This window comes from Veronia pacifica (assembly GCF_001707825.1).
Classification (GTDB): Bacteria; Pseudomonadota; Gammaproteobacteria; order Enterobacterales; family Vibrionaceae; genus Veronia; species Veronia pacifica.
In genome coordinates, this window is sequence record NZ_LYBM01000014.1 from 1 (window position 1) to 57671 (window position 57671).

Sequence of the window (57671 nt, forward strand, 5' to 3'; positions counted from 1 at the left end):
TTTATGTCTTTCTGAAAGTGTTTAAGGGCAAGGGTTAGAAAACTGCGTCGCGATGTTATCGATCTCTTTTAAAACCTCATCATCGAGCGTGACGTCAATACTATTAATATTCGCCTCCAGTTGCTCGAGGGTCGTTGCCCCTATAATGTTGCTGGCGACAAATGGCCTTGAATTTACAAAGGCCAACGCCATCTGAGCGGGATCTAAACCGTGATCTCTTGCTAGATTGACATAGGCTTCCGTAGCCAGAAGACCATTTTCTGTAAAGTAACGAGAAAATCGTCCCCAACGCGTGCATCTTGCCCCATCTGGTTTGTTATTGTGGAGGTATTTACCGGACAAGACGCCAAATGCGAGGGGGGAATAGGCAAGTAGTTCTACCCCTTCTTGAAAACTAATTTCCGACAGCCCCACTTCAAAACTTCGATTGAGAAGGTTGTAAGGGTTTTGAATAGATACAATGCGACTAAGGTCGTGCTTTTCAGCTATCCGGAGATATGACATCACCCCCCAAGGGGTTTCATTCGAAACGCCGATGTGGCGAATTTTACCTTCCCTAACCAGCTCTGACAGAGCATCAAGTGTCTCCAGCAAGCTGACATCTTGATTGTCGGCCTGATGTTTGTAATTAAGCGAGCCAAAATTGTTCACTTGTCTTTGTGGCCAGTGTACTTGATATAAATCTATGTAGTCGGTTTCCAGTCTCCGTAAACTGTCCTCTAACGCTTGTCTGACATTTCGCCTGTCGAGTGACATGTTGTTTCTTATGTAAGGAACGCCACGAGGTCCAGCGATTTTAGTTGCGACAATCAGTTTTTCGCGACAACCGGGCTGTTTCAGCCAGCTGCCGATATATTTTTCCGTCAAACCCTGAGTTTCAGGAGTGGGTGGGATCGCATACATTTCCGCTGTATCAATGAAGTTTATCCCCCGGTCGACCGCTAAATCCAATTGGGCATGAGCGTCAGCTTCAGTGTTCTGTTGACCAAACGTCATAGTGCCCAAACAGATTTTACTGACGTTTAGGTCGGTATGGGGGAGGGTATGGTATTGCATCCGTTCTCCTTACTAGAGATGTATCCTATTACGACATTGCCTTTATGATGAGTGAATTTCAATCATCCCATCCGTGTCACAATACGAACACTTCGTATTTCAGCGATCTCATACTTAAATTTTATGGCTGCTTTTTAAACCACGTTTCACTATTAACCATACAATATGTGTGGCAGTTATCATTTGAACATTTGAGTTGGTGGTTTTGAGTAAAACTCAACTAGCCTTTAAAGGTTAGGAAGCTTGGAGGGAAGCGAATGAAATTAAAACAGCTCAAGTACTGGATAAAGTCCCATCCGCACGATATACCCCATTGTTACGTTGTTGCCCATGCAGGTGGCGTTCAGTATATGGTCGAGGTTGAGGTCAAAGGAAATCTAGAGCCCCTACGTGATGACAATGAACAAATGATGCACTTTGACACCATAGAGCGTGTGAGTGGTAGTCTTCGAAAACTTGGTATTGAGAGGGCGACACTGCGTTTAATGGATCCGTATGATGAATTCGGTCCTACTGGTGCAGCAGCTGTGCACGAAGACATGGAGATCAGATTGTAGCGTCTGAGCTGACGCCCGAGGGCGTCGGCGGCTCTATGCACATGTTCCCATAAGCATGTACTAGTCCTCATAAACCGAAATTAATCCCCCGCTACGTTATACTGCGCTGACGACAGATTTTATCTATCCTGATTGTTTTCTGCCAAGTGCAAAAAGTGCCGACGTAAAATTCGCTCAGTAAAAGATTTTCTTAAGTAAAAGCCTTTTGGTTGCGCCTTGATTGGCTGGCCTGAAGCACCGTAGGCTTCGGTGACCACTTTACCGTTCATGCCTTTGGGCCTGAGTTGGAGATATTCACCATGCCGGGCGTTTATTTTGGCAATTTCACCCAGTGCAATCATATCCATTAATTCTTCCCAATCTGCTTTTAACTGTGCTTCCTCTTCGGTACTCGGTTGCCATAACAGTGGCATACCAATTTGTCGATCGCAGACGGGAATGTCGCGCTCGCCTTCCACTGGAATCCACAACACTTTAGAGAGCTTTTGTCTGATGTGGCTTTTTTCCCAACTCAAACCGTGGATCCCTGTCAGTGGTGCCACACAAACAAAGGTTGTTTCAAGCGGCTTGCCGGAATAACTGATGGGAATGCTTTTGAGCTCGATAGCCAGATCCTCAAAATCCTGCACAGGCTTACTGCCTGCAGTGGCGCCAAGCCAGGTTTCGAGCAACATACCCACCCAGCCTTTTTCACGTTTCAGATCCATTGGGCATTGCTGCCCGAGCTTCGCGGCTATTTCTCCGAGGCTAAAGCCTGCCAGCTCAAGGGCACGTTCAAGAAGTTCTTGTTCAGTTTGAGGTGCTGCGTTCATTATAAATATGACGAAAAAGTTTGCGTTAACGCTATCAGCACGATGGTGAAAATGCCAGTTTGATATCGGGCAGTTGAGAATAAAGATATCCACAGGTCAAGAGGATCATCCAGCTCAGTTAGATCCTATGTATGTATAAACAGTGATTTTCCTAAGGTTTTTTGTGACGAATAGTGCTGTTATGTGTGGAATTTATACAAAGTTGCTCGACTGATAACTATCTGGTTGATCTTTGACCGAAGCGTTTGTTTCGGTTTTCGATTGGAAGGATCAAAATAATCTTATCTATGAGGGTTGTTTTAAACTATTGAAAAATAACACTTATATTTATGATTTAACTAGACTTAAAACTCGCATCGATATTTTCATTAATAATTAAAACACATTATCTTTCCTTTCTGCACATAGCTATCCACAGAAAGCGTGAATAAATGTGCTTTGTGTCTCATGTTGCTGTTTATAACTTCTGAAGGGGTGATGCTTTATCCTCAATGTAGGGTGTAATCCCCAAAAACTATAATCCATTAACATTGTTTGTTTACCACTGTGGGTATTATGTGAAAAAATCACTGTTAATAGAGATTTATGTTTGAGGTCGTCCAGTGATAGATGGCGATGGCTACCGTCCCAATGTTGGGATTGTCATATGTAACAGCCACGGTCAGGTTCTCTGGGCTCGTCGATGTGGACAACATTCTTGGCAGTTTCCCCAAGGGGGAATTGATGAAGGTGAGACTCCAGAACAGGCTATGTTCAGAGAGTTGTATGAGGAAGTGGGACTGACGAAAAAGGATGTCAGAATTTTAGCAACCAGTCGTCATTGGCTTCGCTATAAGTTGCCGAAAAGACTGGTTCGCTGGGACTCAAAGCCTGTTTGTATCGGGCAAAAGCAGAAATGGTTTCTGCTTAAGCTGGAATGTGACGAGTCAAGGGTAAACATGCAGTGTGGTGCATCACCAGAGTTTGATGGCTGGCGTTGGGTCAGTTATTGGTATCCGGTGAGGCAGGTTGTATCCTTTAAGCGCGATGTATATCGCAGGGCAATGAAAGAGTTTGCTGCCGTTGCTATGCCTTTTAGGGAGAGAAAGGCACGTAAGAAAGCACGAAAAGGCTCGAACAAAAGATAAGATAATGAGAGCCAGAGCTGACGCATTGGTGGGCAATTGTTTTGACTGAAATAGCGTTATCGAGCGCGGAGATAACAATGCTTCCAATTCCTTTACTAGCAGCTTAAGCTCAATTAGATATAGGATTATTTTTACCGACGGGTTCGTGATGACGAGAGAGGAAACTGATGCTGACCAAGCTACGTGATATTGTTCATAAAGTTGCTTCTTCAGCCAGTGTCAGCGACTCTCTCGATGTGCTTGTAAAAGAGACCTGCCTTGCAATGTCCACCGAGTGCTGCTCTGTTTATATCGCGGATCATCAGCTCAAGACTTACGAGCTGATGGCTAGCCAAGGGCTGGACGTTGCACCCGGATCAATAGTCATGGACTTTGATGAAGGTCTGGTTGGTCTCGTTGGCCGACGCGCTGAACCCATTAATGTCGCCGATGTAAAAAAACACCGTGAGTTCAAACACTTTCCCGAAACCGGGGAAGATGCCTTCCACTCTTTTCTCGGTACTCCCATTATTTACCGCCGCGAGGTTCTCGGCGTTCTTGTCGTTCAGCAGCGTGATTCCCGACACTTTGACGAGAGTGAAGAATCCTTCCTTATTACCCTTGCTGCTCAGTTAGCTGTTATCTTTGCTCATGCAAAGGCACAGGGTATATGGCCTGAAAACGAAATAACAGTTCTGCATGGTGCTGCAGCGTCCCAAGGTATTGCCATCGCGAGAGCATGGTGTGACCTGACCCGCCCTGAACTGGAAGACGTACTGCCAGCCTCGGTAGTGTGCAGTAAGTCAGATATCAGACGTCTTGATGAAGCCATTAATGCGGCCTGTAATGACTTTCGTAAACTCAGAAAACGACTCGATTTGGATCTGAATGCCGATGTGCTGGCTATTTTTGACCTTTTCACCCACCTGCTGAATGACCCAATGCTCAGGGATGCGATTGTTGAACGTATCAACAATGGCGACATGGCTGAGTGGGCACTGAGGCAGGCAGTTGATGATTTTTCAGCACGGTTCGGCGCGATGTCCGATCCTTATCTGAAACAGCGGGCTGCAGATATTAAAGAGCTTGGTCAGAGGCTGTTAACGTTTCTTCAGCAGCAAAGCGCACCGGAATGGAATATAGAGCAACCTATCGTGTTGTTGGCCCGTGAGCTGACTGCAGGGATGCTGGCGGCAATACCGAGAGGAAAACTCGCTGGTCTGGTCGCAGAAGAGGGCGCTGTGAATGCTCACGCTGCGATTCTCGCCAGAGCTATGGGTATTCCTGCTGTTATGGGGGTCGACTTTCGCCCCCGTCTGGTTCATGGCAAACACATTGTGCTTGATGGTTATCAGGGGATGGTGTTCGTTGAGCCTTCCGGCGTGGTGGTGCAGGAATACGAAAGACTGCTTGAGGAAGAGGCTGAAATTCAGTCACTGCTGGACAGTGAGTTTACCTCGAATACACAGACAGCTGACGGCACAGAGATCGAGATACATTTAAACGCGGGTTTGAGTGCAGATACGGGTATTGCGATTAACGATGGTGTGGACGGTGTCGGTTTATACCGTACAGAAATACCATTTCTGATGCAGTCCAGTTTCCCGTCTGAGGATGACCAGTGTGCTCTCTACCAATCTATTCTTGAGGCATATCGCGGTCAGCCGGTGGTGATGCGATCCTTAGATATTGGCGGTGATAAGCCTCTGCCATATCTCACGATTGAAGAGGACAATCCCTTCTTGGGTTGGCGTGGGATCAGATTTACACTCGATCACCCTGATATTTTTCTGATGCAGATCAGAGCCATGCTCCGGGCAAGTGATGGAATGGATAACCTTGCTATCCTATTGCCCATGGTATCTGGTCTCAACGAGTTACTTGATGCAAAAGTGCTCATTCAGCGGGCTTTTGACGAAGTCGCAGAGTTGTTTGATGCCGAGGGAAAAACACTTCATCCACCCAGTCTGGGGGTGATGGTTGAGGTACCCTCCATTCTTTACCAACTTGACGCGGTTGCACAGCATGTTGACTTTATTTCTGTCGGAACCAATGACCTGACGCAGTACCTTCTCGCTGTTGATAGGAATAACGTACGTGTGGCAGACGTTTATGACTCGTTACACCCTGCGGTCATTGCTGCACTTCAGAGTATAGTGAGTACCTGTCAGCGAAATCAGTTACCTGTGTGCGTGTGTGGTGAGTTAGCCGGGGATCCGCTCGGTGCTATGTTGTTGATCGGAATGGGATACCGCCAACTCAGTATGAATACCCGGAGTGTCGCTAGAATCAAATACGTTCTCCGCCATCTTGATATAAAGGCTGTTCAGGAGCATGTCAAAACAATATCCTCGCTCACAATGGCCGATGAGATCCGCGCTGAGTCTGAATCGTTTTTAAAACTGCACAATTTAGGAGATATTCTCAGAGTGTGCAGATAGGAAGTTGTTATGCTTGATGCCCTTTGGTGGCTGTTTCCTGCTTGTCTGGTAACTGGCTCTGTAGTTGGGGTTTTAGCTGGTCTTCTCGGGATCGGCGGTGGTCTTCTGGTTGTACCTGTATTGTCCTACCTGTTTCCCTTGGCTGGTGCATTACCCGAACATGTTATGCCAATGGCGCTAGCGACATCCCTGGCCAGTATTGTGCTCACTGCCTCATCATCAGCCCGCAATCATTACCGTATGGGCAACACTGATATCAGGGTTATACGCACCTTACTACCCGGTATTCTTCTCGGTGGCCTGATGGGAAGCGCATTGGCAGACCATTTACCTGCTGAAGTATTGCCCCGGGTTTTTGGTGGCATCGTTATGTTGCTGGCGCTACAAATGTTTGTATCTATGCGTGTTAAAGCAACGACAGCTCCATTCCCCAGTCGTGTTGGTAATCTCGCGGGTGGAACAGTGATAGGCATAGTATCCAGTCTGGCAGGTATCGGTGGAGGTTCGCTGATCGTACCTTATCTCAGTCATTTTGGGGTCGAGATGCGGAAAGCCATTGGCAGTGCATCAATGTGCGGGGTATTCCTCGCCATTTCCGGTATGACAGGCTTTGTCATTTTTGGTTTGCACCATGAGCAGCCTTTACCCGCTTACAGCCTTGGTTACGTGTACTTGCCAGCGCTATTAGGTATTGCTGGCACCTCTGTGCTGACAACAGGCTATGGAGTCAAGCTGACAACACGCTTACCTGTCCATATCATCAAACAGGTTTTCTCGGTTTTTCTTTTACTCGTTGCACTGTCTATGCTGTTTTAGAATGAACAAAGCCTGAGGTGATCTCAGGCTTTTCGGCTGCGATTCAACGAAGAAAAAGAATCAGACAGAGAATGGATACTTAATTGCCTCGTGACATTGGTATCCCTCAACGTCGAAGTCATCCAATGTCACCCAGGTTTCAAGATCCTCAAGTGTCTTGATCTCCGGATTGATGATCAACTTGGGGGCAGGAAACGGTTCGCGTTTAAGTTGCACATCCCGCATTAACTCGAGCTGATCTTCATAAATATGTGCGTTGACAATTTTATGGTACGCCTTGCCCGCTTTTTTACCCGTGATCTGCGCGATGATTGCCAGTAAAAAATATACCTGAACCATATTGAAATTCAGACCAAGCGGCACATCACAGCTTCTTTGCGTGCTGTTGAGGTACAAGGTATCGCCAAGTAATGAAAAGTGATGGCTGTACATGCAAGGACGAAGACAGGCCCGGTCAAAAATCCCAGGATTATAAAATGTCAGGATCTCACCCCGGTTATCGACTCCCTTTGAAAGGTCATCCATTATCTGACGAAGTAAATCAATGCGACTCCCATCGGCTGTCCGCCATCCTCGGCCAACAACACCATAGGCCTCACCAATATCGTCAGGCCCCAGTCTGTGCGGGCTTGCCAGCCAGGCGTCATTCTCATTGGCATTGGCATCCCATGTTTTAGTGCCAAGCTTGCGAAAATCGGCCGCGCTCTGGTAGCCACGCAAATATCCTATCATCTCTGCGATAGCTGATTTCCAGAAACTCTTTCTGGTGGTAACAAGAGGAAATTCGCCGCCAGCGACATCATAGGTCAAATCGGCATTGATCACTGTCAGACACTTTTTGCCTGTACGCTCATTATCAACCCAAATGCCCTCATCGACGATGCGCTGACATAAATCGAGATATTGTTTCATTGATTCATCTTCTTAGTGGCAACGGACTAATTGTATCATTACAGCACGAGGTGGGTGGTGCTGTTTCAGTAGATTTCCTTACTGAGACGAAGAGAAGCAGAGAGGCATCAAACAAAAAAGACGCCAAATGGCGTCTTTAATCATAGGGGGAAGGGTTGTGATCAGTTGGTAAGGAACAAGACCACACCTGGTAGGATGAGGAATACCACAACCATGTAGCTGATAACAGCAAACTGTGAACGCTCAGCCAGTTGTCCCAACCACTCTGCTGCTTTCAGTGGCAGCTCACGCAGGAATGGCAGGCCGAAGATTAATGCAGTCGCGAGTATGTTGAAGCTCAGGTGTACCAGTGCGATCTGCAGTGCGAAAACCGCAAACTCACCAGTTACCGCTGTTGCCGCCAGTAGGGCAGTGATACAGGTACCGATATTCGCACCCAAAGTGAAGGGGTAAACATCACGCACTTTCAATACGCCCGTTCCAACCAGAGGAACCATCAGGCTTGTTGTCGTAGATGAGCTTTGAACCAACACGGTAACTACAGAGCCTGACAGGATGCCGTGAAGTGGTCCACGACCAATGGCGCTCTTCAGGATTTCTCTTGCGCGGCCAACCATCAGTTTCTTCATCAGCTTGCCCATAATGGTTATCGCTGCAATGATGGTTATGATACCCAAAGCAATCATCAGGATACCGCCAGTGTTGTTTGGCAGCATTTCAAGCGGGCCTTTCACAGCGTTGACAACAGGTTTTGTCAGTGGCTTTATGAAGTTCATGCTTTTGATGCTAAGGTCGCTGGCACTGGTTAGTGGTGAGACCAACCAAGCTGATATTTTGTTCAGTAGCCCAAATGCCATTTCAAGAGGCAGGAAGATAGCAACAGCGAACAAGTTAAAGAAATCATGAACGGTCGCACAGGTGAAGGCGCGTCTAAATTCTTCTTTGCATCTAGCATGACCAAGACTTACCAGCGTATTGGTCACTGTTGTACCGATATTCGCACCCATCACCATCGGAATAGCTGTCTCGATGGGCAGGCCACCAGCAACCAAACCAACAATGATTGACGTTACTGTACTGGAAGATTGAATCAGCGCAGTTGCTGCGATACCAATCATTAGAGCGGCAACAGGATGTGAAGCAAAATCAAAAAGGGTTTTAGCATGATCGCCAGTCGCCCATTTGAAGCCTGTGCCTACCATAGCCACTGCAACCAGCAGCATGTAAAGCATAAAGGCCAGATTAGCCCATTTTAGCCAGTTTTTTGATGTTGCCTGACTGGCTGTTGAAACCTGAGACGTCATACCTAAAAGCTCCATGACAGTAAAATGTCAAAATTGTGTCAAAACGAAATTCTGGAGGCATAGTAGGAAGCTATTATTTCATTAATATTACAAATCTCATCTTCTATGACGTACAAGTGAAAAATATATGACACTTAGGGCCGATAATTTGATGTGAGGCGCACTTATCATCATGATTTTTAAGTTGTTAGTAATCTGTTCGCATTATTTATCAGATATCGGTGGTATCTATTTTGTTTGGGATCTAGGTCTCGTGTTAATTGGTTCAGGTAGAGATAATAGGCTCGTTTCTCCATGATTGACGAGTACGCTGACTTCGGTATTTCCGAGGGTTTAGCTCTAAACAAGCGATTATTGTCAGACCTCATCTGTGGATAGACTTTATAAATGAATCGTAAACTTTGCATAGAGGGAAAAAAAATGACTGATGCAATTCGTCAGTTCATGAAAGTGGAATCTGCAGCAGGCATTGTTCTCATTGTTGCAGCTCTACTTGCCATGTTGGTCGCTAACTCTCCATTTGAACCTATTTATGAGGCAACACTTCATCATTACATTCTAGGTCTGTCTATCGAGCACTGGATCAGTGACTTCCTGATGGCAATTTTCTTTTTACTCATTGGTCTTGAGGTGAAACGTGAACTCATTGAGGGGGCACTTAATACCCAAGAGAAAGCCATTTTTCCAGCCATCGCAGCGATTGGAGGAATGCTGGCACCGGCGCTGATTTACCTTTTATTCAACTTTGATAACCCAGTTACTGTGAGCGGATGGGCGATACCCGCTGCGACAGATATTGCTTTTGCACTTGGTGTGATGGCTCTTCTCGGTAATCGCGTACCACTGGCACTGAAAGTTTTCTTACTGGCACTGGCAATCATTGATGACCTCGGTGTGATTATCATCATTGCTTTGTTTTACAGCAGTGAACTGGCAGTGGTATCGCTTTCAATTGCATTTGCAGCTACCGCCGTATTATTCCTACTGAATTACTTTAATGTCAGGTCTATACGCTGGTATTTGTTGGTTGGTGCTGTTCTGTGGGTTAGCGTTTATCAGTCAGGTGTTCATGCCACATTGGCGGGTGTTGTTCTCGGCTTCACTATCCCACTCAGAGGAAAGAATGAAGAGGATAAATCACCACTTAAAACACTTGAGCACAAGCTGCACCCTTACAGTTCGTTTCTTATCCTGCCGTTATTTGCATTTGCAAGTGCAGGTGTGTCACTTGAAGGGGTAACCTTGTCAAGCCTGACTCATGCATTGCCTCTGGGGATTGCTCTAGGTCTGCTCGTGGGTAAACCACTCGGCATTTTCGTCTTTAGCTGGGTGGCAGTGAAAACGGGTATAGCGCAGTTGCCTGAAAGGGTAACCTTCAAGCAAATTTTTGCGGTATCAATATTGTGTGGCATTGGTTTCACCATGTCGATGTTTATTTCAGCACTCGCATTCGTTGGTGTTGAGGACAGTTACATTACCTTGTCTCGTCTAGGGATTTTGATTGGTTCAACGGTATCAGCTGTGATTGGCTACCTGATGTTGCGTCAAGTTTTGCCAGATGAGGCGGAAGTTTTGGCGCAAAATGATGAAAAAGATGCGGGTACAGACTACTAGCGGTTCAACGTAACTCCCTAATATGAAAACAGGCACATTCTGTTGCAGCTCAAAATGGCACAGCGTAAGCTGTGCCATTGTCTTTAAGTAAGGCGGAATATGTCTCATCTGAATTATAACCATCTCTACTATTTCTGGATGGTGTGTAAGCAGGGTTCTATCACTAAAGCGGCTGACGCGTTATTTTTGACGCCACAAACCGTGACTGGGCAGATACGGACTCTGGAACAAAGGCTAAAAGGAAGACTGACAAAAAGAAACGGCCGCTATGTCGAACCGACAGAGCTCGGTCAACTGGTCTACAAGTATGCAGATCGTATGTTTGGCTTAAGTTATGAGATGATGGATATCGTCAACTACAGCCAAAGGGAAAATTTGCTATTTGAGGTCGGGGTAGCCGATGCGTTGTCAAAAGAACTGGTGAGTGCCATCTTGCTTCAGGCGTCTTCAGGTAAAGACGGTTTACACTTTCGGTGCTTCGAGTCGACTCATGAACTTCTGCTCGACAGCTTAAGACAACACAAGTTAGATATGATTCTGTCTGATTGTCCCGTGAGTGCATCGCAGAGCGACAGCTTGTTCAGCGTCAAACTTGGAGAGAGCACGATGAGTTTTTTTTGTTCTCAGGCAGTTTCAGGGCTGAAATTTCCCGACTGTCTGGAACGGAAGAAATTGCTCATTCCGGGTAGTAGAACAGCGATGGGAAGCAAGGTGAAGCAGTGGTTTGATACGCAAGGAATTACGCCTGATATACTGGGCGAATTCGACGATGCGGCGTTAATGAAAGCGTTTGGCGTTAACAGTGATGCAATTTTTCTCGCTCCAAGTTCTTACCTCAATCGTATGAATTTTCCCGTCATACATGAAGTGGCAAGAGTGGAAGAGTTAAAAGAAGAGTATTTCGTTATTTTTGCTGAACGTATGATAAGACACCCAGCGGTGACAAGGATTTGTGAGGTTGATTTAGCCGATCTTTTCCATGACACACGCTGAGCTATTAAAAATATAAGTCACAGTTTTCTTTTTTTGTTACTGGTATTCCAGTGGAATTACATCGCTTGAGTGGATCAAAATGGAATTAAAAAAAATGCAGGAAAACAGCCCGAAAGCAGTCACGCTGCTCAAGGCTATGGCGAATGAAAGACGATTAATTATCTTGTGTCATTTGCTTGGAGGAGAAATATCAGTTGGTGTACTCAGTGAGAAGCTCGGACTTAGTCAATCCGCGTTGTCACAACACCTTGCCTGGCTGCGAAGAGATGAACTCGTTTCTACCCGTAAAGAGGCACAGACTGTTTACTACTCACTTAAAAGTGTTGAAGTGAAAGAAATGATTTCTATGCTCTATCAACTATATTGCTAATAACAATGTGACAGTTGGCGTTACAGATATAAAAAAACCGGCGAAAGCCGTTTTTTTGACTGAAAATCAAAAACTCTTACAGAGCTTTGATTTGTGCAGCGAAGTTTGCTTTATGACGAGCAGCCTTGTTCTTGTGGATCAGGCCCTTAGTAGCCATGCGATCCAGAACTGGTTGTACTTCGCCAAATGCTTTGGTTGCTGCTTCTTTATCGCCAGCAGAGATTGCTGCGATAGTTTTTTTCATGTAAGTGCGCATCATTGAGCGACGGCTTGCATTGTGCTGGCGACGCTTCTCAGATTGGATTGCACGCTTCTTAGCAGATTTGATATTCGCCAAGGGTCTAACTCCCAAATCTTGTATTCGGTGACAATTTAAGGCCGAGGAATATGCCTCTTTTTACCCAAGTTGTCAATTCATTTGTGCAAATATCCGCCGCACCAAGTCGAACTGATGTCGATGGTTGGCGTAAGGCGGTCATCGCGGTTAATATGGCGACGGATTCTAACAGCATTCTCGAAATGAAGTAAGCCTTTTGTTCGATAATTAGCTGCTGTAGCTTGCTGGAACAACAGGTGATGTGCTGTTAAGTACGCGCTGTCGCTCAGCACAATAACAATAACGACATCAGTAAGGGGAAACCGCGTGTCAAAGCGACTTTTGCGCTCAGGCTTGATTGTAAGCACCATGACCATGATATCCCGGGTGATGGGATTAGTGAGAGATGTGGTCATTGCTAACCTCCTTGGGGCTGGTGGTGCAGCTGATGCCTTTTTTCTGGCAAATAAAATACCAAACTTTTTGCGACGCCTGTTTGCTGAGGGAGCCTTTTCTCAGGCTTTTGTCCCGGTCATCGCTGAATATGAAGCCAGTGGTGACAGAGATAAGACGCGTGAGTTCATTGCCTATGCATCCGGAACGCTTGGCCTCTTAGTCTCCATTGTGACCTTGATAGGGATTGTTGCATCTCCTGTGATCATGGCCTTGTTTGCGGCTGGTTGGTTTACTGACTGGTTAAATCAAGGGCCAGACGGCAGTAAATACGAGATGGCGAGTTTCCTATTGAAGATTACTTTCCCGTATTTATGGTTTATTACCTTTGTTGCGTTAGCAGGTTCAGTTCTCAATACGATTGGAAAATTTGCCGTTTCCTCGTTTACGCCTGTTTTTTTGAATATCGCAATGATCATGGCCGCCATCTTTCTGTCACCAGTTCTCGACAGACCGGAAGTGGGGCTGGCAATTGGTGTATTTTTGGGTGGCCTGACGCAGTTTCTGTTTCAAATTCCCTTTTTATATCGTGAAGGCATGCTGGTTCGGCCTCGATGGGGTTGGTCTCACCCGGGCGTCGTAAAGGTTCGTACTTTAATGATACCGGCCCTTTTCGGTGTTTCTGTCAGTCAGATCAATCTACTTTTTGATACCTTTATCGCGAGCTTTCTTGGTGACAGTGCAGTGAGTTGGCTGTATTACTCTGATCGCTTGCTCGAATTTCCATTGGGATTGTTCGGGATCGCGATAGCAACTGTCATACTACCCGCCTTGTCCAAAAAACATGTTGAGCAAACGCAGGAACAGTTCTCAGCAACACTTGATTGGGGCGTCAGGATGGTAATGTTACTCGGCATACCTGCGATGGCAGGTATGGTGTTGCTCGCTAAGCCTATGTTGATGGTCCTTTTCATGCGTGGTGAGTTTACAGCTGCTGATGTACAAGCTGCATCGCTATCGCTGATGGCATACGCGTCTGGTCTTCTAAGTTTCATGTTGGTCAAGGTGCTGGCACCAGGATATTACGCTCGCCAAGATACCAAGACACCGGTCAAGATAGGCATTATTGCCATGGTGGCAAATATGGGATTTAACATCATATTTGCTTACCTTTATGGTTATATCGGACTGGCTATCGCCACTGCTTTATCTGCGTTACTTAATGCATCATTACTATACCGGGGATTGCACCGCGGGGGGATTTACCGCATAAAACGTGCTACCGTCCTATTTATTGTCAGACTGCTGGTGGCAGTGACGTGCATGGTAGCCATGGTAATGTGGCTAAATATTGATTTTGATGCTTGGGTCGCGTCTTCACTGGCTAAACGCGCTCTTGATCTGACTCTATTAATTGTCGCAGGTGCTGCAACGTATGCGGTAGCTCTGGGACTTACGGGGTTGCGCCCCCGCCACCTGAAAGCTGGCAGCTAAAAATGACAGATATAGAGTGATTGTTCTGACTAGTATATAATCCGGCAGTTTTTTAAGGGGAAACCGTTCTATAGCTATGGAATTAATTCGGGGTATTCATAACATCCGAGATGCGCACCATGGGTGTGTCCTGACGATAGGGAATTTTGACGGCGTTCACTTAGGCCATCAGGCGGTGTTGTCCAAAGTCATTGAAAAAGCGAGAGAGTTGGGCTTACCCCCTACAGTGATGCTCTTTGAGCCTCAGCCTCAGGAGCTTTTTGCAGGCAAAAATGCACCAGCGCGTCTTACCCGTCTGAGAGACAAATATAGACAAATGGCAGCTTTGGGTGTTGAACGCTTACTGGTCGTCAATTTCAGTAATAAATTTGCTGCAATGACGCCTGAGGACTTTGTTCATCGCTTGTTGGTTGAACAATTGGGTGTTAAGTTTCTGGTGGTTGGTGATGATTTCCGCTTTGGCGCAAAGCGCAAAGGCGATTTTGCCTACCTTGAGCAGGAATCTGAACGTATCGGCTTTGATGTCGTCAGCACTCATAGCTTTTGTGTCTCTGAGCAAAGGGTAAGCAGTACAGCCATTCGTCAGGTATTGGCGGGCGGTGAGCAGCAGAAAGCCGCAGCGATGTTGGGCAGACCCTACAGTGTCAGCGGCCGTATATCCCATGGTAAAAAGCTCGGACGCACACTCGGTTTCCCTACCGCTAACGTGCCCCTCAAACGCATGGTATCCCCAGTATCTGGTGTCTACGTGGTCAAAGTGGCCGGTATTGAACCGGATAGCCTTGTCGGTGGTGTAGCCAATGTGGGTACACGTCCAACCGTGAATGGCGTGAGGCAGCAACTGGAAGTACATCTTTTCGATGTAGAGGGTGACTTATACGGTCGCCATATCGAAGTGCAGTTACTTGAAAAGCTGCGCGAAGAGAAGAAATTTGGCTCGCTGGACGAGCTAAAGCAACAAATACAACTTGATACCCAGACGGCACGTGACTGGCTGTCTGGTGATGGTAATGTCAAAAACGTCCATACGGAATAAACTATTAATGAGTGACTTTAAAGATACCTTAAACCTGCCGGAAACCGGTTTTCCGATGCGAGGTAATCTTGCTAAGCGTGAACCAGCAATGCTGAAACGCTGGTATGATGAAGACCTATACGGAGAGATCCGTAAAGCGAAAAAAGGCAAAAAATCTTTCATCCTGCATGACGGCCCTCCTTATGCAAACGGTGATATTCACATTGGTCACTCTGTAAATAAAATTCTTAAAGACATTATTATCAAGTCAAAAACGCTATCAGATTTTGATGCGCCTTATGTTCCGGGATGGGACTGCCACGGCCTGCCAATTGAACTGAAAGTTGAGAAAAAAGTCGGTAAGCCAGGACACAAAATCAGCGCGGGTGATTTCCGTCAGAAATGTCGTGAATATGCTGCCAAGCAAGTCGAAGGCCAAATGGCTGACTTTAAACGCCTCGGTGTGTTGGGTGCATGGGACAAACCATACCTAACTATGGATTTTAAAACCGAAGCCAACATCATTCGTGCATTAGGTAAAATTGCAGATAACGGTCATCTGCACAAAGGTTTTAAGCCTGTTCACTGGTGTACTGACTGTGGTTCTGCGTTGGCAGAAGCAGAAGTTGAATACTATGACAAAGTATCGCCGTCCATTGATGTCATGTTCCAAGCTGTCGATGAGCAGGCTGTACTCGCCAAATTCGATTTGTCTGAACTTGGTGAAGGCGATGTCTCTATCGTTATCTGGACCACCACTCCGTGGACACTTCCAGCAAACCGCGCAGTTGCCGTTTCTGAATCACTGGAATACGTGTTGGTTCAGGTTGAAGGTGACAAACCTCGTCGTCTGATCGTAGCTGCAGAGTTGGCTAAAGACGTCATGGAACGTGCGGGTATCGAAAACTATCGCACGCTGGGCGTAACTAAAGGTCAGGCGCTCGAACTTCTGCGTTTCAATCATCCATTCTACTCTTATGATGTACCAGTAATCTTAGGTGATCACGTCACGACGGAGTCAGGTACTGGAGTCGTGCATACTGCGCCGGGTCATGGTCAGGAAGACTTTGTTGTTGGTCAACAATACGATCTTGAGGTGGCGAATCCGGTTGGAAGCAATGGTGTCTACCTACCAGACACTGAATATTTTGCAGGCCAGCATGTTTTTAAAGCCAACGACAATGTAGTCGCCTTGTTGGAAGAACGAGATGCATTGCTGCACTATCACAAGTATGAGCACAGCTATCCGCATTGCTGGCGTCACAAAACGCCAATCATATTCCGTGCTACGCCTCAATGGTTCATCTCTATGGACAAGGCAGGTCTCCGTGACAAGGCAATGGAAGAGATCAAATCTGTTCAGTGGATCCCTGAGTGGGGCCAAAACCGTATCGAATCTATGGTTGAAGGGCGTCCAGACTGGTGTATTTCCCGCCAGCGTACTTGGGGTGTGCCAATTGCGTTATTCGTTCACAAAGAAACGTCAGAGCTTCACCCCAAGACTATCGAGCTGATTGAAAAAGTCGCTCTGAAAGTTGAAGAGAGCGGTATTCAGGCGTGGTGGGATCTTGATTGTCAGGAACTGCTGGGTGCTGATGCTGCCGAATACGAGAAGGTGCTTGATACGCTGGATGTATGGTTTGACTCTGGTGCAACTCACTCAGCGGTAGTTAACCAACGTGATGAGTTTGGTGGTCAGGAAGCCGACATGTATCTTGAAGGCTCAGATCAGCATCGCGGCTGGTTCCAGTCTTCGCTGCTGACCTCGGTGGCCATTAAAAATCGTGCGCCATACACTCAAGTGCTGACTCACGGCTTTACGGTTGATGGTCAGGGCCGCAAGATGTCCAAATCAATTGGTAATGTTGTGTCGCCGCAGGAAGTGATGAACAAGCTGGGTGGCGACATCCTTCGCCTGTGGGTTGCATCAACGGATTACACTGGCGAAATGACAGTTTCTGATGAAATCCTGAAGCGAAGTGCAGATGCGTACCGTCGTATTCGTAACACCGCGCGTTTCCTGCTGGCTAACCTGAACGGTTTCAACCCAGAAACTGACATGGTGGCAGCAGAGGATATGGTGGTTGCTGATCGCTGGGCCGTGGGTAAAGCAAAAGAAGCGCAGGAAGAAATCCTCAAGGCATTCGATGAATGTAACTTCCACGCCGTTACTCAGCGCCTGATGCAGTTCTGCTCTATCGAGATGGGCTCGTTCTATCTTGATATCATCAAGGACCGTCAGTACACGGCTAAAGCGGGCAGTCATGCTCACCGCAGCTGTCAGACCGCCTTGTTCCACATCGTTGAAGCCTTGGTACGTTGGATGGCACCGATTATGTCATTCACTGCTGATGAGATTTGGAATGAGATGCCCCAAAAGCAGGCGGACAAAACAGCCCGCAACAAGTTTGTATTTACCGAAGTATGGTATGACGGCTTGTTTGGTCTCGCGGCAGACGAAGTATTGAATGATGCGTTCTGGACTGAATTGTTGTCTGTTCGTGGCTCGGTCAACAAATTGCTTGAGCAAGCGAGAAGTGAGAAACAAATCGGTAGTTCACTAGAAGCTGAAGTGACGCTTTTTGCTACCCCTGAATTGGCTGAAAAGCTTCAGGTCATTGGTGATGAACTTCGATTTGTTCTGTTGACATCTAAAGCAGATGTTGTTGCAGCGGAAGAGGCCCCAGAGGGGTCGACGGCTACTGAGCTTGCAGGTTTGTTTGTTTCGGTGAAAAAATCTGCTGCTCAGAAGTGCGATCGTTGCTGGCACTATGTTGCGGATGTTGATGAATCTGAGGGTCACAAAGGAATCTGTGGCCGTTGTGTCAGTAATATTGATGGAGACGGCGAAACACGCCGATTTGCTTAATGACAAATGTGACGGAACAACCGTCTGGACTGCGCTGGCTGTGGCTGGCGCTTCTGGTCTTTGTACTCGATATCGGCACCAAACTGTTGGTCATGAATAACATGGAGTACGGCCCGGCGAACCGGATCGAGTTGCTGCCTTTTTTCAATCTGACCTATGTGCATAACCCGGGAGCAGCGTTTAGCTTCCTGAGTGATGCTGGTGGCTGGCAGCGCTGGTTTTTTAGTGCTACGGCGATCATTGTTTCTTGCGTATTGGTTTACTGGATGAGTAAGACACCGGCCAGACAGCGTTTGGTCAACGCTGCTTATGCCTTGATCATCGGTGGCGCAATCGGCAATTTATTCGATCGTCTGGTGCATGGCTATGTCATTGACTTTCTCGATTTCTTTTGGGGAACGAATCATTGGCCTGCATTTAATCTGGCAGACAGTGCCATCCTTATTGGCGCAGGCTTTATTTTGCTGGACAGTTTTCGGTCAGGTAACACTGAATCAAAAGGTTCGAATTGAGCCCTCAGTAAAAATAAATGATTAGGCGCTGGCCGTGTTTGCGGTCAGCGCCGTATTTATACTGACGAGTGTAAAAACCCTCAGATATACTGGGACATATCGTCGGTGTTTTGCTGAATATAGGGCAGCGTCATTGTTTGCCTTTTACAGCATGGTGAAAATTCATACCAAGGAAGTACAATGATGAGTAAAATTGGCGCGGAAAGTCAGGTGATCATGCATTTCTCCATCAAGCTGGCCGATGGTTCTGTCGCTGACAGTACACAGAACACAGGCAAGCCCGCTAAACTGGTGATGGGCGATGGCAGTCTGACAGAAAACTTTGAGAAATGTCTGTTTGGTTTAAGTGAAGGTGAGTCGTCAAGTTTTTCTCTAGAACCGGAGGATGCTTTTGGCCAGCCAAACCCTGATAACATTCATCACGTCAATAAAACCCAATTTGGTGGTGATATTCCCCTTGAAGAGGGTACTATAGTAGCGTTTGCAGGTCCGGGAGGTCAGGATATCCCCGGTGTGATCACCGAAATCATTGGTGATTCAGTAACGGTAGATTTTAACCATCCGCTGGCGGGTCAGCGCGTGGTATTTGAAGTTGAGATCATAAGTGTCGAATAAAGGCAGCACGATGAAAATTCTGTTATCCAACCCACGTGGATTCTGTGCCGGCGTAGACCGTGCCATAAGTATTGTAGATAGAGCGCTAGAAATGTATCAGCCTCCGATCTACGTACGTCACGAAGTGGTCCACAATCGGTTTGTCGTTGAAGGCCTGAAAGCGCGCGGCGCAATCTTCGTTGAAGAGCTTCACGAGGTTCCGGATGACAGCATCGTAATATTCTCTGCCCATGGTGTTTCTCAGGCGGTAAGACGTGAAGCGAAAAGCCGAAGCCTCACAGTCTTTGATGCCACTTGCCCGTTGGTGACAAAAGTCCATATGGAAGTCGCCAGAGCCAGCCGCCGCCATATGGAGGTGGTTCTAATCGGTCATGCGGGTCACCCTGAAGTGGTAGGAACTATGGGGCAGTATGCCAGTGATGAGGGAGGCATGTACCTTGTCGAAACGCCGGATGATGTACATAAGTTAGAAGTTAAAGATCCGACCAACTTGCACTACGTAAGCCAGACGACTTTGTCTGTCGATGAAACGGCAGAAGTGATCGGGACACTTCGAGATGTATTCCCTGAGATACAGGGGCCGCGTAAAGACGATATCTGTTACGCGACCCAAAATCGCCAGGATGCAGTCCGTGATATGGCGGCCAGCTGTGATGTACTTATCGTGGTTGGTTCAAAAAATAGCTCAAATTCAAACCGTCTCCGAGAGCTCAGTGAAAAGCTGGGTACACCGGGTTATCTGGTTGATAATGCCGATGACGTAAAAGAAGAGTGGTTTGGCGGGGTAAGTTGGGTAGGTGTAACAGCAGGTGCATCGGCCCCCGAGGAATTAGTTAATCTCATTCTTGATCGTATTAAGGCATATGGTGCGGAGTCTGTAGAGGAACTATCTGGTCGGGAAGAAAATATGTTCTTCGAGGTGCCGAAAGAGTTGCAGGTTCGGCAGGTAAGTTAAAAAAGAGAAGCCGAAAGGCTTCTTTTTTTATATCCATTTTATGATGGAAGCCAAGACCAAGGGTGGATAGCCGAAGGCAATTCATCGACTTCGCGGCGAGTCTACTGTGTTACAGGATATACATTGCTGCCGCTTCGCGTTAGAGTGATAAATTAGTTATTTTTAAGACACAAAACCCTCAGGGTAAAAGGAAATAAGGGGAAGAAGATGGTTCGCATTGCAGTTGCTGGTGCAGCGGGTCGGATGGGTCGTCAGTTGATCCAGGCTACGGAAAGTATTGAGGGTGCCAGTTTAAAGGCGGCGAGTGAACGTCCAGAGTCTAGCCTCATTGGTGCTGATGCCGGTGAACTTGCTGGTGTTGGTAAGCTGGATGTCGCCTTAGTTGATGATTTGGCCAAAGCTGTTGACGATTTTGATGTCATCATTGACTTTACCGCGCCTGTCGCGACCCTCGCCAATATTGAGATATGTCGCCGCTTCGGTAAAAAAATTATTATCGGTACCACAGGTTTCACCGAAGAACAAAAAGCTCAGATTGATCAGGCCGCGGCAGAGATCTCTATTGTTATGGCGCCCAACTACAGCGTAGGCGTCAATCTGGTCTTTAAGTTGCTGGAGAAAGCAGCAAAAGTGATGGGCGATTACTGTGACATTGAAATCGTTGAAGCTCATCACAGGCATAAAGTCGATGCACCTTCAGGTACTGCGCTCGGAATGGGAGAGGCGATTGCCGGAGCCATGGGAAATAAACTGAGTGATGTTGCGGTTTATGCCCGTGAGGGAATAACAGGTGAGCGAAACCGTGACGAGATTGGGTTTGCCACTATTCGCGCGGGAGACATTGTCGGAGAGCACACGGCCATGTTTGCTGATATTGGTGAGAGAGTCGAGATCACCCACAAAGCGTCGAGCAGGATGACATTTGCCAATGGTGCGGTCAGGGCTGGGGTCTGGCTGGCGAGTAAGTCGCCCGGTTTTTACACCATGCAGGACGTGCTAGAGCTCAAAGACTTTTAATGCGTATTTATGCGGCGGGATTTATCCCGCCGTTTTTTTTGGCTTGCTGTTACATCCTCATATTAGTGAGTGTAAGTGAGTGACTAGCGAACACTTCTTTTGTGGTTTTGAGTGTTTTTTGTCAGTTTTTTGTTTGGTCGGGTAAAACAATAGGGCTTGTTGCCATTTAATCGTTTGCTTTTTGCGGTTATGTTTTTTTTGGTCTGTTTTATTTCTTTTTTGTATATCAACAGAGATTTTCACCGTTTTATGGTGTTTTAAATTGTGTTTAATGTGTTTTATGGCGACCTTAGATCGTTTTTGGTCTGTGTGTGCCAAAACATATGCTATTTTTTGGCGTAAAATATTGACAGTGCTGTCGGCTGTCTCTAGAATGCGCGCAATTTGTCAGAAATCACTCAGGTGATTGACTGATCATTGTTTAAAACTGTTTTTGCGTATATATTCGCATTGGTTGCATTTTTATATATGGAGGTTGTCTTGGGCAAGTCTGCGCTCTTGGTCCTGGAAGATGGGACTGTATTCCATGGTACAGCGATTGGTGCTGATGGAACGGCTGTTGGTGAAGTGGTTTTTAATACTTCGATGACAGGTTATCAGGAAATACTCACTGACCCTTCTTATTCTCAGCAAATTGTTACTCTTACTTATCCTCACATTGGCAACACCGGAACAAACTCCGAAGACGAAGAATCCTCTCAAATTCATGCACAAGGCCTAGTCATTCGCGACCTTCCTCTTTTGGCCTCAAACTTCCGTAATCAACAATCTCTCTCTGACTACCTCAAATCTCAGAATATCCTGGGCATCGCCGACATTGATACTCGCAAGCTAACACGTATTCTTCGCGAGAAAGGTGCACAGAACGGTTGCATCATGGCAGGTGATAGTTTGGATGCAGAGTTGGCTCTGGCAAAGGCAAAGAGCTTTCCTGGCCTGAAAGGTATGGATCTGGCTAAAGAAGTTACGACGCAGGAAGTGTACCAGTGGAAACAAGGTTCTTGGACGTTAGAAGAAGGCTTGCCAGCGGCGAAAGAAGACGGTGAACTGCAGTACCATGTCGTTGCCTATGACTTTGGCGCAAAACGCAATATTCTTCGCATGTTAGTAGATAGAGGGTGTCGTCTGACTGTCGTGCCTGCTCAGACGTCAGCTGACGAGGTACTGGCTCTGAACCCGGACGGCGTATTTTTATCAAATGGGCCTGGTGATCCAGAGCCATGTGATTATGCCATTGAAGCCACCAAGACATTTCTCGATAAAGGCTTACCAATATTTGGTATTTGCCTTGGCCATCAGATTTTGGCTCTGGCCAGCGGTGCGCAAACAGTAAAAATGAAGTTTGGTCATCACGGTGCCAACCACCCGGTGAAAGATATTGACCGTGATGTGGTGATGATCACCAGCCAGAACCATGGTTTTGCGGCTGATGAAAGCAGCTTGCCTGACACTCTGCGTGCGACGCATAAGTCCCTGTTTGACGGGTCACTGCAAGGCATTCACCGCACAGACAAGCCTGCATTCAGTTTCCAGGGACACCCAGAAGCGAGCCCGGGCCCACATGATGCGGCTCCGCTTTTTGACCACTTTATCGAACTTATTAAACAACACAGCGCGTAATCCGGAGCACGAAAGAATGCCAAAACGTACAGATATTAAAAGTATTCTTATCCTGGGTGCAGGCCCGATTGTTATCGGTCAGGCTTGTGAATTTGATTACTCAGGTGCACAGGCGTGTAAAGCGCTGCGTGAAGAGGGTTACCGCGTCATTCTGGTCAATTCAAACCCAGCGACCATAATGACTGACCCGGAAATGGCCGATGCCACTTATATTGAGCCAATCAATTGGGAAGTGGTACGTAACATCATTGCTAAAGAGCGCCCAGACGCTGTTCTACCGACCATGGGTGGCCAGACAGCACTGAACTGTGCGCTGGACCTCGAGCGTCATGGCGTACTCGAAGAGTTCGGTGTAGAAATGATTGGCGCAACTGCCGACGCTATCGACAAAGCCGAAGACCGTTCCCGTTTTGACAAGGCCATGAAGTCAATTGGTCTTGAGTGTCCGCGTGCCGATACGGCCAAATCGATGGAAGATGCCTACCGGGTACTGGATATGGTGGGTTTCCCCTGTATCATTCGTCCATCTTTTACTATGGGCGGCACCGGCGGCGGTATCGCCTATAACAAAGAAGAATTTGAAGAAATTTGTCGACGTGGCCTCGACTTGTCACCGACCAATGAGCTGTTGATTGATGAATCGCTCATTGGCTGGAAAGAGTATGAGATGGAAGTGGTGCGTGACAAAAATGATAACTGCATCATTGTCTGTGCCATTGAAAACTTTGACCCTATGGGCATTCACACGGGTGACTCAATCACAGTCGCTCCTGCCCAGACTCTGACAGATAAAGAATACCAACTGATGCGTAATGCCTCGCTGGCAGTTCTGCGTGAGATTGGCGTTGAAACCGGCGGTTCAAACGTACAGTTCGGTATCAATCCCAAAGACGGTCGCATGGTCATCATTGAGATGAACCCACGCGTTTCCCGCTCTTCAGCCTTGGCGTCAAAAGCGACAGGTTTCCCGATTGCCAAGGTGGCGGCCAAGCTGGCGGTTGGTTTCACACTTGATGAGCTGATGAACGACATCACTGGCGGTGCGACGCCTGCCTCTTTCGAACCGACTATCGACTATGTTGTTACCAAAATCCCACGCTTCAACTTTGAAAAATTCGCTGGAGCTAATGACCGCCTGACCACGCAGATGAAGTCAGTCGGTGAGGTAATGGCTATCGGCCGTAACCAGCAGGAATCACTGCAAAAAGCCCTACGTGGTCTTGAAGTGGGCGCAACGGGTTTTGATGAAATGGTCGACCTTGATGCACCTGATGCATTAACCAAGATTCGCCATGAGCTGAAAGATGCTGGTGCTGAGCGTATCTGGTATGTGGCTGACGCTTTCCGTGCCGGTATGTCAGTAGATGGTGTCTTCAACCTGACTAATATCGACCGCTGGTTCCTGATTCAGATTGAAGATCTGGTAAAACAGGAAGCCTTGGTAAAAGAAAAAGGCTTTGCTGGTCTAAACGCTACCTTCCTTCGCCAACTAAAACGCAAAGGTTTCTCTGATGCGCGTCTCAGCAAGTTGCTGGGGGTGAGTGAGAGCGAGATCCGTAAACTCCGTGACCAAAATGATATTCACCCGGTTTACAAGCGCGTCGATACTTGCGCTGCTGAATTCGCTTCTGATACAGCATACATGTACAGCTCTTACGATGAAGAGTGTGAAGCGGCACCGACTGAGAACGATAAGATTATGGTTCTCGGTGGCGGCCCTAACCGTATCGGTCAGGGAATTGAGTTTGACTACTGCTGTGTTCATGCCTCGCTTGCGCTTCGCGAAGATGGCTATGAGACTATCATGGTCAACTGTAACCCAGAGACAGTATCAACGGACTACGACACCTCGGATCGCTTGTACTTTGAGCCAGTGACTCTTGAGGATGTTCTGTCAATCGCTCGCGTTGAAAAACCCAAAGGTGTCATCGTTCAGTATGGTGGTCAGACACCACTTAAACTGGCCCGTGCTTTAGAGGCTGCAGGCGTTCCGGTAATCGGAACCAGCCCTGATGCCATTGACCGTGCGGAAGACAGGGAGCGTTTCCAGTCAGCCGTTGACCGTCTTGGTTTGAAACAGCCAGAAAACGCCACAGTAACTGCACTTGAGCAAGCCGTTGAGAAGTCGCGCGAGATTGGTTATCCGTTGGTAGTGCGCCCATCTTACGTGCTGGGTGGCCGGGCAATGGAAATTGTCTATGACGAGAGTGACCTGCGTCGCTACTTTAATGAAGCAGTAAGCGTTTCAAATGAGTCTCCGGTTCTACTTGACCGATTCCTTGATGACGCGACTGAAGTTGATATTGATGCGATTTGTGACGGTGAACGAGTCGTAATTGGCGGTATCATGGAGCACATCGAGCAGGCAGGCGTTCACTCTGGTGACTCTGCATGTTCGCTGCCAGCATATACTCTGAGTCAGGAAATTCAGGATGTGATGCGCCAGCAAGTTGAAAAGCTTGCCTTGGAGCTTGGTGTTCGCGGTTTGATGAACACTCAGTTTGCTGTCAAAGACAATGAGGTATACCTCATTGAAGTCAACCCTCGTGCGGCAAGGACAGTTCCGTTTGTCTCTAAGGCAACAGGTGCAGCACTGGCGAAAATTGCTGCACGCGTCATGGTCGGCCAAACACTTGAACAGCAAGGGTTTACCAAGGAAATCATTCCACCTTATTACTCGGTGAAAGAAGTGGTACTGCCGTTCAACAAGTTCCCGGGTGTTGACCCGCTTCTGGGCCCTGAGATGCGCTCAACGGGTGAGGTCATGGGTGTGGGCGATACCTTTGCCGAAGCCTTTGCCAAAGCTGATATGGGCTGTGGTAAAGAGTACAAAGATCAGGCTGGACGAGCCCTCTTGTCTGTGCGTAACAATGACAAACAGCGTGTTGTCGATTTGGCGGCCAAGCTGATAAAGCTGGGTTATGAGTTAGATGCGACGCACGGTACCGCTGTGATTCTTGGTGAAGCCGGTATTAACCCTCGTCTGGTCAATAAGGTGCATGAAGGTCGTCCACACATTCTCGACAGAATAAAGAATGGTGAGTACAGCTACATTGTAAATACTACCGAAGGGCGTCAAGCGATTGAGGACTCTAAGGTACTGCGTCGGGGGGCACTGCTTGAAAAGGTGAATTACACCACCACGCTCAACGCAGCATTTGCAACTTGCATGGCACATACTGCCTGCGACCCTAACAAGGTGAGTTCAGTACAAGAGCTGCATGCCCGAGTTGCAGAAAAATACAAAGCGTAAGCTGAGTATCTCGAATAGAAAAACCAATGAAAAATAAGTCGGCACTAAGTCGGCAGTAAAACAACCTCCTTGCCCGCCTGATTAGGCGGGCTTTTTTATTGGTTATATTGAGTATTTTTTCTTTGACTGGATCACTGTTAACGCTACAATGCGACCACCGCAATAATGCGGTTTCTTTGGAGCAAATAATGAACACAACCGACCATCCTCCGAGTTGTCAGGGAGGCCACTTTTAGACCTCAGCGTCGTTGTTGTTCATTCAATTCCGGCTCTGCAGACCGGAATGATCTTCCCTCGCTCTATAGTAGGCTTCCCCGTTTCTTCGAGTTATTTCGTTTGCGTTGTCACGTGGACACTGTGTGCTTGCATGCCAGATCCGAGTTTCACGCAGCGTTATTGGTGGTTGTTTCCTTTGCCCAGAGCCCTTACGGGACTCTGAAACTGGCCAATCGGGAGGTTCGCTATGGCAGTATTGGATACAGCAAACATTCAGGAGCATTACCAGACTCCTACTTCTCATGAAATAGAGGCTGCGACTAAAGCGTTTCTACTTCATAACCTTGAACAAAAAATACACTTACTCGCTGTCATGCCTGTTCAAGAGGCCGTGGCTATTCTTAACCGCTGTCCGTTGAGCATGGTTCGCGTACTGCTGGATAAACTTGCAGAGCAGGATGAGGTGGTTAGAGTAAGACAGATAGCGTCTGGTCTTGGGCTGATCAACTCAGAAGTCGAGCCAGACGGCGATTACCTCAGCAATAGTGTTATGAGCCATGTTTGGCAGCGGATAGGGTGGATCATTGGTCTGGCACTGATGGGCGTGGTCTCAGGTCTGATCATTTCTCACTATGAGGATGCTATCAGCCAACTGGTCCTTCTTGCTATCTATATGCCCGTCGTGGCTGCGGCGGGGGGGAACGCAGGATCTCAGGCTGCCACTTTAGTTGTTCGCGCGCTGGCGATGAACGAAATCCGTCCACGACAATGGTTACAGGTAATGTGGAAAGAGTTTCGGGTATCGCTCGTCATCGCTGCTGCATTGGCATTGGTAATTATGGGCCGTGTAGCCTTTGCTACAGATACCTCACAACTACCAGCAAACTTTTCAATCTATGCAGTTGCGATGGCGATAGGGACAGCATTAATGATTCAGGTGACCTTATCGACAACAGTGGGTGGGGTGCTGCCTCTAATAGCCCGGAAACTCAAGCTTGATCCTGCTGTTCTTGTCAGCCCGGTTCTTGCCTCAATTGTTGATATTACTGGGATGGCGATTTACTTCACGACCGTTAACGCGTGGTTAGGTCTGATTTAAACAAAGCATTATAGAGGGCGTACTCAAACTGAGAAATCGGGCTGGGTCCCCTTGGTGCGTTAGACTCCGACTCCGGAACATGGTAATTGGCAACCAACTGGGCGACCAGGAGAGGTTTGCCATTTACCGTTTCCATCAATCCAGCAAGGTTATAGCTGCCGAACAGCGTCCCCGTTTTTGCTCTCAGTCGCCCTTTGATGGGAGATTTTCTTACACTCTGGCGATAGCGAAGTGTGCCGTCTACGCCAGCAACAGGTAACATTTTCAGGATACCAAGCTGCGGATTACGATAGATAAAAGTGAGTACTTCGGTCAGCTGTTTAGCCGTCATTCTGTTGTTTCTTGATAGTCCGGAACCATCAACCAATACGGCTTGCCGCAAATCAATACCCGCTTTTTCGTCGAGTACCCTTTTAACCGCAGCGACACCATTCTGGAAGGTACCAGGAACGCGGAACGTCTGCTTACCTAAGGTTTTTAAGATGTTGTCAGCAATCAGGTTATCTGAGCGTTTAAGCATCTTAGTCAACAGAATATCGCGGGTTGCCGAATGGTGTGTAACCAAGAGCTTTTCTCGCGTCGCGGGTTTACCGACGCGAATCTTTCCGCTGAGTTTTATTCCCTTATTTCTGAGGATCACTCTCAACACACTTTTGACGTAAACACTTGGGTCTTGTAGAGCAAATTTTAGCGGCAACGGCTCTTTTCTATAGGGCAGGCAACCACTTAAGTGGTAATGATTGCTCTCTGATGTGTAAAGTTCGAGTTCACAATGGGTGCGTTTCTGTTCGTCTGCCGATACGGTGACAGCATTCGTGGTCACTTTTACCGGATGGTGTTTCGGAACAAACGTTCTGGTTGCCCCATTCCTTTCTGTATAAATAGAGCCCTGAAAACAGTTCCGATCCAGAACGATAGCGCTGGAGGGGGCACTGTAACAGACTCCGAGTATATCCCAAGGCCAGCCAACTGCTCGCTCGTAACCTGCGAAGGATGAATTATCAATCCATAAGTCACCCTTTATGTGACGGATACCTTTTTGTCTGGCGGTAGCCATCAGGGTCTCAAGGTGATCTCTTGTCAGTGTCGGATCGCCTGAAAAATGAAGGACCAAATCGTTTCCCGAAGTGGCAACTTGCGTCGTAAATCTAAAATGCTCCGGCAGTAATAGAGTTGCGGCCAGAGCCGTGACCAGTTTTTGGGTACTGGCTGGAGGGAGTAACTTATTGGCTGAGTAAGTATGTGTTGACTGATTGGTATCAGGGTCAACGACAGACAGAGCCAACTGATGACCCTCCGGGAGCAGAGCATCAATTGAAGGCAGGCTGACGGCGAAGCAGGGTAATGCTATCCATGAAAGAACGACGAAAAACAGAGGTCTCATGACTATACTCAGGTAGAATGCTTAACGTAAGGTTACATAAGATTCAGTGAATAAGTGTCTCAATTCTCGGTTTGTTTGAACCCTGTCATTTTGAAATGTAATACACATTCTGAGACGTACAATCGCGTGTTGTTGCTGATTGCGACCGATTCGTACTTGTCCAGAAATTGATAGATGATTTGCTGAGTGAACTTGTTTACACTGTTCGACCAAAATTGATTTTTCACCCGCGCTTGACATCTGTCTAGGCGTGGTTTTGTTTTGCCAGAGTAAGTGCTCTGGATTAAGAGGTATTGTTATTCATGGATAAAGTACCAATGACTGTTCGTGGTGAGCAGCTTCTTCGGGAAGAATTGGATCGTCTGCTAAAGCGTCGTCCTGAGATAACTCAGGCCATTGCGGAAGCTCGTGAGCTGGGCGACTTAAAAGAAAATGCAGAATATCATGCCGCCCGGGAAGAGCAGGGTATCTGTGAAGCCCAAATTCGTGATATCGAATATAAGCTATCGGTTTCTCAGGTCATTGATGTGGCAAAAATGCCTAACAATGGCAAGGTGATTTTTGGTGCAACGGTGTCGCTTATTGATGCAGATACTGAAGCCGAAGTCACTTACCAGATTGTTGGGGATGATGAGGCGGATATCAAACAGCACCTGATTTCGGTTAATTCACCTATCGCTAGAGGCCTGATTGGCAAAGAAGAAGGTGATGAGGTATCTATTTCTACGCCGGGCGGCGTGAAAGAGTTTGAGATAGACAGCGTAGAATATCGCTGAACTTCTCTGTGCTAGCTAACAAAAATTGTTAGCAAATGTTGCGGACAAAATACAGAAAAGGCCGCTTTCGCGGCCTTTGATTATTTTCGTGGCAACTCGATTTTGCGCTCTTCGCTCGGGCGGTAAAGCACTAGGGTTTTTCCTATAACCTGTACTTTTTCTGCCTGAGTCTCTCGGACAATTGCGTCAACAATCAGGTTCTTGGTGTCACGATCTTCAGATGCCACCTTAACCTTGATCAGTTCATGATGGCCAAGAGCGAGTTCAATTTCAGCCAGCACGGCTTCCGTCAGGCCGTTGGCACCCATCAAAACCACGGGTTTCAGGGAGTGAGCCAGTCCTTTGAGATGCTGCTTCTGTTTGGTGCTTAGATTCATATTGACTCGATTTTCTACTTGCTAAGGGTTGAAAACGTGACATTCTACCGCCATCTGTTATCAAACTGAACATGTATCACCCTAAACACGAAAAACCCGATGTCTGTAGACGGGAAAGTTCAGGTTAAATTATGAGTAAAAAGAAACATTCAGCGAGTTCCGGTCGTTGGTTAAAAGAACATTTTGATGATAAATATGTTCTTGAGGCCCAGAAAAAGGGTTTCAGGTCGCGTGCTATCTTCAAGATCGAGGAAATTCAGGGCAAGGACAAGCTGCTGAAACCAGGTATGACAGTGGTCGACCTTGGCGCTGCACCGGGAGGTTGGTCACAATATGCGGTAGAGCAAGTTGGTGGAGACGGACAGGTTATCGCCTGTGATATCTTGCCAATGGATTCTTTACCGGGTGTGAGCTTTCTTCAAGGTGACTTTCGTGAAGAAGCGGTACTTGACGCACTGCTTGAGCGCATCAAACCTGATATGGTTGATGTAGTGATGTCTGATATGGCACCCAATATGAGTGGTAATCTGGCATCTGACCAACCTCGAGCTATGTATCTTGTTGAACTTGCTCTAGACATGTGTCGCGAGGTATTGGCACCTAACGGTGCATTTGTGGTTAAAGTGTTTCAGGGTGAAGGCTTTGATCAGTATTTGGCTGAGATTCGTAAGATGTTCAAAGCGGTGAAAATCCGCAAGCCAGATTCCTCCCGCGCCCGGTCGCGTGAGGTATACATTGTGGCTACAGGTTACAAACTGTAGTAATCTACATTTATCTTTATAGTTATCGCGGGGCTAACACCTTGAGTGACATGGCAAAAAACTTGATTTTGTGGTTAGTAATCGCAGTCGTACTAATGTCTGTATTCCAGAACTTTGGTCCGAATGATGGTGCTGGCCGTCAAGTCGATTATACGACGTTCGTCCGAGAGATCGGTCAGGATAAAATACAGGAAGTACAGTTCAATGAACGTGAGCTGAAAGTGACGCGCCGTGAAGGCACTAGCTATGTTACTTACATGCCTGTTTATCAGGACCCGAAACTTCTCGATGATTTGATTAACCGTAATATTCGTGTGAAAGGTACACCACCTGAAGAGCCGAGTATTCTTGCATCTATTTTCATCTCTTGGTTCCCAATGTTATTGCTCATTGGTGTATGGATATTCTTCATGCGCCAGATGCAGGGCGGCGGCGGAAAGGGCGCGATGTCCTTCGGCAAATCTAAAGCCCGCATGATGAGCGAAGAGCAAATTAAAACAACATTTAGCGATGTAGCGGGTGTCGAGGAAGCGAAAGAAGACGTTAAGGAGCTGGTGGATTACCTGCGTGATCCAAGCAGATTCCAGAAGTTGGGTGGTAAAATCCCAACCGGTGTCTTGATGGTGGGGCCACCTGGTACAGGTAAAACTCTGTTGGCAAAAGCTATCGCTGGTGAAGCCAAGGTACCATTCTTTACAATCTCTGGTTCTGACTTTGTAGAAATGTTTGTCGGTGTGGGTGCATCCCGTGTCCGCGACATGTTTGAACAAGCTAAAAAAGCGTCACCATGTATCATCTTTATCGATGAGATTGATGCGGTAGGCCGTCAGCGTGGTGCTGGTCTTGGTGGTGGTCATGATGAGCGTGAGCAAACACTCAACCAAATGTTGGTCGAGATGGACGGGTTTGAAGGCAACGAAGGCATTATTGTTATCGCTGCAACTAACCGCCCTGACGTACTTGATCCTGCATTACTGCGTCCTGGCCGTTTCGACCGTCAAGTAGTCGTTGGCCTGCCTGACGTCCGTGGTCGTGAACAAATCCTTAAAGTGCACATGCGCAAAGTTCCACTTGCTGGAGATGTTGAAGCGTCTCTTATCGCGCGTGGTACACCGGGGTTCTCAGGCGCAGACTTGGCTAACCTTGTTAACGAGGCTGCATTGTTTGCCGCACGTGGTAACAAGCGCGTTGTTTCTATGGTCGAGTTTGAACTGGCAAAAGATAAAATCATGATGGGCGCAGAGCGCAAATCTATGGTTATGTCTGAAGATGTCAAGGAATCAACCGCTTACCATGAAGCAGGCCACGCAATTGTTGGCCGTTTGGTACCAGAACATGATCCTGTGTACAAAGTGTCAATTATCCCACGTGGTCGTGCGTTGGGTGTGACCATGTACCTGCCAGAACAAGACAGAGTCAGTATGTCTCGTCAGCACCTTGAGTCGATGGTCTCTAGTCTTTATGGTGGTCGTCTTGCTGAAGAGCTAATTTACGGCGCTGATAAGGTATCAACTGGTGCGTCTAATGACATCGAGCGTGCAACCGACATTGCTCGTAAGATGGTAACCCAATGGGGTTTCTCAGAGAAACTGGGTCCACTGCTTTACGCTGAAGACGAAGGTGAAGTGTTCTTGGGCCGCTCCGTGACGCAAACCAAGCATGTTTCAGACGACACGGCGAAACTTATCGACACCGAGATTCGCGAGATCATCGACCGCAACTATGTTCGTGCTAGGAAGATTCTCGAAGAGAATATGGACATCATGCATTCGATGAAAGATGCACTGATGAAGTATGAAACCATTGATGCGAAACAGATTGATGACCTAATGGCGAGACGCGACGTTCGTGAGCCTGCCGGATGGGAAAATGATTCAGGCAGTAGCTCAGACGACACGCCCAAGCCTGAAGCCAAATCTGATACATCGGGTGACAGTGCTTCTGATGAAGGGAATGTAGGTGAGAGCAAGAACAACAAGCCTATTGACCCGGAAAACAAATCTGAAGCTTGATACTTAAATCTGATACTAACCCCGGGAATAAACGCCCGGGGTTTTTTTATTCTTAAATACCCTAAAAATGGTCAGCGGTATGTTACTTAAAAGCAGAAATAAGACATTAGATCTCAGTAGAACTCAGGTTATGGGGATTCTAAACGTTACCCCTGATTCATTTTCTGACGGTGGTCAGCATAATACAGTCGACAGAGCTTTGAGACATGCTGATGCGATGCTCTCAGCAGGCGCCACTATTCTCGATATTGGCGGTGAATCAACCCGACCCGGCGCGCCAGATGTGGCTCTGGATGAGGAAATAAACCGAGTAGTTCCTGTCGTAGAGGCTATAAGACGCAATTTTGATTGTTGGATCTCGATAGACACCAGTAAAGCGGTTGTCATGAGTGAAGCGACAGCTGCTGGTGGCGACATTATCAATGACGTTAGAGCGTTACAGGAGCCGGGTGCTATAGAGGCAGCTGCTCAAGCTGATGTGCCTGTATGTCTAATGCATATGCAAGGCCAACCTCGCACCATGCAATCTAATCCTATTTATGGCGATATGATTGCTGACATTAAAGGCTTTTTCGAAACCCGTATTGCCGCCTGTGAACAGGCAGGGATCAGCCGGGATCGAGTCATTCTTGATCCTGGGTTCGGGTTTGGCAAAACCCTGACACATAATTATCAGTTACTTGATAAACTAGAGTCATTTCACGATTTCGGCCTACCTGTTCTGGCAGGAATGAGTCGCAAGTCGATGATATTTAAACTACTGGATAAAACACCGCAGGATGTGCTGGCAGGAAGCCTGGCCTGTGCAACGATTGCTGCCTTGAAGGGGGCGCAAATCATTCGGGTTCATGATGTGGAGGAAACCTGTGATGTGGTTAAGATTGTTCAGGAAATGAGAGACGCAACGCTTTAAGTTGGAGCAAATAATGACAGAGCGCAAATACTTCGGGACTGATGGTGTTCGAGGTAAGGTGGGACAATTCCCAATAACCCCTGATTTTGTGATGAAACTCGGCTGGGCTGCCGGTCGTGTATTAAGTCAGCAAGGCACCAAAAAGGTCCTTATCGGTAAAGATACTCGTATTTCAGGCTATATGCTTGAATCTGCCCTTGAGGCAGGTTTGTCTGCTGCTGGCCTCCAAGCTGCTTTTACCGGACCTATGCCAACGCCAGCCGTTGCTTATCTCACACAGACATTTCGCGCAGAGGCAGGCATTGTCATTTCTGCGTCGCATAATCCATATTATGACAATGGCATCAAATTCTTCTCTTGCGAAGGTACCAAGCTTCCAGACGATGTCGAGCTGGCTATTGAGGCAGAGTTAGACAAGCCTCTGACCTGTGTTGAATCAGCAGAACTGGGTAAGGCCACCCGTATTGATGATGCTGCTGGTCGCTATATTGAATTCTGTAAGAGCACCTTCCCTTCAGATTCAAGCCTTGCGGGTTTGAGGATTGTTATTGACTGTGCTCATGGTGCCACTTATCACATTGCGCCTTCAGTATTTAAAGAGCTGGGAGCGGATGTTGTGGCTATGGGCATTGAGCCAAATGGTACCAACATTAACGCGGAAGTTGGGGCGACGGATGTTCGCGCTTTACAACAGCGTGTTGTTGATGAAGCGGCTGACCTAGGTATTGCTTTTGATGGTGATGGCGATCGTGTGATCATGGTTGACCATGAAGGTAACAAAATTGATGGCGACCAAATTGCCTACATCATTGCAAGGGAAACCCTGCGCCGCGGTGAGTTGAAGGGAGGGGTTGTTGGCACTCTGATGACCAATATGGGGATGGAGATCGCCCTCAAAAATCTCGGTATACCATTTACACGTGCCAAAGTTGGTGATCGCTATGTGATGGAGCAACTGCTAGAAAAAGGTTGGACGATAGGTGCTGAAAACTCAGGCCATGTGATTTTACTGGATAAAGTGACCACTGGTGATGCGATCGTTGCAGCACTTCAGGTTTTATCGAGTGTTATCGGTACGGGGATGAGCCTCAAGAGCCTGTGTGAAGGTATGTCAATGTTCCCTCAGGTACTTGAGAATGTACGCTTCTCAGGTGACAGCGATCCTTTGCAAAGTGAGGCCGTACTCGAAGCGAAACGTCGTGTTGAACATCAACTCGGTGATAAGGGCCGTGTATTGTTGCGTAAATCTGGCACTGAGCCATTGATTCGCGTTATGGTTGAAGGTGAAAACGCTGCAAATGTACAGACATATGCACTGGAAATTGCAGACGCAGTAAAAGTCAGCTGCTAACTGGTAATGGAGAATGGCAGGGTAATTGTTCATTTTGGTCACAAGATGTGCAAACGGACGGAAAATACAGGTTTTTTTGCATTTTCCTCTTGTCTACCCTGCCTGCTTTCGCTAGTATTCCTCCCGCTCCCAACGATTGGGGGATGCGCTGGTGAGGACTTAGAGCTTAGCTGGCTCAACAATTTGGAACATAGGTGGAAACATGTACGAAATTCTACTTGTGATTTATCTGTTGGCCGCAATTGGCGTTATAGGCCTGGTTCTGGTTCAACAAGGTAAAGGCGCAGATATGGGAGCCTCATTTGGGGCTGGGGCATCAAACACAGTGTTTGGCTCTAGCGGCTCTGGAAACTTCTTAACCCGAATGACAGCAGTATTCGCTACTATATTTATCGTTCTCAGCTTGGTGCTTGGTAACCTTACAAGCCACAGTAAAAAAGCTGGAAGCGAGTGGGAAGACTTAAGTCAGCCTGCGGCAGTAGAGAAAGTTGAAACTGCTACGGATGTACCAGCTACGAATAATAGCGACATCCCGACAAACTAAAGAATTTGCCGAGGTGGTGGAATTGGTAGACACGCTATCTTGAGGGGGTAGTGCCTATCCAGGCGTGCGGGTTCAAGTCCCGCTCTCGGCACCAAAATTGCCTTAATAAGGCAACACCTTTTCTTGCAAATGCAAGCAAAGTGGCGATATACTAATCGCCGCTCGGACGCGGGGTGGAGCAGTCTGGTAGCTCGTCGGGCTCATAACCCGAAGGTCGTTGGTTCAAATCCGGCCCCCGCAACCACTTTTCCGTGAATGTTAGTGTAGACCGATAACATTCATGGGTCGTACAAGCATGTACGACATCAGGGTCCAGTTACATTAAACCCCGAATTTCGGGGTTTTTTGTTATCTGAAGCTGACCATTCGGATGGATAACTGGGCTTTTAAGCCCTTTTTTTATTTCTGGGGTTTGTAAATGACAGGACTAGAAAAACAACTGACTGAATTGTTAGAAGCACCAGTCAGTGCGTTGGACTATGAACTTGTTGGGCTTGAGTTTGTCCGCGCCGGACAGCACTCAACCCTGAGGATCTTTATTGATCACCCAAACGGCATTACGGTTGAAGACTGTGCAGAAGTGAGCCGTCAGGTGAGTGCAGTGATGGATGTAGAAGATCCAATCACAGTAGCATACAATCTTGAGGTTTCCTCTCCAGGCTTAGAACGACCGCTGTTCAAAGCTGAACACTATCAGCAGTTTATTGGCCATGAAGTGAATATTGTACTAAAAATGGCAATGCAGAATCGTCGTAAATGGAAAGGTGAAATCCTGTCTATTGAGGGTGAGACTGTCACTGTAAGTGTTGACGGCAACGAAGAGTCGTTCGCTCTGAGTAATATCGCCAAGGCCAACTTGGTTCCTTCATTTTAAGGTAAATGAGGCATTAGTTCATGAACAAAGAAATCTTGGCTGTCGTAGAAGCGGTATCCAATGAGAAAGCAGTTCCACGTGAGCGTATTTTTGAAGCGCTTGAAACTGCTTTGGCGACAGCAACAAAGAAAAAGTACGAAGCGGATATTGACGTACGTGTTGCTATCGACCGTAAAACTGGCGAATTTGATACATTCCGTCGCTGGGAAATTGTAGAAGAAGTGACACTGCCGACCCGTGAAATCACACTGGAAGCAGCGCAGTTTGAAGACGAGTCACTGCAGTTGGGTCAGCACGTTGAAGACGACATTGAATCTGTCACTTTTGACCGCATCACTACCCAGACAGCCAAGCAAGTCATTGTACAAAAAGTACGTGAAGCTGAGCGTGCACAAGTTGTCGAACAGTTCATGGACAATGAAGGTGAGTTGATCACTGGTGTTGTAAAGAAAGTAAACCGCGATGTTGTTATCGTTGATTTAGGTAACAATGCCGAAGCGGCAATTCAGCGTGACGACCAACTGCCACGCGAAAACTTCCGACCGGGTGACCGCGTTCGTGGTCTGCTGTATGCTGTACGCCCAGAAGCCCGTGGCTTCCAGCTGTTCATGACTCGTTCTAAGCCAGATATGCTGATTGAGCTTTTCCGCATTGAGGTGCCGGAAATTGGTGAAGAGATGATTGAAATCATGGGTGCAGCCCGTGATCCTGGTTCACGTGCGAAAATCGCCGTGAAAACAAATGACAAGCGAATTGACCCAGTTGGTGCTTGTGTTGGTATGCGTGGTGCGCGTGTTCAGGCCGTTTCTGGTGAACTGGGCGGTGAGCGTATCGATATTGTGCTTTGGGACGAAAACCCTGCTCAATTCGTTATCAACGCAATGGCACCTGCTGATGTTGCGTCTATCATCGTTGATGAAGACAGCCACACCATGGACATTGCAGTAGAAGCAGACAACCTGGCACAGGCCATTGGCCGCAGTGGTCAGAACGTTCGCCTGGCTTCTCAGCTGACAGGCTGGGAACTGAATGTAATGACCGTTCAGGACCTACAGAAAAAACACGAAGAAGAAGCGAATCAGTCAATTGACCTGTTCGTTAAGCATCTTGATATTGAAGAAGACTTCGCAGAAGTTCTGGTTAAAGAAGGTTTCGCTTCTCTGGAAGAGGTTGCCTATGTACCAACGAACGAACTGCTGGAGATTGACGGCCTCGACGAAGACACAGTTGAAGAACTGCGTAGTCGTGCTAAGGAAGCTCTGACCACAATCGCGTTGGCGAAAGAAGAAATTCTTGATGGTGCAGAGCCTGCTGAAGACCTATTGGGTCTGGAAGGACTGGAACGCGAAATGGCATTCCGTCTGGCCTCAAAAGGTATCAGCACACTGGAAGATCTTGCCGATCAGGGCACTGACGATCTTCTGGACATTGAGGGATTAGATGAAGTTAAAGCGGGCGAGCTTATTATGGCTGCACGCAATATTTGCTGGTTCAGCGACGAAGCGTAAACGCAGCAAAGGAGGAGCATAATGTCAGAGGTTACAGTTAAAGCACTGGCGAGTGAGATTGATACGTCAGTTGAACGCTTGCTGAAACAGTTCGAAGATGCCGGCATCAGTAAAGCCGCAGATGACAACGTAAGCCAGGATGAGAAACAAACCTTGCTGTCTCACCTTAAGCGGGAGCATGGTGACGATGGTAGCGCTCCAACTCGTCTGACGTTACAACGCAAGAAGCGTAGCACCCTCAGCGTGTCAAGCGGTGGCGGTAAGAGTAAAGACGTTCAGGTTGAAGTGCGCAAGAAGCGCACCTACGTGAAACGTAGCGATCTCGAAGAACAAAAGGCAGCTGAAGAAGCTGCCTTGCGCGAGGCTGAAGAACAGGCCAAGCGCGAAGCAGAAGAACAAGCTAAACGTGAAGCTGAAGCACAAGCTAAACGTGAAGCGGAAGAACAAGCCAAGCGTGAAGCGGAAGAAAAAGCCAAACGCGAAGCTGAAGAGAAAGCTCGCATTGAAGCAGAGAAACAGCAGCAATACGCTGAGGAATCTGATGAAACCAAAGCGGAACGTGAAGTTGCCGAAGCTCAAGCGAAGAAAGAAGCTGATGAACTCAAGCGTCGCCAGGAAGAGGAAGCCAAGCGTAAAGCTGAAGAAGAAAGTCAGCGCCAGATAGAAGAGGCACGCAAAATGGCAGAATTGAACCAAGAGCGCTGGAGTCAACAGGACTCCGCATTGAAAACGATGGAATCTGCAGATCACCACACGGTGACATCAAAGTACGCTCGTGAAGCGGAAGACGAAGCAGATCGCAGTCAGGAAGCCGCTCCTCGTCGTCGTAAAAAGAAAAAAGCGGGTCAGCAAGACAATGACCGTAATAACCGTCGTGGTAAAGGTAAAGGCCGTATGGCTAAGCCTACTTCTATGCAACATGGCTTCCAGAAGCCTGCACAGAAAGTAAACCGTGACGTAGAAATTGGTGAAACAGTTACTGTTGCTGAACTGGCAAACAAAATGGCAGTGAAAGCGACAGAAGTCATCAAAGCGATGATGAAGATGGGTGCAATGGCAACCATCAACCAAGTGATTGATCAGGAAACTGCTCAACTGGTTGCTGAAGAAATGGGCCACAAAGTTGTTCTTCGTAAGGAGAATGAACTGGAAGAGGCGGTACTGTCTGACCGTGATGACAGCGCGTCTAAAGAGCCTCGTGCGCCAGTGGTTACCATCATGGGTCACGTTGACCATGGTAAAACCTCACTGCTTGACTACATCCGTAAAGCACATGTTGCATCGGGTGAAGCTGGCGGTATTACCCAGCACATCGGTGCGTACCATGTTGAAACAGACAACGGTATGATCACCTTCCTGGATACTCCAGGACACGCCGCATTTACTTCAATGCGTGCACGTGGTGCAAAAGCAACGGATATCGTTGTTCTGGTTGTTGCAGCTGATGATGGTGTTATGCCTCAGACTATCGAAGCAATCCAGCATGCGAAAGCAGCTGAAGTGCCATTGATTGTTGCAGTGAACAAGATTGATAAAGAAGCAGCTAACCCGGATCAGGTGAAGAACGAGTTGTCACAGCACAACGTTATCCCTGAAGACTGGGGCGGCGAGAACATGTTTGTTCACGTTTCTGCGAAGCAAGGTATCAACATTGATGCTCTGCTTGAAGCGATTCTGCTGCAATCTGAAGTTTTGGAACTGGAAGCCGTGCGCGATGCCATGGGGCATGGTGTTGTTGTTGAATCTCGCCTAGATAAAGGTCGTGGTCCAGTTGCAACCGTTCTGGTTCAGGAAGGTACGCTGAAGAAAGGTGATATCGTACTGTGTGGCCTTGAATACGGTCGTGTTCGTGCGATGCGTGACGAAAACGGTAAAGAAGTTGACACTGCGGGTCCTTCTATTCCTGTTGAGATTCTGGGCCTGTCAGGTGTTCCATCAGCGGGTGATGAAGCGACAGTTGTTCGTGACGAGCGTAAAGCCCGTGAAGTTGCTCTGTATCGTCAAGGTAAATTCCGTGACGTGAAACTGGCTCGTCAGCAGAAAGCGAAACTGGAGAACATGTTCTCTAACATGTCTGAAGGTGAAGTATCTGAACTCAATATCGTTCTGAAAGCGGACGTACAGGGTTCTGTTGAAGCGATTGCAGATTCTCTGGTTAAGCTGTCTACTGATGAAGTGAAAGTGAAGATTGTCGGCTCTGGTGTTGGTGGTATCACTGAAACTGATGCAGTTCTGGCGGCAGCGTCTAACGCTATCTTGGTTGGTTTCAACGTTCGTGCTGATGCAACTGCTCGCCGTACCATTGAAGCTGAGAGCCTTGATCTTCGTTACTACTCAGTGATTTACGCACTGATTGACGAAGTTAAGCAAGCAATGAGCGGTATGCTGGCACCTGAATTCAAACAGGAAATCATGGGTCTGGCAGAAGTTCGTGATGTGTTCAAATCACCCAAGATTGGCGCTATCGCTGGTTGTATGGTGACTGAAGGTAGCATCAAGCGTAACAACCCAATCCGTGTACTGCGTGAAAACGTTGTTATCTATGAAGGTGAGCTGGAATCTCTGCGCCGCTTCAAAGATGATGTAAACGAAGTCAACAAAGGTTACGAGTGTGGTATCGGCGTTAAGAACTACAACGACGTCCGCGTGGGTGACCAAATCGAAGTTTACGAGACTGTCGAAATTAAGCGTACTATCGACTAATAACCGACTGTAACAGGTTGTTTATACACACCATGGGGGGAAGTGCTCGGCACTTTCCCCCAGTCTTTATGAAGAGAAGAAGGTTATGGCAAAAGAATTCAGCCGTACTCAACGTGTCTCCCAGCAGATACAAAAAGAAATCGCATTGATCCTGCAGCGTGAAATTAAAGACCCGCGCATTGGTATGGTGACTGTTTCCGGCGTTGAAGTGTCACGAGATCTGGCATATGCCAAAGTATTTGTTACGTTCCTGACTACAGGTGAACAAACACCTGAAGGTGGTCTTGAAGCACTGAAAGAGGCCGCAGGTTATGTCCGCAGCCTACTAGGCAAAGCAATCCGTCTACGTGTTACTCCAGAAGTCAGCTTTTATTTCGATCAGTCTTTGACTGAGGGGATGCGTATCTCCAACCTGGTTTCTCAGGCAGTAAGATCGGATGAAAAACGCCGTGATATTGACGGAGAAGAAGACTGATGGCCCGCCGAGCACGCCGCCGCGGACGTCCGGTTGACGGGATCATTCTGCTGGATAAGCCGACAGGCATCACGTCAAATGATGCATTACAGCAAGTTAAACGTATTTACTTTGCTGAGAAAGCAGGTCATACCGGAGCGTTAGACCCTCTGGCAACCGGCATGTTGCCGATCTGCTTTGGCGAAGCGACTAAGTTTTCCCAGTTTCTTCTCGATTCTGACAAGCGTTATCGCGTTGTTGCCAAACTTGGCGAGCGGACTAACACGTCAGACTCAGACGGCGAAGTGGTAGAGACCCGTCCTGTAGCTGTGGATCGTGGTCAGCTTGAGCGCTGTATTGCCCAGTTCCGCGGTGATACCATGCAGGTCCCTTCAATGTTTTCTGCATTAAAATATCAGGGCCGACCACTCTATGAGTATGCCCGTGAGGGAATTGAAGTCCCGCGTGAAGCTCGTAAGATCACTGTCTATGAAATCGAGTTGTTACAGTTCAACGGCGACGAGATCGAGATGGAAGTACACTGCTCAAAAGGCACCTATATTCGCACTATCGTCGATGACCTGGGTGAAATGCTGGGCTGTGGCGCTCATGTCACCGCACTACGCCGTATTGGTGTATCCGGTTACCCAATTGAAAAGATGGTCACTCTTGGTCAATTGGAAAAACTGCTGGATCAAGCCCGTGAGCAGGATATTCAGCCTCGCGAGTTACTTGACCCGTTACTGTTGGCACAAGATACAGCGGTACAGGATCTGGAAGAGGTTAACCTTCTTCCCGTTGTTTCCAGCTATGTCATGCAGGGGCAGGCCGTACAGGTACCAACTGCGCCTGACAGTGGCTTTGTCCGTATGACTGTCGGTGAAGAACGCACCTTTATTGGGGTGGCAGAAATTGATGCAGACGGCATGGTTGCGCCACGTCGTCTTGTCTCTGGTCAGCGAAATAACTGACTTGGCGGTGGCGGATAAATGGGTGTTGTCTTACTCAGTCAATACCTGTAGAATTCGTCGCCTCGGGTGTCGGCTGAATCAGAGATTGGCTGACACAAAGATAAACCTTTTACATTTAGGAATAGACAATGTCTCTGAATGCAGAAACTAAAGCAGCAATCGTTGCTGAATACGCGCAAGGCGAAAACGACACCGGTTCACCAGAAGTTCAAATCGCTCTGCTGACTGCTTCTATCAACCACCTGCAAGGCCACTTCGCTGAGCACAAAGGTGATCACCACAGCCGTCGCGGTCTGCTTCGCATGGTTTCACGTCGTCGTAAGCTTCTGGACTACCTGAAGCGCAAAAACGCCGATCGTTACCTGGAGCTGCTTAAGCGTCTGGGTCTGCGTCGCTAATCTGTCGCCGCATTCCAGAAAGGAGCCTTTATGGCTCCTTTCTTTGTTTTTACCTTCGTATTATTTCCCTATCCTGCCTCTTTGTCTCTCTTTCTATACGAAATGCGACTGGTATTTCTGACAAACTCCGACGGGTTGTCGGCTGTTGCTGTCTATACTAAAGACACCCTTATGATTTTGTTCTTGCGCGTATCACTTCCCTGTAACCTGTGTATAATATGTGGCGATTTCAACAGATAACACAGTCAACGAAGTCGACCATCAGGTCGCGACTATTGCCAACATTCTCTGATTCAGAGTGTTGCCACTAGTCGCGATGGGTGTGTCTGTTGAGACAAATGATTAATTGGGTATCGAGACAAAGATACTTATCAAACAAGGATAATCACGTGAATCCAATCGTAAAATCTTTCCAATACGGTAACCACACTGTGACGCTGGAAACTGGCGTTATGGCTCGTCAGGCGACGGCAGCAGTGATGGCAAGCATGGACGATACATCAGTATTCGTAAGTGTTGTTGGCCGTAAAGAGGCCGTTGAAGGTCAGGATTTCTTCCCGTTGACGGTAAACTATCAAGAGCGTACCTATGCAGCTGGTAAGATCCCTGGTGGCTTCTTCAAACGTGAAGGTCGTCCATCTGAGGGCGAAACCCTGACAGCACGTCTGATTGACCGTCCAATCCGTCCACTGTTCCCAGATGCATTTAAGAACGAAGTACAGGTTATTGCGACTGTTGTTTCCGTCAACCCAGATGTGAGCCCTGACATTGTTGCCATGATTGGTACTTCAGCGGCATTGGCAATCTCAGGTATTCCTTTTGCGGGTCCTATCGGTTCTGCGCGTGTTGGTTTTATCAACGATGAGCTGGTTCTGAACCCAAGTAATACAGAGCTTGAAAACAGCCAACTGGACCTGGTAGTTGCCGGTACTGATAACGCTGTACTGATGGTGGAATCTCAGGCAGATCGCCTGAGTGAAGAGCAAATGCTACAAGCTGTTGTATTTGGCCATGACCAGCAACAGACTGTTATTTCTGCGATCAAAGAATTCGCTGCTGAAGTGAACACTCCAGCGTGGGAATGGTCAGCACCTGAAGTAAATGTCGAGCTGAAAGCACGTGTTGCTGAGCTGGCAGAAGAGCGTTTTGTAGCTGCATACCAAATCACAGAGAAAATGGCGCGCTACGAACAGGTTGGCCAGATTAAGCAAAGCGTAACTGAGCAACTGCTTGAGCAGGACGAAGAGCTGAATGAGCGTGAGATTCAGGGCATGCTGAGCAGCCTTGAAAAAGCGGTTGTTCGTGGCCGTATCATCTCTGGTGAGCCGCGTATCGATGGCCGTGAGAAAGACATGGTTCGTGCACTGGATGTACGCACTGGCGTTCTTCCTCGTACCCATGGTTCTTCTCTGTTTACCCGTGGTGAAACGCAGGCTTTGGTTACTGCTACACTAGGTACTCAGCGTGATGCGCAAATCATTGATGAGATCACTGGCGAGCGCACAGATAACTTCCTACTGCATTACAACTTCCCTCCTTACTGTGTGGGTGAGACGGGTTTTGTTGGTTCACCAAAACGTCGTGAAATCGGCCATGGTAAGCTAGCGAAGCGCGGCATGATGTCTGTGATGCCATCTCAGGAAGAATTCCCTTATACCGTTCGTGTGGTTTCTGAAATCACAGAATCTAACGGTTCATCATCAATGGCATCAGTATGTGGTTCTTCGCTTGCGCTGATGGATGCGGGTGTTCCAATCAAGAAATCTGTTGCGGGTATCGCAATGGGTCTTGTGAAAGAAGATGAAAACTTTGTCGTTCTGTCTGACATTCTTGGTGATGAAGATCATCTGGGTGACATGGACTTTAAAGTAGCTGGTACCGATGACGGCGTGACTGCGCTGCAAATGGATATCAAAATTGAAGGTATCACTAAAGAGATCATGCAGATCGCTCTGAACCAAGCAAAAGGTGCGCGTCTGCACATCCTGAGTGTGATGGATCAGGCAATTGATGGTGCCCGTGATGATATCTCTGAATTTGCTCCGCGTATCCATACCATTAAGATCAACCCAGAGAAGATCAAAGATGTTATCGGTAAAGGTGGTGCGGTTATCCGTGCACTGACTGAAGAAACTGAGACTACCATCGAGATTGAAGACGACGGTACAGTGAAGATTGCTGCAACCGATGGCGAAAAAGCGAAAGCAGCCATTGAACGCATTGAAGCGCTGACAGCAGAAGTGGAAGTTGGCCGTATCTATACAGGTAAGGTAACCCGCATCGTTGACTTCGGTTGTTTTGTCTCTGTGATTGGTACCAAAGAAGGTCTGGTACACATTTCTCAGGTTGCTGATAAGCGCATTGACAAAGTTGCTGATTACGTTCAGGTTGGTCAAGATGTTCAGGTTAAAGTTCTGGAAATCGACCGTCAGGGCCGTATCCGTCTGAGCATGAAAGAAGCTGCAGCAGATGCAGCAGCGAGTGCACCAGCAGCGGACGCGGGTCAGCAAGACGCTGACGCGTGATCGTCGGGTACAGATAACGACGTATTACATTGAGTTTAAGGGAGCTTTGGCTCCCTTTTTTGTGCGCAGGAGTAAGAAGATGGTCAAATGGGTAAGCCTGTTAGTGATAGTGAGTCTGGGCGTTCTGTCTGGATGCTCATCAATGCCTGATGCCGGCCAATCGCATAAGTGGTCGACATTACCAGTGGCCATGCCACTCCAGCCAACGACTCAGCAGGAAATTCAGCTGGTTCATATTGATCAGATCCTCCAACAAAGCGAACTCAATGATAAGGAGCTTGCCCGTCTGCATTATCAAAGAGGGCTGCTCTATGATGGTCTGGGCCTTCGTGATCTGGCTAAACTGGAGTTTAATCGCTCACTGGCACTGAACCCATCTCAATCGGATGTATTTAACATGCTCGGCGTTTACTTTACCCAAAGTCGCCTGTTTGACGCGGCATATGATGCGTTTGAATCAAGTCTTGAACTGGATGGAGAGTTTGATTTCGCTGCCCAAAACCTTGGTATCGCCCTTTATTATGGTGGCAGACAGGAGCTCGCACAGCAGCGTTTAAGCGCGCATTTTTCCAGAAATACACAAGATGCTTACCGTGCACTCTGGCTGTTTCTTTCTGAACGTGAACTCTACGGTGAACCGGCTGCGATAGAGCAATTGGGTAAGCGTTATCAGGCTTCTAACAGAGAAGACTGGGGATGGCAGATCGTGCGCTTTTACCTTGGTGAGGTCAGTGAGCGAGATTTTCTCGATAACATAACCCTGACCAGTGAAGATAACATCCAACTCGCTGAGCGTTTGTGTGAAGCGTACTTTTACTTAGCTAAGCAGTACCAGTTTAATGGTGATAACGAAAATGCCGTTGCACTCTATAAACTTGCAATGTCGGGCAATGTGTTTCAGTTTGTTGAGCACAGATACGCATTACTTGAGCTCAGTTTGATGGCACAGAAGTTTCAGCCTGTCGAATATCGATAACCATTGAGGAAGCTGAAATCTCTCGATTTCAGCTTCTTTGATGTTACAGGCGAGTACTCGCCTAGAGTGTTCAAGTGTCTAATGACATCCCAGCAATACTTCGCCAGTACCCGTTACAGCTGTTATTACTTGAAATCAATCGGTTGCCTGTACGAAAGTCTTCCAGTACCGAGAGGCTTTCCATAGATTGTGGACTGATTCGTATCACATCAACCAACCCTTCCATTGACGACAAATCGTCCCTCAAATCATAGCAATAGCCTGACTGGGTCTGAATGCCATTTAAGTTAAAGAGCGTCTGGTTCTCTTGACTACTCACAGGTATACCCTGCGGGTATTCGCTGCAACAGGTCTGACAATTGTCTTTGGGCAAGTCTTTGGCTCGGGCGGTAAAGCAGCGGGCAGAGTAGGCGAGTGGCAGATGGCCGTATGAGAATACCTCTACTTCAAATTGATCGCGAATATTGAGTGTCTCAGCTTGTCGGAGGGCTTTGGTCAGCCAATCGCGAGATAGCTCAACGGGCATACACCAGCGAGTCATTCCCAGTTTTACAAGGAGTTCAAGGCTTTGGGCATTATAAAGATTCAGGGCGGGGCCGGCGACAAAAGGGACTTTATTCTGATGAGCGAGATGTACTGCCGAGAAATCGTTGGCTTCAACAGCAAATTCTCCATTGTCGATAAGTGTATTGATGACTTTCAGCTCGCTCGGGGCTTCAAGCAACGCCATAGTGGATAACACCACTTGTTTGCCGTTTGCTGCCAGTTCGCGGCCGATAGCTATCCAATCCGCTGGCTTCAATAATCGCCGTTTACCGCAGACAGTTTCGCCAAGATAAATAATGTCTGCTTCGCTGCTTATTGCTTGCTGATAGAAGTCTTCAACCTTTGTTTTTGCCAAAAATACAGAATGGGCCCAAGAGATAATTTCATCGTCATTACGTTACTGCCATTTTCTATGATACGCGCCGAGTGTGGTTTGACGGCCTTCTGACACATTATCAAGGCTTTCAATCCACGATGGATTAATTCTGAATTGCTCTGGATGCGTCTCAAAACTGTCTATTGCCTGTCGCCAGATACGTGTCACTTGCTCAACATAGGCAGGGCTTCGTTGTCTGCCTTCTATTTTGACTGAAGCGACATTGGCACCATAAAGTTCTGGCAGTATATCCAGCGTGTTAAGGCTGGTGGGCTCTTCAAGCGCGTGATAGGGCTCGCCTCCTGCACTGAAGCGTCCTTTGCATAGTGTCGGATAGCCAGCATTTTCCGCCTCTTGGTACCTGTCTATCAATACACCATTGAGTCTTGATTCAAGACCCACAGGGGTTTCTTGCCAGCGAACATATTTTGCAGGAGAGCAAGCGCCGACAGTGTTTGGTGACTCACCGGTTAGATACGATGATAGATAACACCTGCCCTCAGCCATTATGCATAGACTGCCAAAAGCGAACACTTCCAGCTCGACATCCGTCTCACGCGATAATTGTTTGACCTGATGAATAGACAACACCCTCGGCAGCACCACCCGGCGAATATTGAAATGTTGGCGATAGAAGTCAATAGAGGCAGCATTGGTTGCAGATGCCTGAACTGAGAGGTGAATTTCCATGTCTGGATGACGGCGAGCGGCGTAGTCAAGCACTGCCAGATCGGCAACAATGAGTGCATCCACTCCGATATCAGCAGCGGCATCAACAGCGTTTGTCCAACGTGAAAAACCATCAGGATGGGCAAAGGTGTTCAGAGCAACATGCAGCTTTTTGCCGCGATCCCTGACATATTGAGTCGCTTTCTCTAATTTTTTTCCATCGAAGTTAAGGCCAGAAAAATGTCGTGCGTTGGTTCCATCCTTGAAACCAATATAGACAGCGTCAGCACCGTGGTTAATGGCTGTTTTTAATGAGGGCAGGCTGCCAGCCGGGCAAAGTAATTCCATACGCATCTCCAGATTGACCCGTTGGCATAATATGCGGGTCATCAATCATTTGGCGCGTATTTTAGGAGGCTGATGGCGATGAGTTATTGATTTAGGGCAGGTTTAGGCCTGTCTTTTATCAGGACTTGGCAATGCAGCAAGCCGTGGCTTTTTATTTTGCTGTAGCAAGGTTTCAAATTCTTCTTTTGGCATCGGTCGATAAAAATGGAAGCCTTGAATGCTGTCACAATTAAGTCTTGCGAGTTTGTTGGCCTGTGCACTGGTCTCGACTCCCTCAGCAACGACAGTCATATCCAGCGAGCGACCAAGGTTGATGATGTTTTCAATCAAGGTTACCTGTTTGGGTAAGGCATCCATTTCCATGATAAATGTTCTGTCTATTTTCAGTTCATCTAACGGGAAGCGTGCCAAATAAGAGAGCGATGAATAGCCCGTCCCAAAGTCATCAATGGAAAGGGTAAAGCCCATTTTTTTGATCCCATTAAGCATTTGAATGGTGTGATCACTGTCATTCATCACGGCACTTTCGGTCAGCTCAAAAGTGATCATAGAGGGATTGATATTACTGGCCTGCAGCATCTTGCTCATCTGTGTCAGCAAATTAGGGTTTCGGAATTGCTGAGGGGATAAGTTTATTGCGACCCGTCCTGGCAGTATGCCTTGTTTTTGCCAGTTATGAACACCTTCAAAAACTTCTCGCATCACGTTAATCCCAAGCTGCTCAATCATACCTGAACGCTCAGCGACAGGGATGAATCGTCCCGGACTGATGTAGCCTTCGACAGGATGTTTCCACCTCACCAGTGCTTCTGCACCATTGATGCTGTGGTCATGCGCATTAACTTTGGGTTGATACCAAACTTCCAGTCCTTTGTTCTGCAGAACTTTTTGTAGCTCAATTTCAAGCCACAAACGCATACGGGCTTCTTTGTTCATGTTCTGGTGATAAGGCACTAACTGATTTCTGCCGCGCTCTTTCGCTTCATACATCGCTGTATCAGCGTTTTGAAGCAGGCTTTTCACATCTTTGCCGTCTTGCGGGAAAGAAACACTGCCGATTGAACAAGTGAGAAATTTACTGAAATGGTGAAGTTCAAAAGGCTGTCTAATAACGGATATAAGTTGTTCTGTGATCGAATTGATCGCCTCATCCGATTCGAGGTCGGGCAGGATCACGGCGAATTCATCGCCACTGAGGTGGCCAATGATGGCTCCCTCCGGCAAGGCTTTGAACAGTCTCTGAGAGATATCCTGCAGCACTTTATCACCGATGTGGTGACCTAATGAGTCGTTGATATTCTTAAAGTTATCGATGTCCAGATACAGCATGACCATTCTGGCGTTATTAGCAATAAACTGCTCTAGACAGCGGGAAAATCCCTGTCGATTGTAGAGACCTGTCAATGGGTTACTGTTGATCAGTTTGGCCGTGTTCTTTGCAACTTCTTCGCTGTTACAGTCCTGGCGAATAATCAGCATTCCCTCCTGAACAGTGCCCTGACTCAAGGGTATGTATGAGAGGGGATAAACAGTGTGACGTGACAGATGGCGAGGCTCACCAAACAAAGGGGTTTCCGGTGTTGCAGAGGTCAGTGTCTCGGTCAAATTCTTTGAGAGCTCTTGACCAATAAATAACTCATCCAGCATCTGTCCCAGCAGTCTGTCTGGACTACTAAAACCAAGCAGGCGAGCTGCACTGTCATTGCTACTGATCACCGAGCCATCACGAATGACCAGGCAACCGTCGCTGACGACCTGACACATAGCAGTGAATTTACTTTCGGCAGCTTCAAGGGCGGTGCTCAGTATTTGCCGCTCAGATGTATCCGAGGCGTGGAGAATAATACCACTGATGTTGCCTGGCCCCTCAGGATCAATTAAAGGGGCAACACAAAAATGAAGACAAGTGGACTGTGTACCATCGTTCAGAAGCACTTCACCTTCACCACTCTGTCCTTTCAGCGCCTGCTGATAATAAGGTTTGAGCGTTTGATAAAAGGTATTGCCCAGAACTTGTCTGTCATTTTTCCCAGCCAGTTCATCAGGATGTAGGCCACTCAATTCCGAGTATCGTTGACTGACCCAATGATAACTATGATTGGTATCAAGTACGGCGAACAGGAATGGGCTGTTATCTGTTAGGTGGGCAAACCAGTGTTTTAATTGCTCCAACGGCATGACAACAATAAATTCCCTATAGATGATATAAAAAATGATACAAACTATTCATATCCATGACACTATATACTTGTCATCGGCAGAGCTTAACTGTTTCGAACAATCACAGCCTTTTTTTTGACTCAAGACATAAAAAATAACTGAAACATTGTCATAGAATGTGATTCTCTATGCACTTAAAGCGACGAAGACTGTTTTGATCTCTACTATTCACACACAACTGGTCACTCATACTCCTGCAGCATTTCGCCTTCCACTCCAGCTGACTCCCCATTTCGTCCAACGGGAGATCCTAGTGCAAGCATTGCAACATATTTTCAGAGAAGCACTGGAAGATGGCGATTTTACCTTTCTTAAAGGACGCTGGTTGGAAATTCATATTACTGATATTGATACCCGCTGCGTAATTGGTTACAAAGAGGGGAGTCTTATCTCCTCGCACACTGCAAAGAAGCCGGATGTTAGCATGAAGGCTAATCTGAACGACCTCATTCTTCTTGCGGCGAGAAAGGAAGATCCCGACACCTTGTTCTTTCAGCGTCGATTGATGATTGAAGGCGACACTGAACTTGGACTTGAAGTAAAAAACCTGCTAGACAGTATTGAACTGGACTCGTTGCCATCTGTGCTTAAACATGGACTAGTGACACTGGCTGATTTTATTCATAAAGGCTTGCACGCTCAGGCAAAAGGGATACAAAACAACGATGCTCATCAGAACGGAAGTACCTGCAGATATCCTTCAAATTGATCGAATGCTGCGACAGGTTTTTGATACTGATGCCGAAGCCAAGCTGGTGATGGCCTTGCGGGAAAACGGTAATAACACACTCTCTCTTGTTGCCTGCAATGACGATGGAGAGATCGTCGGCCATGTTATGTTCAGCCCTGTTTGGTTTGAAGGCCAAGACTTGGGATGGCAAGCTCTGTCACCCATCTCTGTTTTACCCGAGTATCAACGACAAGGAATTGCTTCAAATTTAGTGAGTGAAGCTTTCTCGATACTCTATGAACTGGGATACCCAGCCTGCTTTGTGCTCGGCAGTCCTGAATTTTATGGGCGTTTTGGCTTCAAAAAAGCGGCAGACGCCGGATTAAGTTGCCAATGGCCAGTACCCGATTCTGCATTTATGGCTATTGAGCTCGAGCCGGGTTCGTTTTCTGAAAAATATGGTCTTGTAAAATATTGTTCAGAATTTGCCGAGTTCTGACCGTTACATCTTGTTAAAATCGCCATGATAGTCCTAGTTTTGTTCACAGAACTGTAGTCATGGCGATTGATTACCTTTTTCTACCAGTTGTTATCCCAGTTCATTTTGAGTGACTGGAAACCCTATTTTCTCCACCATCTTTATCCACCAGTGACGCCAGCCACCCTTTTCATCGACAGTATCCAAACAGTACATGGTGATTTTTGCGCCCAACCAGCGGAAGGGCTCGGGAGGAATATAGCCCGGCAATTCTGTTGCAAAGGCCATGCGGGTTTCTTCCGTATCCTCACCATCGAGTTTAGCCAGCGCCACTCTGGCTCCAAAGCGACTGGCAGTGACGCCAAACCCTGAATAGCCGCCAGCATAGAGCATTTTTCCTTGGTGATACGATTGATAGTGCACTGCCATTCTTGTTGTCAGCCCTATCGGCCCGCTCCACGCGTGACTGAAGGAAATATCTCTCAGCATGGGAAAGGTGCGGTAGAAATTTTCGACCAGTGGAAGATAGGCATTTGCCAGCTTATCTGCGCTTGGATCAGTATCATTGTTAAAAAAGTAACCCAGTCGGCCGCCAAATAGAATGCGGTTGTCTTTGGTCAAACGCATATAGTTGAGCTGAGTGCGGGTATCGTAAATTCCCTGACGATGCTCCCAGCCAATAAGTGCTAATTGCTCAGGGCTTAATGGCTCTGTCACGACAATACGATCTCTGATTGCAGCGACTCTTCGTTTAATTCGTTTATCTCCGGCAGCGAAAGCGTTGGTTGCCAGCAAAACTTTATTGGCGTTGATCTTACCTTCAGGTGTCGCGACCTGCACCCCGTTTGTTGTCAGTTCCGACGATACCATCGGTGTGTATTCATACACAGTGACACCAAGTTCGCCCGCAGCGCGCCTCAGTCCCCAGGCCAATTTGGCAGGATTGACAATACCACTGCGTTGCTTTGACCAAACTCCGCCGTTAAAGAGGGGAGAGGTGATTTCTTTTTCCAGTGATTCTTTGTTGAGCAGTTCGACATCATGCCCATATTCGCCATAGAGGGAATACTCTTTTTCTACATCCGCCATTCCCGCTTCACCAACTGCGACGGTGAGTTCTCCACTCCATTCCAAATCACAATCAATTTTAAATTTATCAATGGCATCACGAAAACCGTCGATATTTTGTTTCCCCAGTTCCTCCAGGCGAGAGATATCATTAGGGAAAAGGCGCTGTGCATTTGACAGACCGTGCATCACCGATGTCGATAGAATAGCGGCGGGTCTACCAGATGCACCCGTGGCGGCCGTTCCTGCCTCAATGATTATGACCTTGCGGTTCGGGTCAGCTTCTTTGGCCTGAATAGCGGCCCAGAGACCTGTGAATCCTGCACCGACTATCAATAAGTCACAGCTGACGTCTGATGTCAGTTTGTCTGCGGCTTTGGGAGCGTCAGGATCATCCAGCCAGAAAGGGTAAAATTTGGTTTTTAGCAGGGCTTTCTCGGCCTGACTACATGGATGAATCATGGTGTCTCCCTCTTGTTTCTCACTCCATGACATTAGGGTAGCCAGCACGAGCAGAGGCAGCCATACCCCGATTAGGGTAGTCGGCACAAAAAAGCTTGGTTGGACAGTCTCAATGAGAGTGTTTGCTAGTGAGATTGGTTATTGGCGGCAGACAGAGTATCGATAAAGTGACAGAAGAGTTCAGACTGTGAAGACAAGCCAAGCTTACTGTAGATATTCTTTCTGTGCATTTGCACAGTATCCGGCGAGATCGCCATGATTCTGGCTGCTGACTTCGCAGAATGGCCCCTCAGCAATAGGTGAGTGACCTGACGCTCGCGATCTGTCAGGCTGTCTTTGCCAAATGTATCAAATGCCCGTTGGATTTGCGCTCCCATATCATTGCTTGTTGCTGACAATGACGCCCGTTGTGAGTGCCAGTAAGCTGATAAAGCAGCCAGAATGATGGGTGAAATAATATGGAGCTTTTCGATGTCAGTCTCAGAGAAAACCGGATCATCAATTCGTCTGCCACAGGACAGAGAGAGACGGATATCTGATTTGGGCGACGCGATAAAAAAGCAATCATCGTGAAGCTGCGCTGAGCGGTAGTAAGTCAGGTAATAATCACTTTGCCAGAAGTTGTCGGGTGCAATGTCTGCAAGCGTATAAAACCCCTCTTCAATATCACCAGACCCAGACAGGCTAAAGGGATCAAGCAGGTACGCACCGGAAAAGTAACTGTCGATAAGTCTCGGGCGTTGAATATCGGCTATCGCTGAATCTGCGATCAGCCGTGGAGGATGATTGAGGCGCTCTTCGACCAGCATGATCGCGTCGGCATCAACAACAGCAGATATTGCGTTGAAGAGGGCACTGGGAAAGCCCGGAGATGATATATGCCGAATGATGTCCGCCACATGATGCTGCCACTGAATCAGATCATTATGAATATTGATATGTCCCTCTCTTGGGTGGATATCTTACTTACCTATCAGTATGCACTGCATCGTAAGTTCAGCAAGGTCATCAACACTGTTTGGCTGTGTCTCGCCGGGATAATTTGGTAGCATGCAAACCTTGTATCCGGATAGCCTGATTTCGACCATCATTAGGTCGTTTTGGTATACTATTTTTTGACACTGGCAGTCAGGAGGAGTGATGGCACTTGATGATATTCAGCGGTTGAGTGAAATGGGAATAACCAGCTGGCAACTCCGTCGGCCGGACCTTTACCCGGATCATGCGAAAAATACAGTGACGATACCCGCTTCATGTAAGCTCTTACTGATCTGTGATGTCACTTTGGATGACCATGATGCATGGCTATTCAGCAAAATTCTGTCCAGTATGAAGTTGTCACCAGAGCAGACAATGATGTTGTCGCATCAAGCCGTGCAGCATATTAACCAACATCATTTAGAATGGGTCTGGTATATCGGTGCGCCCAACAATCAACTGAGTGGCACAAAATCTTTGATATCTGTACCTCTCTCTGAGATGCACGATGATCCTTCTGCAAAAAAAGCACTATGGCTACAAATCTGTAAATATGAAAACTGAGTTTCACGTATTGGAGCCTAAGTGGCACAGGCAAGTCATTGCTATTGAAGGCCTAGCTCACTCACATCCGTGGTCTGAATCATTACTGACTCAAAAGCCTAACAAGTTTGCCTGCAACTTAGGTTTGTTTGTCGATGATCAGCTGGCGGGGTATTTTTTTTCCCAGTGTATCGCTGGAGAAGCCAGCTTACTGAATATTGCTGTTGATCCCAAATGGCAGGGAAGGGGACTGGGGAAAAAACTGCTCGATGAGTTTTTTAACCGCATGTCTGACATGGCGGCGCAAGAGGCATGGCTTGAGGTGAGAGAAAGTAACCTTGCCGCGATTGCATTGTACGAAAAGGCGGGTTTCAACGAAACCGACCGCAGAATCGATTATTATCCCAGTAAAAAAGGGAAAGAAGATGCGCTGGTCATGTGTTATTGGTTCGATATGTAGAGACAATAACCCTTACAACAAACCCCATGTAACGATATGAGCGGGTAAGACCTGCTCTATACCATGTAAAACTGAAGTGACCTCAATTCCCTGTTGTCGTTAATGCTTCACCCCTCTGATCAGTGTTAAACGAACGGTTCTCTTACTGCTTTGTCGTATCGTCCGTATACACGTTCCACTTCATCAGTGTTCTCTCAAATTGTGTATTCAGTGTCGCCATGACTCTCCGATTTTGCTGGTGGGCAATATCAGTGTTTCCCTCAATGAGTGGGCGTGTTTCGCCATAACCGACAGCTCTTACCCGGGAGGCGTTAATACCGTAATTATTGACCAGAGCCTCTGCAACAGCGGTTGCTCGACGTTGAGAGAGGCGCTGATTATATGCTGCCGCCCCCACACTACTTGCATGGCCTTCAATTTCTACCACCACGCTTTTGTCTTTGTTCATGAATCTGGCCAGCTCTTCGAGGTTTTTGCTGTATTCAGAAGTCAGTTTGTCTGAGTTGTTGGCAAATTTCACATCGAGTCGCAGCGAACGCTCTCCAATTTCTTCCTTTGGACAGCCATCGTTGTTTACTTGCGCACCTAAAATGGTGTTTTCGCAATCCTCGCGAGCCTCAATAACCCCGTCGTTATCAAAATCTCTCAGGTCTTTGAGTTGTGCTGTTGTGTCTGGCATAACAGGGATGTCGGTAGCAAAAAAGGCATTGTCAGCAGCGCAACCCGAGACGGCGATAGAAGTAAAAAGCAAAATAGGCATTTTCATTGCTGGTCAGCTCCTTCTTCGTTAATACCGCCGTCGCTCTGCCATTGAATCGGCCTCGTCACACGAAGTGAATCGAGCAGTCTTCCCGTCGCATTCAGCACTCTGTACTGTGCAAGTAATTCATCATGCTCGCCAATCAAGTAATCAATACGCGCTTGAAAGAGTTCGTTTTTAGCGTCAAGAAGGTCGATTAACGTACGTTGTCCAAGTTTAAACTGTGCTTCATAACCGTCTCTGGTTTGGGTCGCAGCTTGCACATGTTCTCTAAGAAACACCAGTTGTTCTCTCAGGTTTGTCAGCGCGTTCCATGAAAACGCGGTACCTTCAGTGACATCCAAATAGGTTGATTCACGTATCTGCCGGGCTTCATTGATTTTGTGTTCTGTTGATCTCAGGCTTGCTGAATCTCTACCTCCGCGAAAAACGTTGTATCTCAGACGGAGCATTGCCTGAGCATCGTTATTTTCGCCCCTCACACCATCAAGGTTGTTATTGAAGTTGGCAGATAAATCTAAATCAAGTTTTGGGTAGAACAGGGATTCAGCTGAGCCTTGCTGGGCAAGTGCCGCCTGAATGTCGCTGCCTGCAGCGAAAAGTGTCGGATGGTTCTGTGTCGCGATGCGCGTCGCTTCTGACAAAGATCGTGGAAGCAAGTCCGCGTCTGGAACAGGAGTGCGTGTTTTTTCCGGTAACTTGCCAGTCATGCGGCGATAGACGATTCTGGCGTCTTCGAGTTGGTTTATGCTGGCTGACAGACTCACTTTAGCCTGAGCAACACGACCTGTGATTTGGGAAAGGTCAGAGATAGATGCCAATCCAGACGCACGTTTAGACTTTACTGCTCTATACGTTGCCTGATGTGCGGCAAGGTTATCCTTTGACAATTCTACTGTTTGTTCAGCCAATAAATAGCTTATGTATGCACGGGCAACATCCAGTCCCAAATCTTCAGAAGCTGCGTACAATGCCCATTGATCAGCATTGGCTTCATTCCGTGTCCGGCTGACTTCGCTGGATGTGAAGAACCCATCAAATAAAAACTGACGTAGGGTCACGCCCGCTTCACGACGCGTTAGCGCGAGGTAGTCACTTGAGCCAGTATCACTGCGCGTTGTCGGGCTGTCTGTCCATTCTCTACCCAGACCTGCATCAAGGTTAATCTCAGGGTAATATCCCGCTTTTGCCTGATGGACTTCTTCCTGTTTTGCTTTGTATTGATGAAAAGCCTGTCTGAGCTCAGGGCTGTAGTCAATTGCCATGGCGACAGCCTGCTCCAAAGTTTGAGCAGTTACCAGCGCAGGCGTAAAAGCAGCAGCAATGATAAGCGAGATTAATCCTCCCTTGAGTGCGCGGCTTACACCAGATTTCATGGGGTTCTCCTTTTAAATATTAAGGCAAACAAGCGACATACCCTATGCTTTTGCCCTAACGTCCCAAAATATTAGCTAAATAATTATTGTCTCGAGCGACTTTGTTTATTTACCCGTACTTACACTAAGTTCGGTCACATATGTTGATAATAATATTAATAGAGAGTCTTGGGAGGGTATTAATCTTCAATTCTCATAATTGAATCTGTGTTTCATAAAAGAATCACAGCTTTTTTGTGTCTAAAAAGCTTTTGATTGTTAGTCTTTTTTTCTTAAAGGACTTATGTATTAGTACTTGCTTTTTCTGCTTTGCAGGCTGTTTTTTAGCAATATGAGGCAATAAAAAATGGCTATATTTCTGGAGTCAAGAACGGGAAGAAATTATTATTACATTGAAAAATTTTACTCTAGTTCAAAAATAGTATGATGTTAGTCAGTTCGACTTTATTGGTCGCTACGATTGTGAATAGTGTCGAGATCGGCCAAAATACCCGCCATTCATGTCAAATTGATTGACTCAGACCCCCTGCCAGACACTGATGCTGCGCATGGTCATAACCTTTTCAACCAGAAGATTTAATCGATGTCTAATTCTCCTCTCCAGCAGCAAGTCGATAAACGACGCACGTTTGCTATTATTTCGCACCCGGATGCCGGTAAAACCACCATCACAGAAAAAGTGCTTCTGTTCGGACGCGCCATTCAGACCGCCGGAACGGTAAAAGGCCGTGGCTCAAACCAGCATGCTAAGTCGGACTGGATGGAGATGGAGAAAGAGCGTGGTATCTCGGTCACCACATCTGTGATGCAGTTTCCTTACAATGATTGTCTGGTT

51 protein-coding genes, 2 tRNA genes and 2 pseudogenes (1 of these 55 running past the window's edge) are annotated in these 57671 nt (G+C 47.3%); 39 read left to right on the plus strand and 16 right to left on the minus strand.

From position 1 onward, the window contains the following. Positions 1 to 21: 21 nt before the first annotated feature. The gene (locus tag A8L45_RS09260; RefSeq protein WP_068901529.1) at positions 22 to 1056 is read right to left on the minus strand and encodes an NADP(H)-dependent aldo-keto reductase; all 1035 of its coding nucleotides are present in this window, start codon (positions 1054 to 1056) and stop codon (positions 22 to 24) included. 257 nt (positions 1057 to 1313) lie between these two features. On the opposite strand from A8L45_RS09260, the gene A8L45_RS09265 reads away from it, so the two are divergent. Beyond that, complete coding sequence (locus A8L45_RS09265) at positions 1314 to 1613, plus strand: DUF6482 family protein (RefSeq protein ID WP_068901531.1); 300 nt, start codon at positions 1314 to 1316, stop codon at positions 1611 to 1613. Positions 1614 to 1732: 119 nt separating this feature from the next. Here the strand turns inward: A8L45_RS09265 and mutH are convergent, their stop codons facing one another. Continuing rightward, positions 1733 to 2425: a DNA mismatch repair endonuclease MutH gene (mutH, locus tag A8L45_RS09270; RefSeq protein WP_068901669.1), complete on the minus strand. Its 693-nt coding sequence runs from the start codon at positions 2423 to 2425 to the stop codon at positions 1733 to 1735. Positions 2426 to 3027: 602 nt separating this feature from the next. Between mutH and rppH the strand changes: the two genes are divergently transcribed. From rppH to A8L45_RS09285, 3 genes are all read left to right on the plus strand, one after another. Beyond that, positions 3028 to 3552 (plus strand): RNA pyrophosphohydrolase, encoded by a 525-nt coding sequence (gene rppH / locus A8L45_RS09275; protein WP_068901534.1) that lies wholly within the window; start codon positions 3028 to 3030, stop codon positions 3550 to 3552. A 167-nt stretch (positions 3553 to 3719) separates the two neighbouring features. Then, the gene (gene ptsP, locus A8L45_RS09280) at positions 3720 to 5972 is read left to right on the plus strand and encodes a phosphoenolpyruvate--protein phosphotransferase (protein WP_068901536.1); all 2253 of its coding nucleotides are present in this window, start codon (positions 3720 to 3722) and stop codon (positions 5970 to 5972) included. 9 nt (positions 5973 to 5981) lie between these two features. Next, positions 5982 to 6788, plus strand: coding sequence for a sulfite exporter TauE/SafE family protein (locus A8L45_RS09285; protein WP_068901538.1), 807 nt, complete (start codon positions 5982 to 5984; stop codon positions 6786 to 6788). Positions 6789 to 6848: 60 nt separating this feature from the next. Here the strand turns inward: A8L45_RS09285 and A8L45_RS09290 are convergent, their stop codons facing one another. Next, on the minus strand, positions 6849 to 7700 hold the full coding sequence (locus A8L45_RS09290) for a thymidylate synthase (RefSeq protein WP_068901540.1): 852 nt from the start codon (positions 7698 to 7700) through the stop codon (positions 6849 to 6851). A 161-nt stretch (positions 7701 to 7861) separates the two neighbouring features. Further along, positions 7862 to 9004 carry a Na/Pi symporter gene (locus A8L45_RS09295; protein ID WP_068901542.1) on the minus strand — a complete coding sequence of 381 codons (1143 nt, stop codon included), beginning with the start codon at positions 9002 to 9004 and terminating at the stop codon, positions 7862 to 7864. 420 nt (positions 9005 to 9424) lie between these two features. Between A8L45_RS09295 and nhaA the strand changes: the two genes are divergently transcribed. The 3 genes from nhaA to A8L45_RS09310 all read left to right on the plus strand — a co-directional run bounded on the left by nhaA (position 9425) and on the right by A8L45_RS09310 (position 11981). Then, entirely contained in the window at positions 9425 to 10618 is a 1194-nt protein-coding gene (nhaA, locus tag A8L45_RS09300; protein WP_068901543.1) for a Na+/H+ antiporter NhaA, read from the plus strand. A 99-nt stretch (positions 10619 to 10717) separates the two neighbouring features. Beyond that, complete coding sequence (nhaR, locus tag A8L45_RS09305) at positions 10718 to 11611, plus strand: transcriptional activator NhaR (RefSeq protein ID WP_068901546.1); 894 nt, start codon at positions 10718 to 10720, stop codon at positions 11609 to 11611. A 79-nt stretch (positions 11612 to 11690) separates the two neighbouring features. After that, entirely contained in the window at positions 11691 to 11981 is a 291-nt protein-coding gene (locus A8L45_RS09310) for an ArsR/SmtB family transcription factor (RefSeq protein ID WP_068901549.1), read from the plus strand. A 76-nt stretch (positions 11982 to 12057) separates the two neighbouring features. Here the strand turns inward: A8L45_RS09310 and rpsT are convergent, their stop codons facing one another. Beyond that, positions 12058 to 12318 carry a 30S ribosomal protein S20 gene (gene rpsT / locus A8L45_RS09315; RefSeq protein WP_068901551.1) on the minus strand — a complete coding sequence of 87 codons (261 nt, stop codon included), beginning with the start codon at positions 12316 to 12318 and terminating at the stop codon, positions 12058 to 12060. A gap of 77 nt (positions 12319 to 12395) precedes the next feature. After that, positions 12396 to 12713 carry a hypothetical protein gene (locus A8L45_RS24555; RefSeq protein ID WP_175401958.1) on the minus strand — a complete coding sequence of 106 codons (318 nt, stop codon included), beginning with the start codon at positions 12711 to 12713 and terminating at the stop codon, positions 12396 to 12398. On the opposite strand from A8L45_RS24555, the gene murJ reads away from it, so the two are divergent. The 10 genes from murJ (at position 12625) to A8L45_RS09365 (ending at position 27355) form a co-directional block, all read left to right on the plus strand. Beyond that, positions 12625 to 14184 carry a murein biosynthesis integral membrane protein MurJ gene (gene murJ / locus A8L45_RS09320; RefSeq protein ID WP_068901553.1) on the plus strand — a complete coding sequence of 520 codons (1560 nt, stop codon included), beginning with the start codon at positions 12625 to 12627 and terminating at the stop codon, positions 14182 to 14184. The two genes, A8L45_RS24555 and murJ, sit on opposite strands and share 89 nt — an antisense overlap. Positions 14185 to 14260: 76 nt before the next feature. Continuing rightward, positions 14261 to 15220, plus strand: a complete 960-nt coding sequence (gene ribF / locus A8L45_RS09325) for a bifunctional riboflavin kinase/FAD synthetase (RefSeq protein ID WP_068901555.1) — start codon at positions 14261 to 14263, stop codon at positions 15218 to 15220. Positions 15221 to 15227: 7 nt separating this feature from the next. Further along, positions 15228 to 18068, plus strand: coding sequence for an isoleucine--tRNA ligase (ileS, locus tag A8L45_RS09330; RefSeq protein WP_068901557.1), 2841 nt, complete (start codon positions 15228 to 15230; stop codon positions 18066 to 18068). Beyond that, positions 18068 to 18580 (plus strand): signal peptidase II, encoded by a 513-nt coding sequence (gene lspA / locus A8L45_RS09335; protein ID WP_068901559.1) that lies wholly within the window; start codon positions 18068 to 18070, stop codon positions 18578 to 18580. The genes ileS and lspA overlap by 1 nt, the downstream gene beginning before the upstream one ends. Before the next feature lie 183 nt (positions 18581 to 18763). Continuing rightward, a complete protein-coding gene (gene fkpB / locus A8L45_RS09340) occupies positions 18764 to 19195 on the plus strand; it encodes an FKBP-type peptidyl-prolyl cis-trans isomerase (RefSeq protein WP_068901670.1) in 432 nt (143 codons plus the stop codon). A 10-nt stretch (positions 19196 to 19205) separates the two neighbouring features. Continuing rightward, positions 19206 to 20150, plus strand: coding sequence for a 4-hydroxy-3-methylbut-2-enyl diphosphate reductase (gene ispH / locus A8L45_RS09345; protein WP_068901562.1), 945 nt, complete (start codon positions 19206 to 19208; stop codon positions 20148 to 20150). 207 nt (positions 20151 to 20357) lie between these two features. Beyond that, positions 20358 to 21167: a 4-hydroxy-tetrahydrodipicolinate reductase gene (gene dapB, locus A8L45_RS09350; RefSeq protein ID WP_068901564.1), complete on the plus strand. Its 810-nt coding sequence runs from the start codon at positions 20358 to 20360 to the stop codon at positions 21165 to 21167. 480 nt (positions 21168 to 21647) lie between these two features. Then, positions 21648 to 22787: a glutamine-hydrolyzing carbamoyl-phosphate synthase small subunit gene (gene carA / locus A8L45_RS09355; RefSeq protein WP_068901675.1), complete on the plus strand. Its 1140-nt coding sequence runs from the start codon at positions 21648 to 21650 to the stop codon at positions 22785 to 22787. 16 nt (positions 22788 to 22803) lie between these two features. Next, entirely contained in the window at positions 22804 to 26040 is a 3237-nt protein-coding gene (gene carB / locus A8L45_RS09360) for a carbamoyl-phosphate synthase large subunit (RefSeq protein WP_068901566.1), read from the plus strand. Positions 26041 to 26503: 463 nt separating this feature from the next. Next, positions 26504 to 27355: a magnesium transporter gene (locus A8L45_RS09365; protein ID WP_068901568.1), complete on the plus strand. Its 852-nt coding sequence runs from the start codon at positions 26504 to 26506 to the stop codon at positions 27353 to 27355. On the opposite strand, the gene dacB is transcribed toward A8L45_RS09365, so the two are convergent. Further along, complete coding sequence (dacB, locus tag A8L45_RS09370) at positions 27330 to 28739, minus strand: serine-type D-Ala-D-Ala carboxypeptidase (RefSeq protein ID WP_068901570.1); 1410 nt, start codon at positions 28737 to 28739, stop codon at positions 27330 to 27332. The two genes, A8L45_RS09365 and dacB, sit on opposite strands and share 26 nt — an antisense overlap. Positions 28740 to 29041: 302 nt before the next feature. On the opposite strand from dacB, the gene greA reads away from it, so the two are divergent. Next, on the plus strand, positions 29042 to 29515 hold the full coding sequence (greA, locus tag A8L45_RS09375) for a transcription elongation factor GreA (RefSeq protein ID WP_068901572.1): 474 nt from the start codon (positions 29042 to 29044) through the stop codon (positions 29513 to 29515). 80 nt (positions 29516 to 29595) lie between these two features. Here the strand turns inward: greA and yhbY are convergent, their stop codons facing one another. Then, positions 29596 to 29892: a ribosome assembly RNA-binding protein YhbY gene (yhbY, locus tag A8L45_RS09380; protein ID WP_068901574.1), complete on the minus strand. Its 297-nt coding sequence runs from the start codon at positions 29890 to 29892 to the stop codon at positions 29596 to 29598. A 131-nt stretch (positions 29893 to 30023) separates the two neighbouring features. On the opposite strand from yhbY, the gene rlmE reads away from it, so the two are divergent. From rlmE to nlpI, 15 genes are all read left to right on the plus strand, one after another. Then, positions 30024 to 30653 (plus strand): 23S rRNA (uridine(2552)-2'-O)-methyltransferase RlmE, encoded by a 630-nt coding sequence (gene rlmE, locus A8L45_RS09385; protein WP_068901576.1) that lies wholly within the window; start codon positions 30024 to 30026, stop codon positions 30651 to 30653. A gap of 50 nt (positions 30654 to 30703) precedes the next feature. Then, positions 30704 to 32665: an ATP-dependent zinc metalloprotease FtsH gene (gene ftsH / locus A8L45_RS09390; protein WP_068901578.1), complete on the plus strand. Its 1962-nt coding sequence runs from the start codon at positions 30704 to 30706 to the stop codon at positions 32663 to 32665. 79 nt (positions 32666 to 32744) lie between these two features. Further along, on the plus strand, positions 32745 to 33578 hold the full coding sequence (gene folP / locus A8L45_RS09395; protein ID WP_068901677.1) for a dihydropteroate synthase: 834 nt from the start codon (positions 32745 to 32747) through the stop codon (positions 33576 to 33578). A 13-nt stretch (positions 33579 to 33591) separates the two neighbouring features. Beyond that, complete coding sequence (gene glmM, locus A8L45_RS09400; RefSeq protein ID WP_068901580.1) at positions 33592 to 34929, plus strand: phosphoglucosamine mutase; 1338 nt, start codon at positions 33592 to 33594, stop codon at positions 34927 to 34929. Between the two features lie 202 nt (positions 34930 to 35131). After that, on the plus strand, positions 35132 to 35473 hold the full coding sequence (gene secG, locus A8L45_RS09405; protein WP_068901582.1) for a preprotein translocase subunit SecG: 342 nt from the start codon (positions 35132 to 35134) through the stop codon (positions 35471 to 35473). 7 nt (positions 35474 to 35480) lie between these two features. Further along, a tRNA-Leu gene (locus A8L45_RS09410) sits at positions 35481 to 35567 on the plus strand. 73 nt (positions 35568 to 35640) lie between these two features. After that, a tRNA-Met gene (locus A8L45_RS09415) sits at positions 35641 to 35717 on the plus strand. 174 nt (positions 35718 to 35891) lie between these two features. Next, the gene (gene rimP, locus A8L45_RS09420) at positions 35892 to 36347 is read left to right on the plus strand and encodes a ribosome maturation factor RimP (RefSeq protein WP_068901584.1); all 456 of its coding nucleotides are present in this window, start codon (positions 35892 to 35894) and stop codon (positions 36345 to 36347) included. A gap of 20 nt (positions 36348 to 36367) precedes the next feature. Next, on the plus strand, positions 36368 to 37855 hold the full coding sequence (nusA, locus tag A8L45_RS09425) for a transcription termination factor NusA (RefSeq protein ID WP_068901586.1): 1488 nt from the start codon (positions 36368 to 36370) through the stop codon (positions 37853 to 37855). Between the two features lie 21 nt (positions 37856 to 37876). After that, complete coding sequence (gene infB / locus A8L45_RS09430; RefSeq protein ID WP_068901588.1) at positions 37877 to 40558, plus strand: translation initiation factor IF-2; 2682 nt, start codon at positions 37877 to 37879, stop codon at positions 40556 to 40558. 85 nt (positions 40559 to 40643) lie between these two features. Beyond that, positions 40644 to 41033 (plus strand): 30S ribosome-binding factor RbfA, encoded by a 390-nt coding sequence (gene rbfA / locus A8L45_RS09435; RefSeq protein ID WP_068901590.1) that lies wholly within the window; start codon positions 40644 to 40646, stop codon positions 41031 to 41033. Next, complete coding sequence (gene truB / locus A8L45_RS09440; protein ID WP_068901592.1) at positions 41033 to 41983, plus strand: tRNA pseudouridine(55) synthase TruB; 951 nt, start codon at positions 41033 to 41035, stop codon at positions 41981 to 41983. Before rbfA ends, truB begins: the two co-directional genes overlap by 1 nt. 128 nt (positions 41984 to 42111) lie before the next feature. After that, on the plus strand, positions 42112 to 42381 hold the full coding sequence (rpsO, locus tag A8L45_RS09445; RefSeq protein ID WP_068901594.1) for a 30S ribosomal protein S15: 270 nt from the start codon (positions 42112 to 42114) through the stop codon (positions 42379 to 42381). Between the two features lie 389 nt (positions 42382 to 42770). Continuing rightward, positions 42771 to 44906 carry a polyribonucleotide nucleotidyltransferase gene (pnp, locus tag A8L45_RS09450; protein WP_068901596.1) on the plus strand — a complete coding sequence of 712 codons (2136 nt, stop codon included), beginning with the start codon at positions 42771 to 42773 and terminating at the stop codon, positions 44904 to 44906. 79 nt (positions 44907 to 44985) lie between these two features. Beyond that, entirely contained in the window at positions 44986 to 45882 is an 897-nt protein-coding gene (gene nlpI / locus A8L45_RS09455; RefSeq protein ID WP_068901598.1) for a lipoprotein NlpI, read from the plus strand. Positions 45883 to 45952: 70 nt separating this feature from the next. Here the strand turns inward: nlpI and A8L45_RS09460 are convergent. The 4 genes and pseudogenes from A8L45_RS09460 to A8L45_RS25715 all read right to left on the minus strand — a co-directional run. Continuing rightward, a pseudogene (locus tag A8L45_RS09460) lies at positions 45953 to 46815 on the minus strand (U32 family peptidase). Positions 46816 to 46825: 10 nt separating this feature from the next. Next, positions 46826 to 47821: a ubiquinone anaerobic biosynthesis protein UbiU gene (gene ubiU / locus A8L45_RS09465; protein ID WP_068901600.1), complete on the minus strand. Its 996-nt coding sequence runs from the start codon at positions 47819 to 47821 to the stop codon at positions 46826 to 46828. A 102-nt stretch (positions 47822 to 47923) separates the two neighbouring features. Then, positions 47924 to 48811, minus strand: a complete 888-nt coding sequence (locus tag A8L45_RS25710; RefSeq protein WP_432416291.1) for a putative bifunctional diguanylate cyclase/phosphodiesterase — start codon at positions 48809 to 48811, stop codon at positions 47924 to 47926. Next, positions 48788 to 49999, minus strand: a pseudogene (locus tag A8L45_RS25715) (sensor domain-containing diguanylate cyclase); the annotation flags it as partial. The gene A8L45_RS25710 and the pseudogene A8L45_RS25715, both read right to left, overlap by 24 nt. A 196-nt stretch (positions 50000 to 50195) precedes the next feature. Here A8L45_RS25715 and ubiT point away from each other — a divergent pair. After that, positions 50196 to 50750 (plus strand): ubiquinone anaerobic biosynthesis accessory factor UbiT, encoded by a 555-nt coding sequence (gene ubiT, locus A8L45_RS09475; protein ID WP_068901679.1) that lies wholly within the window; start codon positions 50196 to 50198, stop codon positions 50748 to 50750. Continuing rightward, positions 50707 to 51210 carry a GNAT family N-acetyltransferase gene (locus tag A8L45_RS09480; protein ID WP_068901604.1) on the plus strand — a complete coding sequence of 168 codons (504 nt, stop codon included), beginning with the start codon at positions 50707 to 50709 and terminating at the stop codon, positions 51208 to 51210. The genes ubiT and A8L45_RS09480 overlap by 44 nt, the downstream gene beginning before the upstream one ends. Before the next feature lie 90 nt (positions 51211 to 51300). Here A8L45_RS09480 and A8L45_RS09485 read toward each other — a convergent pair whose 3' ends face one another. Both A8L45_RS09485 and A8L45_RS09490 read right to left on the minus strand, forming a co-directional pair. Then, positions 51301 to 52806, minus strand: a complete 1506-nt coding sequence (locus A8L45_RS09485; protein ID WP_217492149.1) for an NAD(P)/FAD-dependent oxidoreductase — start codon at positions 52804 to 52806, stop codon at positions 51301 to 51303. Between the two features lie 38 nt (positions 52807 to 52844). After that, the gene (locus A8L45_RS09490) at positions 52845 to 53618 is read right to left on the minus strand and encodes a helix-turn-helix transcriptional regulator (protein ID WP_083228280.1); all 774 of its coding nucleotides are present in this window, start codon (positions 53616 to 53618) and stop codon (positions 52845 to 52847) included. Here A8L45_RS09490 and A8L45_RS24560 point away from each other — a divergent pair. The 3 genes from A8L45_RS24560 to rimI all read left to right on the plus strand — a co-directional run bounded on the left by A8L45_RS24560 (position 53598) and on the right by rimI (position 54700). Beyond that, complete coding sequence (locus A8L45_RS24560; protein WP_175401959.1) at positions 53598 to 53768, plus strand: hypothetical protein; 171 nt, start codon at positions 53598 to 53600, stop codon at positions 53766 to 53768. The two genes, A8L45_RS09490 and A8L45_RS24560, sit on opposite strands and share 21 nt — an antisense overlap. A gap of 91 nt (positions 53769 to 53859) precedes the next feature. Then, the gene (locus A8L45_RS09495) at positions 53860 to 54261 is read left to right on the plus strand and encodes a DNA polymerase III subunit psi (protein ID WP_068901610.1); all 402 of its coding nucleotides are present in this window, start codon (positions 53860 to 53862) and stop codon (positions 54259 to 54261) included. Continuing rightward, complete coding sequence (gene rimI / locus A8L45_RS09500) at positions 54251 to 54700, plus strand: ribosomal protein S18-alanine N-acetyltransferase (protein WP_068901612.1); 450 nt, start codon at positions 54251 to 54253, stop codon at positions 54698 to 54700. Before A8L45_RS09495 ends, rimI begins: the two co-directional genes overlap by 11 nt. A gap of 142 nt (positions 54701 to 54842) precedes the next feature. Here the strand turns inward: rimI and A8L45_RS09505 are convergent, their stop codons facing one another. After that, on the minus strand, positions 54843 to 55466 hold the full coding sequence (locus A8L45_RS09505) for an OmpA family protein (RefSeq protein WP_068901614.1): 624 nt from the start codon (positions 55464 to 55466) through the stop codon (positions 54843 to 54845). Beyond that, the gene (locus A8L45_RS09510; RefSeq protein ID WP_068901615.1) at positions 55463 to 56836 is read right to left on the minus strand and encodes a TolC family outer membrane protein; all 1374 of its coding nucleotides are present in this window, start codon (positions 56834 to 56836) and stop codon (positions 55463 to 55465) included. Before A8L45_RS09510 ends, A8L45_RS09505 begins: the two co-directional genes overlap by 4 nt. Before the next feature lie 583 nt (positions 56837 to 57419). Here A8L45_RS09510 and prfC point away from each other — a divergent pair. After that, a protein-coding gene (prfC, locus tag A8L45_RS09515; RefSeq protein WP_068901617.1) for a peptide chain release factor 3 crosses the window boundary here: on the plus strand, positions 57420 to 57671 show its beginning. It continues 1338 nt past the right edge of the window; 252 of the gene's 1590 nt are visible here — the first part of the coding sequence; its start codon is at positions 57420 to 57422; its stop codon lies beyond the right edge, outside the window.

Excerpts from the sequence above, each read along its gene's own strand:
- A8L45_RS09260 (WP_068901529.1), bottom strand. The coding sequence starts at position 1,056 with ATGCAATACCATACCCTCCCCCATACCGACCTAAACGTCAGTAAAATC.
- A8L45_RS09265 (WP_068901531.1), top strand. The coding sequence starts at position 1,314 with ATGAAATTAAAACAGCTCAAGTACTGGATAAAGTCCCATCCGCACGAT.
- mutH (WP_068901669.1), bottom strand. The coding sequence starts at position 2,425 with ATGAACGCAGCACCTCAAACTGAACAAGAACTTCTTGAACGTGCCCTT.
- ptsP (WP_068901536.1), top strand. The coding sequence starts at position 3,720 with ATGCTGACCAAGCTACGTGATATTGTTCATAAAGTTGCTTCTTCAGCC.
- A8L45_RS09285 (WP_068901538.1), top strand. The coding sequence starts at position 5,982 with ATGCTTGATGCCCTTTGGTGGCTGTTTCCTGCTTGTCTGGTAACTGGC.
- A8L45_RS09290 (WP_068901540.1), bottom strand. The coding sequence starts at position 7,700 with ATGAAACAATATCTCGATTTATGTCAGCGCATCGTCGATGAGGGCATT.
- A8L45_RS09295 (WP_068901542.1), bottom strand. The coding sequence starts at position 9,004 with ATGACGTCTCAGGTTTCAACAGCCAGTCAGGCAACATCAAAAAACTGG.
- nhaA (WP_068901543.1), top strand. The coding sequence starts at position 9,425 with ATGACTGATGCAATTCGTCAGTTCATGAAAGTGGAATCTGCAGCAGGC.
- nhaR (WP_068901546.1), top strand. The coding sequence starts at position 10,718 with ATGTCTCATCTGAATTATAACCATCTCTACTATTTCTGGATGGTGTGT.
- A8L45_RS09310 (WP_068901549.1), top strand. The coding sequence starts at position 11,691 with ATGGAATTAAAAAAAATGCAGGAAAACAGCCCGAAAGCAGTCACGCTG.
- A8L45_RS24555 (WP_175401958.1), bottom strand. The coding sequence starts at position 12,713 with ATGACCACATCTCTCACTAATCCCATCACCCGGGATATCATGGTCATG.
- ribF (WP_068901555.1), top strand. The coding sequence starts at position 14,261 with ATGGAATTAATTCGGGGTATTCATAACATCCGAGATGCGCACCATGGG.
- ileS (WP_068901557.1), top strand. The coding sequence starts at position 15,228 with ATGAGTGACTTTAAAGATACCTTAAACCTGCCGGAAACCGGTTTTCCG.
- lspA (WP_068901559.1), top strand. The coding sequence starts at position 18,068 with ATGACAAATGTGACGGAACAACCGTCTGGACTGCGCTGGCTGTGGCTG.
- fkpB (WP_068901670.1), top strand. The coding sequence starts at position 18,764 with ATGAGTAAAATTGGCGCGGAAAGTCAGGTGATCATGCATTTCTCCATC.
- ispH (WP_068901562.1), top strand. The coding sequence starts at position 19,206 with ATGAAAATTCTGTTATCCAACCCACGTGGATTCTGTGCCGGCGTAGAC.
- dapB (WP_068901564.1), top strand. The coding sequence starts at position 20,358 with ATGGTTCGCATTGCAGTTGCTGGTGCAGCGGGTCGGATGGGTCGTCAG.
- carB (WP_068901566.1), top strand. The coding sequence starts at position 22,804 with ATGCCAAAACGTACAGATATTAAAAGTATTCTTATCCTGGGTGCAGGC.
- A8L45_RS09365 (WP_068901568.1), top strand. The coding sequence starts at position 26,504 with ATGGCAGTATTGGATACAGCAAACATTCAGGAGCATTACCAGACTCCT.
- dacB (WP_068901570.1), bottom strand. The coding sequence starts at position 28,739 with ATGAGACCTCTGTTTTTCGTCGTTCTTTCATGGATAGCATTACCCTGC.
- greA (WP_068901572.1), top strand. The coding sequence starts at position 29,042 with ATGGATAAAGTACCAATGACTGTTCGTGGTGAGCAGCTTCTTCGGGAA.
- yhbY (WP_068901574.1), bottom strand. The coding sequence starts at position 29,892 with ATGAATCTAAGCACCAAACAGAAGCAGCATCTCAAAGGACTGGCTCAC.
- rlmE (WP_068901576.1), top strand. The coding sequence starts at position 30,024 with ATGAGTAAAAAGAAACATTCAGCGAGTTCCGGTCGTTGGTTAAAAGAA.
- ftsH (WP_068901578.1), top strand. The coding sequence starts at position 30,704 with ATGGCAAAAAACTTGATTTTGTGGTTAGTAATCGCAGTCGTACTAATG.
- folP (WP_068901677.1), top strand. The coding sequence starts at position 32,745 with ATGTTACTTAAAAGCAGAAATAAGACATTAGATCTCAGTAGAACTCAG.
- glmM (WP_068901580.1), top strand. The coding sequence starts at position 33,592 with ATGACAGAGCGCAAATACTTCGGGACTGATGGTGTTCGAGGTAAGGTG.
- secG (WP_068901582.1), top strand. The coding sequence starts at position 35,132 with ATGTACGAAATTCTACTTGTGATTTATCTGTTGGCCGCAATTGGCGTT.
- rimP (WP_068901584.1), top strand. The coding sequence starts at position 35,892 with ATGACAGGACTAGAAAAACAACTGACTGAATTGTTAGAAGCACCAGTC.
- nusA (WP_068901586.1), top strand. The coding sequence starts at position 36,368 with ATGAACAAAGAAATCTTGGCTGTCGTAGAAGCGGTATCCAATGAGAAA.
- infB (WP_068901588.1), top strand. The coding sequence starts at position 37,877 with ATGTCAGAGGTTACAGTTAAAGCACTGGCGAGTGAGATTGATACGTCA.
- rbfA (WP_068901590.1), top strand. The coding sequence starts at position 40,644 with ATGGCAAAAGAATTCAGCCGTACTCAACGTGTCTCCCAGCAGATACAA.
- truB (WP_068901592.1), top strand. The coding sequence starts at position 41,033 with ATGGCCCGCCGAGCACGCCGCCGCGGACGTCCGGTTGACGGGATCATT.
- rpsO (WP_068901594.1), top strand. The coding sequence starts at position 42,112 with ATGTCTCTGAATGCAGAAACTAAAGCAGCAATCGTTGCTGAATACGCG.
- nlpI (WP_068901598.1), top strand. The coding sequence starts at position 44,986 with ATGGTCAAATGGGTAAGCCTGTTAGTGATAGTGAGTCTGGGCGTTCTG.
- ubiU (WP_068901600.1), bottom strand. The coding sequence starts at position 47,821 with ATGGAATTACTTTGCCCGGCTGGCAGCCTGCCCTCATTAAAAACAGCC.
- A8L45_RS25710 (WP_432416291.1), bottom strand. The coding sequence starts at position 48,811 with ATGTATGAAGCGAAAGAGCGCGGCAGAAATCAGTTAGTGCCTTATCAC.
- A8L45_RS09480 (WP_068901604.1), top strand. The coding sequence starts at position 50,707 with ATGCTCATCAGAACGGAAGTACCTGCAGATATCCTTCAAATTGATCGA.
- A8L45_RS24560 (WP_175401959.1), top strand. The coding sequence starts at position 53,598 with ATGCCGAATGATGTCCGCCACATGATGCTGCCACTGAATCAGATCATT.
- A8L45_RS09495 (WP_068901610.1), top strand. The coding sequence starts at position 53,860 with ATGGCACTTGATGATATTCAGCGGTTGAGTGAAATGGGAATAACCAGC.
- rimI (WP_068901612.1), top strand. The coding sequence starts at position 54,251 with ATGAAAACTGAGTTTCACGTATTGGAGCCTAAGTGGCACAGGCAAGTC.
- A8L45_RS09505 (WP_068901614.1), bottom strand. The coding sequence starts at position 55,466 with ATGAAAATGCCTATTTTGCTTTTTACTTCTATCGCCGTCTCGGGTTGC.
- A8L45_RS09510 (WP_068901615.1), bottom strand. The coding sequence starts at position 56,836 with ATGAAATCTGGTGTAAGCCGCGCACTCAAGGGAGGATTAATCTCGCTT.